Raw genomic sequence first — 56,035 nt, 5'->3', positions numbered from 1 at the left:
CGCTCGGGCGGCTCGGGCTCGACCACGTGGACATCGCCTACCTGCACGACCCGGACGTGTACTCGCTGCGGGACGGGTTGACGCAGGCGCTGCCGACGCTCGTCGAGCTCCGGGACGAGGGAGTTCTGCGTGCGGTGGGCGTCGGGTCGAACTCCGTCGAGGCCCTCGAGGCAGCGGTCTCCACCGGCATGTGCGACGTGGTCATGCTCGCCGGGCGGTACACGCTGCTCGAGCAGCCGGCGGCGGCGCTGGTCGCACGGTGCGAGGACCTCGGGGTCACCGTGGTCGCGGTCGGCGTCTACAACTCGGGGCTGCTCGGACGGGACCGGCCGGACGCCTCGGCGACGTACGACTACGCGGCGGCGCCGGCGTCGCTCGTCGAACGGGCGAACGCGATCGCCGACGTGTGCGAACGGCACGGCGTCACGCTGCCGGAGGCCGCGCTCGCGTTCCCGCGCCGGGCGGCTGCCGTCCGGGCGATCGCCCTCGGTGCGCAGTCGGCGGAGCAGGTGCGCTCGAACGTCGCTCGGGCCGGTGCGACGGTGCCCGAGGCGCTCTGGGACGACCTGCGCACCGCGGGCCTGCTCGCCGCCTGACGCGGGCGCCGCGGCGCGCGGCGGCCGGGCGCCCCGGCGCCGATCGCCGGCGCACAACGAAAGTCACCCCGAACCACGCGGATGCGCGGTTCGGGGTGACTTCGGTTGTGCGCCGGGTCGTGCCCGGCCACGTCCGACTAGCGGGTGCGGGCGCTCCGGCCGGCGAACCGCGTGTAGATGAACAGCACGATGACAGCGCCGATGATCGAGCCGATGATGCCGGCGGGCTGGAAGAAGCCGTCCATCGGGTCGTGCTGGAAGATCAGGAACCCGAGGAACCCGCCCACGAACGACCCGATGATGCCGAGCAGGATGGTCATGGGGATCGAGATGTGCTGCTTGCCGGGGACGATGAGCCGCGCGAGGGCGCCGGCGATGAGTCCGATGATGATCAAGCTGATGATGAGACCGATCACGGTTTCCTCCTCGTGGGTGCGGTTGCCGCGGCATGGTTGCCGGAGTCAGGGCCGACAACCGACCCAACTCGCACCTGCCTGGGAGGACTGCCGGGTTCAGTCGAGCGAGCGCCGCAGCCAGCGCTCCACACCCTCGACGTGCGCCACGACGAGCGCCTGCACGAGCTGCGGGTCGCGGCGGCGGATTGCGTCCACGATCGCCGCGTGCTCGTCGAGCGTGCGCTGCACCGAGCCGTTCTGCGTCAGGCCGCGCCAGACCCGCACCCGGACGGTCTTGCTCGACAGGGCGTCGAGCAGGCCGGACAGGTACTGGTTGCCGCCGATGCCCGCGATCGTCGAGTGGAACTGCAGGTCGTGGGCGACGAGGTCCTCGACGCCGGTGTCCTCGCCGACGGACTGCATGAGCGCGTGCAGGTCGTCGATCTGCTGCTCCGAGGCGCGGGCGGTCGCGAGGACGGCGGACGCGGGCTCGAGGATCCGCCGGACCTCGAGCAGGTCCACGAGCGAGCGGTCGTGGTGCATGTCGACGACGAAGGAGACCGCCTCGAGCAGGACGGTCGGCTCGAGCGACGTCACGTAGGTACCGTCGCCACGCCGGACGTCGAGCACGCGGATGAGCTCGAGGGCCTTGACCGCTTCGCGGAGGCTGTTCCGCGACAGCCCGAGGGACTCGCTCAGCTCCTTCTCGGGCGGGAGGCGCTGCCCGGGTTGGAGCTCGCCGCTCACGATCATCTGCTGGATGCGTGCGATCGCATCGTCCGTCAGCGACGCCACGTCACCACCTCCTGCTCGGCCACTCGCCCACGCGAGCCGACACGACGACGATAGTCGCGCCTCCAGGGCCCATCAGGCGGGCCGGAGCCGGAGCGCCTGCATCCCGCCGTCGACCGCGAGGTCGACACCCGTCGTCGACCGGGCGAGCGGGCTGGTGAGGTAGGCGACGGCCTCGGCCACCTCCTCGGGGGCGACGAGGCGTCCGTGCGGTTGGCGTGCCTCCAGGGCCGCCCGTTCCGCTGCCGGGTCGTCGGCGCGCTCGAGCAGCCGCGCGACCCAGGGGGTGTCCGCGGTGCCGGGGTTGACGGCGTTGACGCGGATGCCCTCCCGGAGGTGGTCGGCAGCCATGGCGCGGGTGAGGGCGGCGATCGCGCCCTTCGTCGCGGAGTACAGCGCGCGCTGGGGCAGCCCGGCGGTGGCGGCGATCGAGCAGGTGTTCACGATGCTGGCGGCGTCGGAGTCGCGGAGGTGCGGCAGGCACGCGCGCGAGAGCCGGACCGCGCCGAGCACGTTCACCTCGTACACGCGGCGCCACTCGTCGTCGGGGTTGTCCTCGACGGTGCCCTGTGCGCCGATGCCGGCGTTGTTGACCAGGACGTCGAGGCCGCCGAGCTGCTCGACGGCGTCGGCGACCGCTGCCCGGACGGACGTGTCGTCACCGACGTCGCAGCGGAACGACAGGGCGTCGTCCGCGGGCTGCAGGTCGAGTACCGCGACGGTCGCACCTCGGTCACGGAGCGCGACGACGATCGCGGCGCCGATCCCCGAGGCGCCCCCGGTGACGACGGCCCGCAGGCCCTCGTGGGTCCCGGCGGTCATGCTGCGCCCATCGTCTGGCGCTGCGAGCCGAGGCCCTCGGCGGTGAGTTCGACGACGTCGCCGGCCTGCAGGTACGGCGCACCGCTGCCGAGGGCGACCCCCGCGGGTGTCCCGGTGCTGATCACGTCACCCGGGTACAGGACCATGAACTGCGACAGGTACCGGACGATCTCGGCCGGCCGGAAGATCATGTCCCGGGTGCTGCCGTCCTGCCGGAGCTCGCCGTTCACCCGGAGCTGCAGCGACAGGGCGTTCGGGTCGAGACCGTCCGCCTCGAGCGCGGACGGCGTGACGAGCCACGGGCCGAGCGGGTTGAACGTCTCGCAGGACTTCCCCTTGTCCCACTGCCCGCCGCGTTCGAGCTGGAAGGCGCGCTCCGAGACGTCGTTGGCGATGGCGTAGCCGGCGATGTGCGTCGCGGCCTCGTCCTCGGACGCGCAGTAGCGCGCGGTGGTGCCGATCACGATCGCGAGCTCGATCTCCCAGTCGGTCTTCGTGCTGCCGCGGGGGACGAGCACCTCGTCGTCGGGGCCGATCACCGTCATCGGGTCCTTCATGAACACGATCGGCTCGGTGGGGATGTCGGCGCCGGTCTCGGCGGCGTGGTCGCGGTAGTTCAGGCCGATGCAGACGACCTTGCCGGGGCGGGCGACGGGCGACCCACGCCGGAGACCGTCGGCCCGGTCGATCACGGGAAGGTCGCCGGCGGCGCGGGCGTGCCGGACGAGGGCGTCGGGGCCGGGGTCGGACGCCAGGAAGCCACCGCTGATGTCACCGGTGAGGCTCCGGAGGTCGAGCACCTCGCCGTCGTCGTCGATCGCGACGGGGATCTCGTCGCCTGCCGGGCCAAGTCGTGCGAACCGCATCGTTCCTCGCTCTCCTGCTGCGCCGGTGCAGCGGAAACATCCTATGTCTGAGTCGAGGCTCCGGCAAGGTAGATCCGCTCGGCCGTCCCGCGGAGCACAGCGTCGCGCTCGGTCGGCGACAGGTCCGCGAGGGCGTCGCTCGTCGTGTGCAGGACCTCGGCGTAGTCGGCGGCGAGCGTCGACACCGGCCAGTCGGAGCCGAACAGCGAGCGCTCCGGGCCGAAGTGCTCGACGACCGCGCGGGCGTACCGGGCGACGGGGCGCTCCCGCCAGTCGGCACCCGCCTCGGTGAGCAGCCCGGAGACCTTGCACGCCACGTTCGGCCTGGCGGCGACGTCCCGCATCCGGTCCGGCCACGAGGGGTCCCCGGTGTCGATCGACGGCTTGCCGGCGTGGTCGAGGACGAACGACGCCTCGGGTACGGCGTCGACGAGGGCGAGGGCGGCGTCGTGCTCCCGGGCCCGCACGAGCAGGTCGAACACGAGGCCGGCACGCGCGACGGCACGGACGCCGCGCACGACCTCCGGCCGGGCGAGCCACCCGGGGTCGGGCTCGTCCTGTGCCTGGTGGCGGATGCCGACGAGCCGCTCGCCGCCCGGACCGGTCGACGCCGACGCCACGCGCTCGGCCACGTCGGGCGCGGTCAGGTCCACCCAGCCGACGACGCCCGCGACCGGCGCGGGCTGCGCGAGGAGCCAGGCGGTCTCGCCCGCGTCGTGCACCGCCTGCACCGCGATCGTCCGCGTGACGGAGGTCCCGGTGGTCGCCGCACGCAGGTCGTCCACGTCGAACCGTCGCCGGATCGGGGCGACCGAGTCGTCCATCCAGGGGTAGGGACGGTCTGCCGGATCCCAGAGGTGGTGGTGAGCGTCGATGATCACGCCGCCATCATGCCCGATTCATCCGATGTCCGGGCGGGGGAGGCAGCGCGAGCGCGCCCGGGCGTCAGACGACGCCGGCGGCCTCGAGCTCCGAACGCAGTTCGGCGTCCGACGGCTCGACGAAGTGCTTCCCGTTCGGCAGCACGACGACGGGGATGTTCTTCCGCCCGCTGATCTCCTCGGCGCGGTCGGCCGCGGTCAGGTCCGCCTCCACGTCGACGTACTCGTAGTCCACCCCGAGGCTGTCGAGCAGCGCCTTGGAACGGCGGCAGTCGCGGCACCAGTCCGCACCGAACATCGTGACCTTGTCGAAGGATGCATCGCTCATGCCCAGAGAGTACGTCCGACGAGCCCCGCGCATTCCCGTGACCCCCGGCGCGGCCGCGGAGCACCATGGCTCCATGAGCCTGTCCACGGACGTCCGCGCCGCTCACCCGCACCACCGTCACGGCTGGTGGTGGAAGACCCTCCTCGTCGGGTTCCTGCTCTGGGTGGTCACGATCGTCGTCACGATCACGACGCTGAACACGAACCTCGTCCCGACGATCATCCTGCTGGGCAGCTTCCTCGTGCCCTTCACGGTGGTGCTGTTCGTCATCGAGCGGGTGACCGGAACGGTGAGCACGATGCAGCTCATCGTCGCGTTCTTCGTCGGCGGGATCCTCGGCGTCCTCGGGGCGTCCCTGCTCGAGGCGAACCTCCAGCAGGACGCCCTCGTGTACATCGTCGTCGGGTTCGTCGAGGAGTTCGTCAAGGGCGTCCTGCTGCTGTTCGTCGGGTGGCGGGTCCGCCCGAAGACGGCTCGGCAGGGAGCACTCCTCGGGGCGACGGTCGGTGCCGGCTTCGCCGCGTTCGAGTCGGCGGGGTACGCGTTCAACGCGGCGATCACCGCGCGGGGCATCGACCTGGTGTCCCTGCTGCAGACCGAGGTCGTCCGTGCGGTGCTGTCCCCGGTCGGGCACGTGCTGTGGACGTCGATCCTCGGCGCCGTCCTGTTCGGGGCCGCCCGTGGTCGCGACCGGTTCCGGTGGTCGTGGGCCCCGGTCGTCGCCTACGTGGGGGTCTCCCTGCTGCACGGGCTGTGGGACTCGAACTCGACGATCTCGACCCTGCTGGCGTTCGTCGTGACGGGGACGCCGTTCTCGGTGGCGCGGAACGGGGTCGTCCCGGCGTCGATCGCGGGTGTCGCGACGACTCTGTACGTGATCGGGCTCGCGATCGTGTCGGCCGTCGGGGTCGTGGTCCTCGTCACGGTGCTGCGCCGGCACCGACGGCTCGACCGGAGCGCGAACGCGCTCGCCGGCTGGCCGGCACCCTGGTCGTCGTCGTCGCCGTCGCCGTCCGGCGACGGATGGGACGGCACGCCCCCGCCGCACGTCCCGCGCTGACGAGGCCCCCGGCCACCCGCCGGACACGGGCGCGCCACCCGGCCACCCGCCGGACACGGGCACGCCACCCGCTCGCCCTACGATTGGGGCATGCCGCCAGGAGCCGACCCCGAGACCCGCGCCTGGGCCTCGGCGGCCGTCCGACGCTTCGCGGGCGCGACGAACCTCCTCGTCGCCGCGCGCCGCTTCCGCATCGTCGGCGGCGACCCCCGCGACACCGCGGCGCTGCGCTCCCTGCTGACGGGGCTCGGCGCCCGCGAGGCGCTGCCCCACGAACCCGTCGACCAGCTCTGGTGCGCCGGTTCGCCGGAGGACTCCACGCCGGTCATCGAGCGCGAAGCCGACCGCCCTCGGGGTGCGACCCTCGTCGTGGTCGACGCCGGACGACACCTCCCCGCCGTCGACGAGGACGCCTTCGGCCCGGTCGCGATCGCCCGCCCCGGTGTCCTCGCGGTGCCGATGACCTCGGACGACGTCTTCCTCGTCTCCACCGGCCGCGACCCCGAGGACGACCCCGCCGCCGAGGCCCGCCTGCGCTGGGCCCGCCGGTCGATGCCCGTGTCGCGAGCGGTCGCCGCCGAGCTCCGCGACGGGGGACTCCTCCGTGGCACCCGGATCGGCGTCGCGATGTTCCTCGAGCCGAAGACCGCCGTGCTGAGCCTGCTCCTCCGCGACGCCGGCGCCGAGGTCGTCGTCTACGCCCACGCCGACGAGACCGACGACGCCGTGGCCGACGCGCTCCGGGCAGCCAGGCTGACCGTGTACGCGAGCAGTACCGCCTCGCTCCCCGAGCAGCGGGCCCTCGCCCTCGCGATGCTCGACACCCGACCGCACATCCTGCTGGACGACGGCTCGCACGTGATCCGTCTCGCGCACCAGGAGCGCCCGGACCTGGTGCCCACGATGCTCGGCGCAGCGGAGGAGACGACGAGCGGCCTCCGCCCGCTCCGCACCATGGCGGCGCGCGGCGAGCTCGGCATCCCCGTGGTCGCGGTGAACGACGCCCGCACCAAGACCTTCTTCGACAACCGGTACGGCACCGGGCAGTCGACGGTGTTCGCGGTGCTCGACCTGCTCGACCGGCTCCCGTCCGGTACGCACCGCGTGGTCCCGGGAGGCACGGCGGTCGTCGCCGGGTTCGGCCACGTCGGCGAGGGGGTCGCCCTGGTGCTCACGGCACTCGGTCTGCGGGTGACGGTCGCCGAGACGGACCCGGTCCGCGCCCTGCAGGCGCTCTTCGCCGGCTACGCCGTCGCACCCCTCGCCGAGGCGGTGCAGGACGCCGACCTCGTGATGAGCGCCACGGGGGTCGCCGACACGGTCGACCTCCGCGCGCTGCGGTCGTGCGCGGACGGCACGGTCGTCGCGGTCGCGGGCGGCGTCGACCACGAGGTGGCGCTCGACGACGCCCGAGCAGCCGGCGCCGAGCGGGTCCCGGTGGGTCCGAAGGCCGAGCGACTCGTGTTCCCCGGTGCGGACGGCGGCCCGATCGTGCTCGACGGCGGCGGCTGCATCAACATCACCGCTGCCGAGGGCAACCCGATCGAGATCATGGACCTGTCCTTCGCCGCACAGCTCGGCGCCGTCCGGATGCTCCTCGAACGGGGCGACGAACTCGACCGTGCCGTCGTGCCGATCGACCCCGCGGTGGACGAGGCGACCGCCCGCGCGGCGCTCGCCGCCTTCGGAGCGCCAGCCGCGCCTCCTGGACCGCTCGCCGAGCACCCCGCCGACCGTGAGCCCGACGTCCGGACCCGCCGTTTCGGAGACCCGTCGTGACCGCCGGGCACCCCGTCACCGTCCACTCGGCGCGCATCGTCGTGCCGATGACCGCGCCGCCCATCGCCGACGGCGCCGTCGCGGTGCAGGACGGCCGCATCCTGCACGTCGGCGACCGGTCGTGGGTCGTCGACCAGCTCGCCGGCTCGGGCGTGCCCTTCACCGAACGGCCGTGGCGAGGTGCCCTCCTCCCCGGTCTCGTGAACGCGCACTCGCACCTGCAGTACACCGGCATGGCCAGTGTCGGGCAGCGGCAGTACAGCGGTTTCGAGGACTGGGCCCGCGCGTTCAACGAGGACTACGCCGAGCCGCACGACTGGCACGCCGAGGCGGCAGCCGGCGCGACGTCGTCGATCCTCGCCGGTGTGACGAGCATCGCCGACGTCGTCACGGACATCGAGGCGTCGACCGTGCTCGCCGAAGCGGGCCTCGGCGGCATCGCCTACTGGGAGGTCATGGACTGGGAGAACGCGGCCTGGCAGTCCCACGGCCGCGACCAAGTGCTCGCCGAACTCGAGCGGATCCCGACGGACCCGGGCGCCGGGCTCTCCCCGCACGCGCCGTACTCGCTCGACGTCGCCCCGCTGCTCGAACTCCCCGACATCGTGCGCCAGCGCGGTCTCCGGCTGCACCTGCACCTCGGCGAGGCCGCGTTCGAGGGCGAGCGCGTCGCCCTCGGGCCGGTGCCCGGGCTCGACGGCGTCGACGGCGTCGGCCACGGCAACGACTGGCACCTGGCGAACGTGCCGTCGTTCCGGGCCATGCGCGCGCTCGGCTTCGGTGCGAGCGCGACCGCGTTCGTCGACCGGCTGGGCGTGCTCGGCCCCGACTGCCACATCGCGCACGGTGTGTACATGACCGCCGCCGACCGGGCACTGCTGCGCGCACGGGGGACCGCCGTCGCGCTCTGCCCGCGCTCGAACGCCGTCATCGGGCTCGATCCGCCACCCGTCGCCGACTACCTGCGCGAGGGCAGCCCGATCGCGATCGGCACGGACTCGCTGTCGTCGTCGCCGTCCCTCGACCTGATGGCCGACGTCACCGCGCTGCACCGGATCGCCCGGTCGCAGGGCTACGGGCACCGCGACCTGCACGAACGACTGCTCGCCGCGGCGACCCTCGGCGGCGCGCACGCCATGGGGCTCGCCGTCGGGCCGGACCGGATCGGGCACCTCGCCGTCGGGGCACGCGCCGACCTGGCCGTCTTCGACGTCGACGCCCGGACCGTGCCGGACGCCCTCGCCGAACTCGTCGAGGACGGAGCCGGCCGTGCCGTCGCGACCGTCATCCGCGGTGTCGTCCGAGCCGTCGACGGTGCGCTGACCGGCCCGCCCGCCCCACCTGATCGTTCCTTGGAGGAATCATGACCGAGACCGCACCCCGCCCGGGCATGGCCGCCCGTCGCACCGTCGACGGAACCCTGATCGAGTGGCTCGACGTGCCGAAGCGCGCCGTCGCCCTCGGCATGGAGCCGCACCCGGAGGGCGGCTGGTACGTCCGCACCTGGACCTCGCCCGCGACCGTGTCGACGCCGGCGGGCGACCGGCCCGCCGCGACCCTGATCCACTTCCTGCTGCCCCCGGGCGAGGCCTCGGCCTGGCACCGGGTCACGAGCGACGAGATCTGGATGTGGCACGGGCCGGACAGCGTCGACCTGCAGCTCGGTGGCGACGGCGACCAGCCCGAGCCCGGGGCGACGATCACGCTCGGCCCGGACGCCGGGCGCGACCGGGTGAACGACGCGCAGGCGTTCGTGCGCGGCGGCGTGTGGCAGCGGACCCTGCCGGGCGACGGCGAGGTGCTGCTGAGCTGCCTGGTGTCGCCCGGGTTCTCGTTCGACGACTTCACGCTCGCCGAGTAGTCGCGAGACATCCGTTTCGCGTTGGTATCCCAGCGCGAAGTACACTTCGTCCTGCCCCCACCCCCTCGCACGAAGGCCCGACCGTGACCCGATCCCTCCGTCTCACCATCGCCGTCGCGACCGCTGCGGTCGCCGCACTCGCGCTCTCGTCCTGCTCGGCGGGCGGCAGCGGCAACGCCGACGGCACCGTCACCGACGGCAAGCTCACGATCGCGACCGGGCAGCCCGCGTACTCGCCCTGGGTCGAGGACAACAAGCCGCAGTCCGGCAAGGGCTTCGAGGCCGCCGTGGCCTACGCCGTCGCGAAGGAGATGGGCTACGACGAGTCCGACGTCGTGTGGAAGCGGAGCACCTTCGACAGCGCCATCGCTCCCGGCCCGAAGGACTGGGACCTCAACGTCCAGCAGTTCTCCATCGACGCCAAGCGCAAGAAGGCCGTCGACATGTCGAGCGCGTACTACACGACGACCCAGGCGGTCGTGACGACGCAGTCCTCGAAGGCCGCCGACGACACCACCATCGCAGCCCTGAAGCAGGACGCGATCGGTGTCGCGACCGGTTCGACGAGCATCCAGAGCGTGAAGGACGTCCTCGGGGTCACCCCGCAGGTCTTCAACTCGAACGACGACGCCGTCCTCGCGCTCAAGTCGGGCCAGATCGACGCGATCGTGACCGACCTGCCGACCGCCTTCTACATGTCCGGCGCGCAGCTCGACGGCAAGGGCACGGTCTCGGCGCAGTTCCCGTCCGACGGCACGGGCGACCAGTTCGGCTTCGTGCTGCCGAAGGACTCCGAACTGACGAGCAAGGTCGACAAGGCGATCAAGTCGCTCAAGGCGGACGGCACGCTCCAGGACCTGCAGACCAAGTGGCTCTCCTCGGAGACCGACACCCCCGTCCTGAAGTAGCCGCATGACCGCTCCAGCAGGTGCCGGCACCCCGGTGGCCGCAGCCGCACCGAGCCAGGTCGAGCTGGAGCGTCGGCTCTACCGTCGGCAGCGCGGACGCCGGTCGATCGTGGTGTCCGTCGCGTCGACGCTCGTCGTGATCGCCGTCGTCTACTTCGGCGTCGTGAACACCCCCGGCTGGGCCGCCGTCCAGCAGTCGTTCTTCGACCCGCAGACCGCGATCGACTCGTTCCCGTCGATCCTCGAGGGCCTCTGGCTGAACATCCGGATCCTGTTCTTCAGCGCCATCGGCGTCGCGGTGTTCGGAACCCTGCTGGCGGTCGTCCGGGGCCTGCGGAGCCCGGTGTTCTTCCCCCTGCGGATGCTCGCCACCGGCTACACCGACCTGTTCCGCGGCCTGCCGCTCATCATCGTGCTGTACCTGGTGGGCTACGGGATCCCCGGGCTCGGGGTCTTCCCGCGCCTCCCCGCCGAGGTCTGGGGCACCATCGCGATCGTGCTCACGTACTCGTCGTACATCGCCGAGGTGCTCCGCGCCGGCATGGAGGCCGTGCACCCCTCGCAGCGCCTCGCCGCCCGGTCGCTCGGGCTGTCGCACGCGAAGACCCTGCGCCTCGTCGTGCTGCCGCAGGCGATCCGCAAGGTCACGCCCGCGCTCATGAACGACTTCGTGTCGATGCAGAAGGACGTCGGTCTCGTGTCGATCCTCGGCGCGGTGGACGCGGTCCGCTCCGCGCAGATCGCCCAGGCCGAGACCTACAACTTCACGCCCTACTTCGTCGCCGGACTGCTCTTCGTCGTGATCAGCCTGCCGCTGATCCGCGTCACGGACGCGATCGCGCGTCGCCAGCAGCGGCGCGAGCAGATCGGAGGGACCGTATGACGGGCCAGGAGGCGCGGATCACCCCCGACACGTCGGCCGCCGTCCTCGAGCTGCGCGGGTTGCGCAAGGCGTTCGGCGAGCACGAGGTCCTGCGCGGGATCGACCTGACGGTGCACCGCCACGAGGTCATCTGCGTCATCGGGGCCTCGGGCTCCGGCAAGTCGACGCTCCTCAAGACGGTGAACCTGCTCGAGGGCATCGACGACGGCGAGATCCTGCTGCAGGGCACGGACATCGCCGATCCCCGCATCGACGTCGACGCCACCCGGGCCCGGATCGGCGTCGTGTTCCAGCAGTTCAACCTGTTCCCGCACATGAGCGTGCTCGACAACGTGACGCTCGCCTCCCGGCAGGTGCACGGCGTCGGCAGGGCGCAGGCGGAGGAGACCGCCCGGCGGCTCCTCGGGCGGATCGGCCTCGCGGACTTCGCCGGGGCCTACCCGGACCGGCTCTCCGGCGGGCAGCAGCAGCGCGTGGCGATCGTGCGGGCGATCGCGTCCGACCCCGAGCTCCTGCTGCTGGACGAGGTCACGAGTGCCCTCGACCCGCAGCTCGTCGGCGAGGTGCTCGACCTGGTGACCGAGCTGAAGCGGCAGGGCTCGACGATCCTGATGACCACGCACGAGATGCACTTCGCGCGGAACGTGGCCGACCGGATCGTGTTCCTGCACCAGGGCGAGGTCGTCGAGCAGGGTGCCCCGGCCGAGGTCCTCGACGCCCCCCATCACCCCGCGCTCGTCGAGTTCCTCGCCCGCGTCCACGCCTGACGCGCCCGCCCGGGGCCCGAGCGCCGCGAGCGCGACCACCTACGCGACGGGGGCCGGTGCGGCGGGGGCGAGCCGCGCCTCCAGGCCGTCGTCGGCGACCGTCTCGGGGACGTGTGCCGAGCGTCCAGCGGGCAGGAACGCCGCGACGACCGCGCTGACCGCTACCACGGCGGCACCGACCAGCACGGCGGGCTGGGCCGCGTCGACGTAGCCGGTGGGGGTGAGCTCGCCGCCGGCCCCGGTGAAGACGGCGGTCAGGACGGCGATCCCGAGCGCGACGCCGACCTCACGCAGCGTCGAGTTCGCGCCGGAGGCCTTCGCGTGGTCGTGCTGCGGCATCCGCGCGAGCACCGCCGTCGAGATCGGACCGAACACGGCGCCCATCCCGATGCCCGCGAGCAGGAAGCCGGGCAGCAGCGTCGTGAAGGTGACGTCGGCGGCCATCGTCCCGGCGATCCAGAACAGTCCGGCGGAGAGGAACACCATGCCGCCGGTGATGAGCAGCCGCGTGCCGACCCGGGGTGCCACGATGCCCGCGAGCGGGGCGACGACCATCGGCGCGAGGGTCCAGGGCATCGTCCAGACGCCGGCCTCGAGCGGGGTCCGACCCTGCACGACCTGCAGGAACTGGATGAGGATGAACACCGAACCGAACGCGCCGAACGAGAACGTCATCGCGACGACGTTGGCGAGGGCGAAGCTCCGGTCGCGGAAGAACCGGAGGGGCAGGAGCGGAGCGCTGGTGCGGGCCTGCCAGAGCGCGAACGCGACGAGCAGGACACCGCCGCCGACCAGGCCGGTGAGCACCTCGCCGCTCGTCCAGCCGGCGTCGTTGCCGCGGACGACCCCGAAGACGACGCCGAGCACGCCGAGGCCGGCGAGCAGCACGCCCACGACGTCGGCGCGGACACGGGCTCCGCGGGTGTTCGGCAGGGCGAAGAGGGCCAGCGGGATCGCGACGATGCCGACCGGGACGTTGAGCCAGAAGATGGCCTCCCAGCTCCAGCCCTCGACGACGGCGCCCCCGATGAGCGGGCCGAGGGCGACGCCGAGGCCGGAGATGCCGCCCCAGACACCGATGCCGACGGTGCGGAGCCGGTCGGGCACGCTCCCGACGAGCAGGGTGAGGGAGAGCGGCATGATCGCTGCGGCACCGGCACCCTCGATCGCACGCCACACGATGAGCGAGGTCGGGTCGGTGCTCACGGCGGCGAACGCCGAGGAGACGGTGAAGACGGCGATGCCGGCGACGAACAGGTGCCGGCGGCCGAGCCGGTCGCCGAGGCCGACGGCCAGGAGCATCAGCGCGGCGAACGCGAGCGTGTAGGCGTTGGTGATCCACTGCAGCTCCTCGACGGAGGCGCCGAGGTCGGCGTGCACGGCGGGCAGCGCGCTGGTGACGACGAGGTTGTCGAGCGTCGCCATGAACATCGGGAGGGATGCGGCTGCGATGGCGAGCCAGACCGGGATGCGTCGTTCCATGGTGGGGATCCGTTCCGTTTGGTAATCGGATGATTACTTACGAAGGGCGACTGTAGTAATCGACTGATAACCTGTCAACCATGACTTCCCCGGCATCTGCACCGGCACCGGCGACGGCCGTCCGCATGCCCGCTGCGCAGCGTCGCGCGATGATCCTCGAAGCGGCACGCGGGCTCTTCGGCAGCCAGGGCTACAACGGCACGACGACCGACCAGATCGCGGCGGCAGCCGGCATCAGCCAGCCGTACGTCGTGCGGATGTTCGGCTCGAAGGAGGCGCTCTTCCTCGAGGTGTTCCGCGACACCCTCGACATCCTGCTCGACGCCTGGCGCGAGACCCTCGCCCACCTCGGGCCCGACGACACCCCGGCGCACGTCATCGGCGAACAGTTCGTCGACCTCGCCGCCGAGCGCGGACTGCACACGCTCCTGCTGCAGGGCTTCGTCTCCGGGGCCGAACCGGCGATCGGTGCCGCGGCCCGGGCCGGGTTCCTCGAGATCTACCGGTTCCTGCGCGACGAGGCCGGGATCGCCGACGACCAGGTCCAGGGGTTCCTCGGCAGCGGCATGATCTTCGCGATCATGCTGGCGATCGACATGCCCTCGCGGTTCGACGAGGACCCGGACGCGGCCGATCTGCTCCGCGCGACGTTCGGGGCGAAGTGCGGGCAGGTGCTCGACCTCGTCCGGGGCCAGCGGGCCGGGAGCACGGGTGCCGCGGGCGCTGCGGGTGCCGCGCGCGCCTAGGGCGTCAGCAGCACCTTCCCGACGACCTCGCCGTCCCGGACCCGCCGGTGCGCCTCGGCGGCCTCGGCGAGCGGCAGGACCGAGTCGACGACCGGGCGCACCCGACCGTCCGCCACGAACGGCCAGACGTTGTACCGGACGGCCTCGACGATCGCGGCCTTCTCGTCGAGCGGCCGGGCACGCAGGGTCGTGGCGCTGATCGTCGCCCGCTTCCGCATCATCGCGCCGAGGTCGAGCTCGCCGGTGCGGCCGCTGCCCGAGGCGATCACGGCGACGTGCCCGTTCGGCGCGAGGACCTCGATGTTCCGCGCCAGGTAGTCCGGCCCGACGACGTCGAGCACCACGTCCACGCCACGGCCCCCGGTGAACTCGAGCGCCCGTGCGACGAAGTCCTCCGAGCGGTGGTCGACCACGAGGTCCGCGCCGAGCTCCCGGGAGGCCTGCACCTTCCGCTCGCCCCCGGACGTCGCGATCACCGTCGCTCCGAGCGCCTTCGCCCAGAGCACCGCGTGCGACCCCATGCCGCCGGTGCCGCCGTGCACGAGCAGGGTCTGTCCGGGTCGGAGCCCGGCGAGCATGCCGACGTTCGAGTACACCGTGCACGCGGCTTCCGGCAGCCCCGCGGCCTCGACGAGGTCGATCCCCTCCGGTACCGGCAGCACCTGGGTCTCCGGGGCGACGACGAGTGCCGCGTAGCCGCCGCCGGACAGCAGTGCGCAGACCCGGTCACCGACGGCGAACCCCTCGACGCCGTCGCCGAGTGCGCGGACGGTGCCGGAGACCTCGAGGCCGAGGACGTCCGACGCCCCGGGAGGCGGCGGGTAGTTGCCGGCCGCCTGCTGCAGGTCGGCGTTGTTCACCCCGGCGGCCGCGACCTCGATGAGGACCTCGCCGGCTCCGGGGACCGGGTCGGGGAGGTCGTGCAGGTCGAGGGTGCCGTTCTCGGAGGTGATCGCTCGCATGCCCCCGACGCTACCCACGGGGCGGACCGTCGGGCACCGGGAACGCGGTCCACCTGTGGATCTCCCATGTAGCCTCGACGCGGATCCGCACCCCGTCCCGGGGTCGCGGGCACGACTCCGGGGGACCCACCACCATGCGCACCAAGCTCGTCTCGCTCACCACGGCCGCCATCGCCGTCGCACTCCTCGCCGGCTGCTCCGCCGGCGGCTCCGGCTCGGACGCCACGACGGCCGCCAAGTCGACGCCGACCCCGACGCAGACCAAGGCCGAGGCCTGCAAGCTGTTCACGAACGAGGTCACCGACGCCACGAAGGGCATGCAGATGCAGCTCACCGAGCTGCAGAGCGACCCGCAGGCCGCGATGGCGAAGCTCGACGAGTTCGACGCCACGCTCGAGGACAGCGCCGACAAGGTGACCAACACCGAGGTGAAGCCGAAGACCGACGCGTTCGCGGGCGCCTTCTCGGACTTCGTGGGCATGACGAAGGACCTCGCGGCCTCGAAGGACCCGTCCGCGCTGTCCAGCTCCGGCTTCACCGAGGGACTGCAGAAGCTGGAGTCGACGGGCAAGGACTTCCAGGAGGTCTGCCAGTCCTGACGCGCGCCGACCCGTGATCGCGACCCGCGCCTCCAGGGCAGTCCAGGAGGCGCGGGTCGCGTCGTCTACGCAGCCGCCGGCTGCGACGCGTCCAGTCGGGCCACGTCCTCGGGACGGAGCTTGACGGTCGCGGCCGTCACCGAGTCGAGGATCGACTGCGGGCGCGATGCCCCGGGGATGGGGACGACGACGTCGCTCTTCTGCAGCTCCCACGCCAGCGCGACGACCTGCGGGCTGACCCCGCGGTCGCGCGCGATGTACGCGAAGTCCTCGTACGCGGTGCCGAGCTCCGCGGCGTTCGCGATGCCGCCGAGGGGGCTCCACGGCAGGAACGCGATCCCGAGCTCGTCGCACAGTGCGAGTTCCGGTTCGCTCGAGCGGAACTTCGGCGAGAACTGGTTCTGCACCGAGGCCAGTCGGCCGTCGAGGACCTCGTTCGCCGTCCGGATCTGGTCGGGGTCGGCGTTCGAGATGCCGGCCATCCGGATGACGCCCTCGTCGAGGAGCTCGGCGAGCGCACCGATCGAGTCCGCGTAGGGCACCGCCGGGTCCGGACGGTGGAACTGGTAGAGCCCGACGGCGTCCACGCCGAGGCGCTTCGCGGATGCCTTCGCCGCTTCCTTGAGGTACTCCGGACGGCCGTTCTGCGCCCACGGGCCGGGCTCGGGCCGGAGGTGCCCGCCCTTCGTGGCGATGAGGACGTCCGAGGTGTCGCCGTGGAACTCCCGCACGGCCTTCGCGATGAGCGACTCGTTGTGCCCCACCTCGTCGTGGGCGGCCAGGTGGTACGCGTCGGCGGTGTCGATGAGCGTGACGCCGGCCTCGAGCGCGGCGTGGATCGTCGCGATGGACTGCCGCTCGTCCGGGCGCCCCTCGATGGACATGGGCATCCCGCCGAGTCCGATGGCACTGACCGACACGTCTCCGATGACTCGTTGCTTCATGTCCCCAGCATGCGCCGGGAGGGACGGGTCGTGTCCAGGGTCAGCGCCGTGCCCATGCGGGGGCGTGCTCGGGGAGCGGTCCGAAGGCGATCCCGCGCGCGTAGAGGCCGCGGACGGGCGGCACGTACCGGGCGAGCAGGACGGGGAGCCGCGGCGGGCCGGCCTGCAGGGCCCCGGCGAAGGCCCGCTCGAACACCACGCGGTGCAGGAACGCCTGGGCGGTCTGGACGACCACGGCCGGCGGGGTGCGCCGCCGCTGCACCGCGGCGAGGGCACGGTCGAGGTCCGCGCCGCGGAGCCCCCGTCCGAGCGCCGGCGCCAGGATCGCAGCCGTCGCGACCGCGTCCTGCACCGCCAGGTTGATGCCGACGCCGCCCGCCGGGGACATGGCGTGCGCCGCGTCGCCGATGCAGAGCAGCCCCGGACGCCACCACCGGGTGAGCCGGTCCATCCGGACGTCGAGCACGTGCACGTCGTCCATCGACGCGATCGTGTCAACGCGGCCCGCGAAGTCCGGTCGGAGCCGCGCGACCCGGGCCCGGAAGGCCTCGACCCCGGCGGCGCGGAGGGCCGCGTCCGACCCCTTCGGCGCGAAGTACGCGACCTGGTGGTAGTCCGGCCGCGGGAAGCTGAGCAGGACGTCGGTGCCGGAGAACGCCGGGACGAGCGCGGTCGTCGCGTCGCCGGGCTCGCGGGGGAGCCGGAACCACCACGTGTCGAACGGCACCGGGAACGACCGCGGGTGCAGGCCGGCGGCGCTGCGCAGCACCGAGTCACGGCCGTCGCAGGCGATGACGACGTCGGCGCGGAGTTCCTCGGTGCCGCCGTCCGGATCGCGGTACGGCGCCAGGTGCACGCCCGTCACGACGCCGTTCTCCTCGATCGTGTCGGTGGCCGCGAGACCCATCGTGATCTCGAACGAGGGCTCCTCGCGGGCGGCGGTGACGAGCAGGTCGAGCAGGTCCCACTGCGGCACCATCGCCACGTGGTCGTACGGCGGGCGCAGGCGTGAGAAGTCGCCGAGGAGCGCACGCGAGCCGTCCGGCAGCGGCAGGGAGAAGTCGTCGAGGCGTGACTGCGGCAGGGCGGCGAACCGCTCCCCGAGCCCGAGCTCGTCGAGCAGCCGGATCGTCGAGGCGTGCACGGTGTCACCGCGGAAGTCCCGGTTGAAGTCGTCGTGCTTCTCGACGACCCGGACCGCGATGCCGGCACGGGCGAGGAGCAGACCGAGGACGACCCCGGCGGGGCCGCCACCGACCACCGCGACCGTCGTCCGCGAGACCGTCACCATGCCCCGGACGCTACCCCGGTCCGGGCCGCAGGCGTCAGGCGGTGGGGGAGACCGACGAGGACGCCGAGCCGCCGTCCGCCGCCCCCGCGAAGACGACGCCGCCCCACGTGATGACGACGATCGCGAGCACGAAGCCGATCGCGGCGATCCACCACGACGTCCGACGGCGGATCCACGCGCCGATCGACAGGACGATCGTGGCGACGCCGATCACGAACGCACCGCCGACCGCGATCGCGGTCCCACCGATGTAGCCACCCGGCGTGCAGCCGGTGGCGGCGTCGCACGTGGCCGTCGCCGAGATGACGGCGATGATCCCGACGACCGCGGTGACGACCGTCATGACGGCGCCGAACGCCAGGAGCAGCACGGTCGAGATCCGGTCGGCGAGCTTCCCCGGCGGGAACAGCGTCGAGCCGCCCTGCTCCCACGTGGCCCGCTGGGCGCCGGTGGGGTCGGAGGGTGAGGACTGCGGCGGACCGCCGGGCACGTTGGACCAGGTCATGGGTGCAGTCCTACCGCGCCTCGACGCCGAACGCCTGTGCGAGGCGCTGGATCTTCTGCGCGCGACCGAGTCGGGGCAGGTCGGAGCCGTCGCGGATGACCCGGCCGCGGGCCTCGAAGTCGTCGAGGAAGTCCTGCGCCCAGGCGACGTCGGTCGGCGTGGGGGAGATGACCTCGTTGATGACGGGAAGCTGCTCGGTGTCGAGGCACAGCTTGCCGGTGAGCCCGAGCGAGACCGCGACCTGCGACTGCTCGCGGAGGATCGGGTGCGACGACCCCACCGTCGGGCCGTCGATCGGGCCGGGCAGGTCGCCCACGCGGGACGCCACGACGAGCTTCGACCGCGGGTACGCCATCGCGAGCGTGTCCGCGCTCGTCCCGGTGTCCCGCCGGTAGTCGCCCGAGCCGAACGCCAGCCGGAACGCCCCCTGCGCCTTCGCGATCGAGACCGACTCCTCGATGCCCAGGGCCGACTCGACCAGGGCGATCACCGGGGTCTGGCCGCCGAGTCGGTGCCACGTGTCGGTGACCTGCGCCGGGGACTCGGTCTTCGCGAGCATGACGCCCTGCAGCCCGGGCAGGCCGCGGAGCTCCTCGACGTCGTCCGCCCAGAAGTCCGTCGTCACGTCGTTGATCCGCACCCAGGCCTCGCCGCCGCCGGCCAGCCACGCGGCGACGCCCTGGCGGGCCGACGGCTTGGCGGCGGGGTCCACCGCGTCCTCGATGTCCAGGATGATCTGGTCGGCACGGGACCGCTGCGACTTCTCGAACCGATCGGTCGCCGTGCCGGAGACGAGGAGCCACGAACGCGAGATCTCGGCGGGGACCGATCGACGCCGGTTCGGTGCGGGAGCGGACTCCGGCGCGGGGGTGGGGGGAGCGGTGCGGTCGTCGATGGCCATGCCCCGTTGGTACCACACCGGCGCGCCCGGTCGCGCGTCGGTGGGTGCCGGAAAGTCCGAAACCTCGGTTCATTGCCAGAGTGCCAGCCCGCTTCCGCCTACAGTGTCGGATGTGTGGCGAGCGGACAGGGTGACCGACGGCGAGGACGACGTGAACGACGACGTCCCCGTCGAGGGCGCCGACGCGCCCGCGGACGGGCGTGACGGACAGCAGGACGGGCGCGACGGACAGCAGGGGGAGCAGGACCGACGGGGGCAGCAGGAAGAGACCGCCGTGACGGACGAACCCGACCGCACCCTGCGCCCGGAACTGCAGCTCACGAGTCCGCAGGCGATCAGCCTGGGTGATCCGCGCCTCCAGGCCGGCAATGCCGCCGAACCCGCCTGGGACGTCTGGCGCAAGCAGCTGACCGGCGTCGGCGGCACCAGCCCCCTCACGCACTTCGCCGACCACCCCCGGGCCCGCATCGAGCTCTCGACGACGCACCCGGGCGGCCTCGCGCAGTTCATCACCGGCAAGACGACCCTGCTGTCGAGCCTGATCCGTGACGAGGTGGCACTCCGGGCCGCCCGCATCGCCGCCGGTCACGTCGAGGCCAAGGGCACCGAGCTGTCCACCGTGCGCGGCATCGACGCCGTGAAGCTCGGCATCGGCATGGCCGACTGGCAGCACGGCGACGAGCAGTTCCGCGGCCCGGTGCTGCTGCGCCCGCTCGCGATCCGTCGGCACGGCCGCGACTTCGAGGTCCGCCTGCTCGGCGAGCCCGTCCTCAACCCCGGCCTCGCCGACGCGCTGCACGAGCAGTTCGGCGTCATCCTCGACGCCCAGTCCTTCGTGGCGCTCGCGCAGCAGGACGGCTCCTTCACGCCGAACCCGGTGATCGACCGGCTCCGCGGGCTCACCGCGCACATCCCGGGCTTCTCGGTGCACGCACGCCTGGTCGTGTCCACCTTCGCCGAGGTCGCGACCGGCATGGTCGAGGACACCGAGGACCTGTCCCACCCCGTGCTCGACGCCCTCGCCGGCAACCCGAGCGCCAAGTGGCAGGTCGAGCAGTCGTACCACCCGGTCGAGCAGACCCCGTCGGACGAGCGGAGCCCGGAGACCGACACGCTCCTGCTCGACGCCGACGACGAGCAGGAGAACGTGATCGCGCAGATCACGGCCGGCAACTCGATCGTGGTGAAGACCCTCCCGGGCACGGGTGGCACGCAGACGATCGTGAACGCGCTCGGCGGCCTCGTCGCGGCGAACAAGCGCGTCCTCGTGGTGAGCCCGCGCCGTGCGACCCTGCGCGGCATCGCGGCGCGGTTCTCCGAGGTGCAGCTCCCCGGTGTCGCCGTCACCCCGGGCACCCTCCGTCGTGACGTCGTCCGTGCGATCGCCCGCAACGAGAAGGCCTCGCGTCCGAACCTGCGCGAGGTCGACGACGCCCTGGTCCGGCTCCGCAAGGTCCTCAAGGACTACCGCGGCTCGCTGACGCGTGTCGACCCCGACTTCCGCGTCTCGGTGCTCGACTGCCTCGTCGAGCTGTCGCGCCTGTCGCTGCTGCCCGTCCCGCCGTCGACGACCGCACGCCTGTCGAAGACCTCGGTGACGAGCATGGTCGAGGGGCGCTCGCGCGTCGCCGAGACGATGGTCAGCGCCGCGAACCTCGGCGAGTTCCGCTACGGCCCGGACGACTCGCCCTGGTACGGCGCGAAGTTCTCCTCGAGCGACGGTGCCCAGCGTGCCCACCGGATCGCGAAGGACCTCGATGCCGACGGCCTGCCGACCCTGCTCCGCCGTGCCCACGACCTCGTCGCCACGACGCACATGCGGCAGTTCACGACGATCAACGAGCTCGGCATCTACCTGCGCCTGCTCACCGAGATCCGCGACACCCTCGACCGCTTCCTGCCCGTCGTCTTCGACCGCTCGGTGTCCGAGCTCGTGGCCGCCACCGCCCCGCGCGGCGAGGGTGCGCCGATGTCGAGCACGAACCGGCGCCGGCTGAAGAAGCTCGCCCGCGAGTACGTCCGCCCCGGTGTGCACGTGTCCGACCTGCACGAGGCGCTGACCCGCGTCCAGCAGCAGCGCGTCCTCTGGCAGCGCTACGTCGCCGCCGGCGTGAACCCCGAGGTGCCCACCGGCATCGCGGACGTCCAGGTCCTGTTCTCGAACGTCGTCGAGGACCTCGCGCGCCTCGACGAGCCGCTGGGACGCACCGCCCGCGAGACCCAGCTGGCGAACGTGCCGATCGACGAGCTCGTCCCGACGATCGCCCGCCTCGCCGAGGAGTCCGACGTCCTGCACAACCTGCAGGAGCGGACGGAGCTCATGCAGACCCTGCGCGACCTGCAGCTCGAACCGCTCATCACGGACCTGGCGAACCGGCACGTGCCGGACACCCACGTCCCCGCCGAGCTCGAGCTCGCGTGGTGGCAGTCGGCCCTCGAGACGATGCTCGAGTCCGACCGGGCCCTGCTCGGCGCGAACACCGACATGCTCGACCGGGTCGAGGCCGACTTCCGACTCGTCGACGACGCGCACGCGGCCGGGGTCTCCCAGGGCCTGGCGTGGCAGCTGGCCGAGAACTGGAAGGTCGGACTCGTCGACTGGCCGGACGAGGCCACCGCGCTGAAGACCCAGCTGCGGGACGGCGCGATCACCTCGCGTCTGCTGCAGGACTCCGCGCCGCACCTGTCCCGGTCGATCGCGCCGGTGTGGCTCGCGTCGCCCTACGAGGTGTCGCAGATCGCCGACACGATGCCCTTCGACACCGTGATCCTCGTCGACGCGGGCGCCGTCACCATCGCCGAGACCGTCGGGGCCGTCCGCCGTGCCCGTCAGACCGTCGTGTTCGGCGACCCGGTCACGCAGACACCGTCGCCGTTCCGGATCGCGGTCGACCCGGCGCACCGCGCGCTGCAGGTCGACGAGGGCACGCTCGACGCCTTCCACGCCGACTCCGCGCTCGCGAAGCTCTCCACGCTGCTGCCGACGCTGTCGCTCACCCGCTCGTACCGCGCCGGCGGCGAGGACCTCGCCGAGCTCGTCAACCGTCGTTTCTACGGCGGACGCATCGAGTCGCTGCCCTGGGCCGGCTCGTTCCTCGGGCACGGCTCGATCGCGCTCGACTACGTCAGCGACGGCAAGGCCGTGCCGGACCCCGAGTCGGGGGCGGTCGAGAGCGTCGACGCCGAGGTGGACCGCGTCGTCCGGCTCGTCATGGACCACGCCCGCACCCGTCCGACCGAGTCGCTCATGGTCATCACCGCCTCGGCGAAGCACGCCGTCCGCGTCGAGCAGGCCGTGCTCACCGCGGCCCAGGGGCACAAGGACCTCACCGAGTTCGTCATCGGCGACCGGGCCGAGCCGTTCATCGTCGCGACGCTCGAGCAGTCCGTCGCCCAGAGCCGCGACCGCGTCGTGTTCTCGATCGGCTACGGCCGCACCCCGCACGGCCGTGTCCTGCGCGACTTCGGTCCGCTCGGCAAGCCCGGTGGGGAGCGCCTGCTCGCCGTCGCGATGACCCGGGCACGTCGCTCGATGGTCATCGTCACCTGCTTCCAGCCGTCCGACATCGAGGCCGAGCGGATGGGCCACGGCACCGTCGCCCTCGCCGAGATCCTCGCCGAGGTCCGTGCGCGCACCACGGCCGAGTACGTCCCGGACGACTCGGATCCGCTGCTCGTCGACCTCGCCCGTCGCCTCGAGATGCGGGGCATCCCCGTCGCGCTCGGCCACCGCGGCAAGCTCGGCCTGGTCGCCGCGCACGGTGGGGTGTGCGTCACGATCGAGACCGACGCGACGCTCGTGAAGGGGTCGCTCCGCGAGTCGCTCCGGCTCCGACCAGAGGTGCTCCGCCGACTCGGGTGGCACTACGTGCGCGTGCACGCATTCCAGCTCTTCTCGGACCCGGACCGCGTCGCGAACACCGTCGCCGCGGTGCTCGGTGTCGACCGTGGTGCCACGCAGGAGATCTCCATCCCCCCGATCCCCGCACGCCGGTGACTCCTCGGCCGAGCCGGCGGGCCTCCCGGCCGGCCGGTCCGGTGACGCCCGAGACGGACCAGCTGGTGGGCACGTGGACGCGGGCCGACGACGCGTCGTCAGCCGCGCCTCCCGTCCCAGGAGCAGCGCACGACCGCGAGCCGGACGACCGCCCAGGAGGCGCGGCTCGCCCCCGCAGACGCGTCACCACCCAGCCGGTGCCGGGCTACGACCCGGTGGCGCCGCCGGAACCGGCCCGCCACCGTGACGGGGAGAACGACGACCAGCTCCGGCGCGACGTCCCGCCGCACTGGTGAGCAGGTAGCCTGTCCTGCGATGACTGACACCGTGCGGGAGCGCCCCGACTGGCAGACCTGGCCGAACCTGATCTCGCTGTTCCGGCTGCTGCTGATCCCGGTGTTCGTGTGGCTCGTCGTCGCCGGACACCCCGGCTGGGCGCTCGTCGCGCTCGTCGTCATCGGGGTGAGCGACTGGGCGGACGGCTTCATCGCGCGCAAGTTCGACCAGGGCTCGAAGCTCGGCAAGGCGATCGACCCCGTCGCCGACCGACTGGCGATCATCGCGATCGTGCTGTCGCTCGTGCTGACCGGGCTGCTGCCGTGGTGGGTCGTCGCCGTCGTGGTGCTCGTCGACCTGGTGCTCGTCGTGCTCTCGAGCGTGCTGTTCCACGGCAACCCGGACCTCGACGTCACGTGGACCGGCAAGATCCGGTCGGCGCTGCTCTTCGTCGGGCTGCCGGTGCTGCTGTTCTCCGCGGTGCACACCGTCGACGAGAACGCGCCGTGGGTCCGCGTCGTCGCCCTCGTGTTCGTCTACCTCGGGACCGCCGGGCACGTGCTGGCGGGCGTCCAGTACGCGCTCGCGATGTTCGCGAAGCGGCGCGAGGTGTCGGCCGCGCGCTGACGCCGGCCGCGCGCTGACGCCTGCCGCGCGCTGACGCCGGCCGCGCGCTGCGCCGGCCGTTCGCCGGCGGCGGCCGCGCGCTGACGCCTGCCGTTCGCACAAGCAAAACCCGCCCGAGCCACGTGATCGCGTGGTTCGGGCGGGTTTCGGTTGTGCGGGAGCAGCTAGAGCTTCGTCGTGCCGCCGATGCCGGGACCCTCGGGAGCGGTCGACGGCGCCACGTGCGCACCGCCACCGGTGTTCGCGGGCACGCCGTTCTGCGAGCGGAGCAGGTCGCGGATCTCGAGCAGCACCTCGACGTCGGTCGGCGGGACGTCCTGCGGCGTCTGCTCCTCGTCGTTCTTGACCCGCTCGAACGCGACCTTCTTGAGGTGGTTCACGGGGAGCACGAGGGCGAAGTACACGACGGCCGCGACGATGACGAAGTTGATCACCGCGCCGATCACCGAGCCGAACATCAGGGTCGCCGGCTTGCCGCCCGCCACGGTCGGGATGTCGACCTTGAGCGCGTCGTCGAGGCTCGACGCGTTGAACACCGCGCCGATCGCCGGGTTGATGATCGCATTCACGATGACGGTCACGATGGCGGTGAACGCTGCACCGATGACGACTGCGACGGCCAGGTCGATGACGTTGCCGCGGAGCAGGAACTCCTTGAAGCCCTTCACGGGACTCCTTCCGGGTCGAGGACGGCCGCCGGACGGCGACCCCATCAACCTACCGAGGAGTCCGGACCCCGGTCAGGACCCGGCGGGCTTCGGCGTGGTCGAGGCAGCGGGCTTCGCGGCTGCGGGCTTCGACTCGGTCTTCGCCGGCGTCGAGGACGACGACTCCGACGAGCCGGACGAGCCCGACGAGCCGGACGACTCCGACGAGCCCTTCGGCGCCGCCCGGGAATCGGTCCGGTAGAAGCCGCCCCCGTTGAACGTCACCCCGACCGGCGAGAAGACCTTGCGCAGCACGCCGCCGCACGCCGGGCACTCGGTGAGCGTGGCGTCGGAGAACGACTGCTTGATGTCGAAGGCGTTGCCGCACTCCGTGCAGCGGTACGAGTAGGTGGGCACCCTAGCTCCGGAAGGTGATGATGCGCGACGGCGTGATGATGCCGTCGACGGGTTCGTCGTGGGTCTCGCGCGGGACCTCGTCGAGGTACTCCGCGTCGAAGATCACAGCATAGACGGGCGGGCGGTTCGCCATCGACCCGAGCGTCTTGTCGTAGTAGCCGCGTCCCCAGCCCATCCGGACGCCGTCGTGTCCCACCGCGGCGGCGGGGGCGAGGATCGCGTCGACGTCGTTGATCGCGAGGGGGGAGAGCACCTCGCCGACGACCTCGGGCACGCCGGCCAGTCCCTCGGCCTCGGAGGCGCCGTCGCCGACCGCCCAGTCGAGCAGGCCGTCCTCGCGGGTGATCGGCAGGAGCACCCGGATGCCGTGCTCGAACGCCCAGTTCAGGAACGGGCGGACGTCGGGTTCCTCGGGTGCGGAGAGGTACAGCGCGATCGACTCGACCTGGCGCTCCTCGGCGAAGCGCTGCAGGGTCGCGGTGAGCGCCGCGGTGTCGGTCTCGCGTTCGGTCGTGGTCCGGGTGCGCCGCCGCTGCCGGAGCTCGGCTCGCAGGGCGCGCTTCTCGTTCCCGAGATCGGCGATCATGCCGAGGAGTCTACCGAGGGCACGTCTTGCGGCTTTCCGCCGCCGAGCGCGAGAAGCCGTGTCCTCCGTAGCGACGACATGCCCCCTCCAGGGGTCATCCGATACCGTCCAGGCATGGGCTTCCAGATTTCGAAGGCCGTGATCCCCGCCGCAGGCCTGGGCACGCGCTTCCTCCCCGCCACCAAGGCGATGCCGAAGGAGATGCTCCCCGTCGTCGACAAGCCGGCCATCCAGTACGTGGTGGAAGAGGCCGTCGGCGCAGGGCTCACCGACGTGCTGATGATCACGGGCCGCAACAAGAACGCGCTCGAGAACCACTTCGACCACGTGTCCGAGCTCGAGGAGACCCTCAAGAAGAAGGGCGACCACGAGAAGCTGCAGAAGGTGAACCAGTCCACGGACCTCGCCGACATGCACTACGTCCGCCAGGGCGACCCGCTGGGCCTCGGCCACGCCGTGCTCCGCGCCAAGATGCACGTCGGCCGCGAGCCGTTCGCCGTGCTCCTCGGTGACGACATCATCGACGCCCGCGACCCGCTGCTCAAGCGCATGATCGAGGTCCAGGGCGAGAAGAACGCCACCGTCGTCGCCCTGCTCGAGGTCCCGGAGTCGCAGACCCACCTCTACGGCATCGCCACGGTCGAGGAGACCGACACCGACGACGTCGTGAAGATCACCGGCCTCGTCGAGAAGCCCCCGCAGGGCGAGGCACCCTCGAACCTGGCCATCATCGGCCGCTACGTCATCCGTCCCGAGGTCTTCGACGTCCTCGAGAAGCAGGAGCCGGGCAAGGGCGGCGAGATCCAGCTGACCGACGCGCTCATGAAGATGGCGAACGCGGAGGAGTGGACCGGCGGCGTGTACGGCGTCGTGTTCCGTGGACGCCGGTACGACACCGGTGACAAACTCGACTACATCAAGGCGATCGTCCAGCTCGCCTCGGACCGCGAAGACCTCGGCCCCGACCTCAAGTCGTGGCTCAAGGAGTTCAACGCGGGCGAATAGACGACCCGTCGCCGAACGGGTCCGGGGAACACCCCCGGGCCCGTTCGACGCTCCCGGAGGAACCAGCGCGATGACGACGATCCCGACCCTGTCCCACGGGCGGGTCACCATCCGGCCCCTCCGACTCCGCGACACCCGCGACCTCGACGTCGCCCTCGCGAGCAACCGCTCGTGGCTCCGCACGTGGGAGGCCACGAACCCCTCCGGTCACGTCTCCACCGACGTCCGCGGCAGCATCCGCGCGCTCCAGGCCAACGCCCGCGCGGGGCTCGGGCTCCCGTTCGCGATGGAGCTCGACGGCCGCTTCGTCGGGCAGCTCAACGTCTCCGGCATCACGTACGGCTCCCTGGCCAGTGCCTCGATCGGCTACTGGGTCGTCGAGGACGCCGCCGGCCACAACGTCACGCCGATCGCCGTCGCGATGGCGGTGGACCACTGCTTCCGCGTGGTCGGCATCCACCGCATCGAGATCTGCATCCGTCCCGAGAACGCCCCGTCGCTGCGGGTGGTCGAGAAGCTCGGCTTCCGGTACGAGGGGCTCCGCCGCCGCTACATCCACATCAACGGCGACTGGCGCGACCACTTCTGCTTCGCCCTCGTCGCGGAAGAGGTCCGCGAGGGCGTCCTCGAACGCTGGGTCCGCGGCCAGGTCCCGCCGGGCGTCGGTTCGGTCCCGCTCGCGGCACGCGACGAGGCCGCGATGCCGCTGCACACCACGCCCCGCGTCTGACCCGCGGGTCCGGTCCGTCCGGGCGGCCCGGGAGGCGCGGCTCGCCCCCGGCGATTTCGTCACGACACGCGCAACACGCGTCCGGCAATCACCGGCCGGGGGAACGCCCACCCCTACCGTGTCCCCATGGCAGGTATCGGCTCCTGGGGCGGCGGCATCGTCCTGCTCATCGCGGCCGTGCTCTGGCTCGTCTACCTCATGCCGTCCTGGGCGGCTCGTCGGCAGTACCTCGCCACCGAGCGGAACGCGATCCGGCTGCAGCAGACCCTCCGCATCCTCGCGCAGACCGCCGAGCTGCCGGACGAGGTCCGCATCGAGATGAACGCGAAGTCCCTCGCCGAGGCCCAGCGGGTCGCGAAGTCTGAGGAGGCGAAGCGCACCGCGATCGTCCGCGCCCACGAGGCGGCCCGGCAGCGGGAGATCACCCGTCGACTGGCCGAGCAGGCACCCGTGCTCGAGCGGGCCTCGGCGGTCCCCGCACTCACCGCGATGCGCATGCGTCGGTCCCGACTGGGGGCGACCCTGCTCGGCACGCTCGGCCTCGTCGTCGCGGTCGTCGTGTTCGTCGCGGCCCCCGCCGCCTGGCTCGTCGGTGTCGCCGGCCTCGTCGCCGCCGGTGGGTCCGCAGTGGTCCTCGCCCAGCTGCACCAGGTGGCGAAGGCGCGGAAGGCCCGGACCGCGACGGTCGTGCCGGAGTCGAGCCGCGCCTCCAGGCCCGCGAGCGAGTGGACGGACCCGGCGCCGCCGTTGTCGACCGAGCAGCCCGCCGAGCCCGCTCATGACCGCAGCTGGACGCCGAACCGCGTCCCGAAGCCGCTGTACGTCGAACGCCCGAAGGTCCCGGCGGCCACGCCGGAGTCCTCGGCGGAGCTCGCCGCCCGCCTGAAGGAGCGGGTCGCCGCGGCCAAGGCGGAAGCCGAGGCCGAGGCGGCCGCGATCCGGGCCGCCGAGACCGACCCGTCGCTCGCGCGGGTGTCGCCCATGCGCCCGGACGTCGAGGAGGCCGTCGCGTCGCTCTCCGCGCACGACCAGGGGCGGCTCGCCGAACGGCTGGGCCTGCGCGCGCCGGCCGGCACGGGAACCCCCGTCGCCCAGGCCGCTCCCGCTCCGGAACCCGCTGCTCCCGCCGCATCCCCGGCGCCGCCGAGCAAGTGGGCCGGCATGGGTGTCCTCGGCGAGGACGCGTACGAGCAGGCGGACCTCGATGCCATCATGCGTCGCCGCCGCGCCGTCTGATCGCTCGATTTCGGATCGGGCCGACGCGGGTGCTAGTGTGGACGCGTTCTCGGGGCTATGGCGCAGTTGGTAGCGCGTCTCGTTCGCAATGAGAAGGTCAGGGGTTCGAATCCCCTTAGCTCCACTCCGAGACGAAGGCCACCCGATCGGGTGGCCTTCGTCGTTCCCGGGGCGGGCCCGGGTCAGCCGGGGACGCTCTCCGTCAGGATCCCGGCCTGGGCGAGCTCGCCGTGGATCGCGTTGGCGGCCTGCTCGAAGGCCCGGTTGCCGCGCGAGATGCCGAGCGCACCGCCCTTGAGCGCCGACTTGCCGGCACCGCGCAGGAGCCGCGCGACCGTCCGACCGTCCGGCGTGACCATGATCTGGACGTCGAGGCGGGTGTGGAAGGTCCGGTCGTTCGCCATGCCGCCGATGAGCAGCGTGAGGCCCATGCTGCCGCGGGTGGCGCGGAGGGCTCCCTGGTCGCCGTCGTCGACGGTGTAGCCCTCGCGGACGAGTGCGCCGCGGACGACTGCGCGGACGTGGTCGGGGGCGGCTGCGACGAAGAAGTCGTGGCTCTCGGGCATGGGTGGTCTGATCCTCTCGACGGTGGTTCCTGCCAGAGATCATGCCGTGTCGTCGCCTACCCTGGGAAGCACCATGACTGCTTCCCTGACGCGCCGCTCCCTGCTGTCCCTCGCCGGCGTGACCGGCATCGGGCTCGCCGTCGCCGCGTGCTCGTCGGGGGACGGCGGAACGGGCAAGGCGTCCGGCGGCGGCACGAGCAACGGTGGCGGTTCGTCCACGCCCACCGCGAAGCCCGTCGCGAAGTCGCTCAGCCCTGCGCAGGTCCCGCTCGCCGGCGGTGTGACGATCACCGTCGCCGGCTCCGGGCTGGCAGCGGTCACGGGCGTCACGGTCGGGGGCATCGCCGCGCGGGACGTCAAGGCGACCGCCACGAAGGTGACCTTCACGGCACCGCACCAGGCGATGTACACGGCGGGTTCGGCGGACGTCGCGCTCTTCACGACCGCGATCGAGCCGTCACCGTCCGCCAACCAGTCCTCGGACGGCAACGGCAGCGCCGCGAACGACGGGCAGACCGGGGCGACGCAGGACTCCGCGACGGCCACGCCCACACCGACCACCGCGCCCGTCCCGGACGCCTCGACGGCGGTCGCGACCTCGACCCTGGCCTACGCGGCACTGACCGACGTCGACCGGCAGCTCGAGTACGCGATGGCGCACTGGAAGGACTACAACCTCGCCGAGTACGGCACCATGAACCCGATCGGTGGCGACTGCGCGAACTACGTGTCGCAGACCTTGATCGCCCGCGGCTGGCAGCAGCGCTCCGACTGGTACAACCGCTCGGCCGGGGCGGAGCACTCGGCGACGTGGACCTACTGCCCGACGATGGACCCGTGGCTGACCGCGAACGCCGCGGAGTTCGGGCTCACCCGCCGCTCCCTCGACGAACGCGACAAGGTCAAGGTCGGCGACATCGTGTTCTACGACTGGAACGACAACGACTCGCCGGACCACACCACGATCGTGTCCGAGGTGTTCACCGAGCCGGACGGCACGGTCCGCATCAAGTCGGCGAGCCACAACCAGGACGGGCCGTACCGCGACCTCGACGAGATGATCACCGTGCAGCACCCGGGCGGGACCGCCTGGTTCCACACGTTCGACGCGTAGCGCCGGAGCGCCCCGGGGGTTCGGGTGCCTGGCGGTGCTCGCAGCCGGTTCGGCGGGGCAGCGCACAACGAAAGTGCGCTCGAACCACGGCGACCCCCGGCGCGGAGTGACTTTGGTTGTGCGACCCGCGCCGCGCCGGGCCGCGCCGCGCCGGGCCGCGCCGCTCGTCACGGGTACCCGAGGAACCAGAGCAGCACGACGGCGACCGGCTGCAGGCACACGCCCACGACGAGCCACACGATCGCCCGCCGCCGCGTCCGCACGAACGCGTCCGACCCGAGCAGCGGCGCCGTCGGCATGAGCAACCGGGGCAGGGACTGCTGGGGCAGGAACACCGCCACGAGGTACAGCGCGTACGCCGCCGTGAACGCCCACACGTCCACCCCGAGGGCACGGACCGACCTCCGCGTCCAGAACCACACCGCCCCCGCGAGCACGGCGACCACGAGCACGATCCCGAGCGGCCCGAGCCACGTCCCCGCCATCGTGAACCACGGCGTGAGCGGCGCGAAGTGCTGCCGCCCCACGAACCCCACCCACCACGACAGTTCGGTGTCGAGGTAGGCGTTCGGACGACCCGTCACGGCCGAGGCGATCACCGGCCACGCCAGCCCCGCCGCAGCCACCACCAGCCCCGACACGACGATCGCCACGGCGTCCCGCACCGGGAGCGCCCGACGCTCCTGCACCCACCGCACGACGAGGTGCACCGCGAGCGCCACGGCCAACGCCAGCACGCCCGGCTTCGTGAACGCGGCCACGAGCCCGAGCGGCGCGACCAGCCAGTAGCGCCGACGGACGAGCGCCAGCAGCGCCCCGAACAGCAGCAGCAGGAACGTGCTCTCGGCGTAGGCCACCTGCAGCAGGAACGCGGTCGGACCGAACGCGAACAGCGCCGTCGCCCACCGCGCGCGGTGCGGGCAGCCCACGGCGAGCACCAGCCGGTAGAGCAGCACGCACGCCCCGGCCCCGGCGAGCGTGGCGACGAGCACGCCCGCGACCCAGAACGACCCGCCCGTCAGCGGCATGACCGCGCGCACGAGCGTCGGGAACACCGGCAGGAACGCCCAGGCGTTCGGGAGGACGTGCCCCGAGCCGTCGAGCGGCAGCGTCGTCGGGTACCCGTGCTCCGCGATGATCCGGTAGAAGGACGCGTCCCACGACCCCGAGAACGTGAAGAAGGACGGATCGCGTCGGGACGACGCGAACGGCCAGCCGTTCGCCGTCGCCACGGCGTAGACCGTCGCGAGCAGGACCGTGCTGACCACGCGCGAGGCCAGCCACAGGAGCAGGGGAGTGGTCCAGCCGCTGTGCCGCGCCTCCAGGGCCGGCCTGGAGGCGCGGCTCGTCTCCCCGGCGCTCGTCACCGCCCGATCCTCGCACGTCCACGGCATGCGGCCGGTGTCCGCAAGGCGTACGCTTCCAGCCTCGGTGAGGGCCCGCGGCGTTGCATGGTCGGCGTTCCCTGGAAGACGCAACCACCGGAGGCACCATGCCGTTCATCACCGTCGGAGCCGAGAACGGGCACGACATCGACCTGCACTACGACGACTTCGGATCGGGCGACCCGGTCGTCCTCATCCACGGCTGGCCCCTGTCCGGCCGCTCGTGGGAGGGCCAGATCCCGGCCCTCGTCGAGGCCGGGCACCGGGTCGTCGCGTACGACCGTCGTGGCTTCGGGCAGTCGTCGCAGCCGTGGGGCGGGTACGACTACGACACGTTCGCCGCCGACCTCGACACACTGCTCGACCAGCTCGGGCTGACCGAGGTCACGCTGATCGGGTTCTCGATGGGTGGCGGTGAGCTCGCGCGCTACGTGTCCACCTACGGCACGGGCCGGGTGAAGAAGCTCGTGTTCGCGAGCGCGGTGCCGCCGTACCTCTGGAAGTCCGACGACAACCCCGACGGCGGGGTCGACCAGGACCTCGCGGACTGGTTCTCGAACGGGATCACCGGGGACCGCCCCGCGTTCCTGCACGAGTTCGTCGACCTGTTCTACACGGCGGGCAAGCCCTCGCTCGTGAACAAGCCCCTGGTGTCGGGCGACCAGCGCGCGTACGACCTCGCGATCGCCGAGCTCGCATCGCCGAAGGGCACGCTCGACTGCACCGTCGCGTTCGCCACGACGGACTTCCGCGACGACCTCACCAAGGTCGACGTGCCGACGCTCGTGATCCACGGCGACTCCGACGGCATCGTGCCGTTCGAGGTGTCCGGCAAGCGGACGGCTGCGGCGATCCCGAACGCGCAGACCCACGTCATCGAGGGCGGACCGCACGGGGTGCTGGCATCGCACAAGGACGAGTGGAACGAGGCGGTCCTGCGGTTCCTCGCCTCCTGATCCGCGCCTCCTGATCCGCGCCGAGACGCCGCGTCGGTCGCGCACCGATCTCCGCGTCTCGTGAGCAGCAATGGTCGGGTCCGTTCGTCGGACCCGACCATTCCTGCTCACCGAGGACGTGCCTCCCGGCTCCTGCGTCGCGTCAGCGACCGGTGACCGCGCGCCGGATCTGCTCGATCGGCACCTTCGGGGTGCGGTCCGCGTTCAGCAGGCCGTTCGTCTCCTGCATCGTGTCCGTGAGCTGCGTGTAGCAGGACCCGGCGAGGAACGAACTCGCACGGATCGCGTCGTACAGCGCCGTGATCCGGGCGATCCAGTCGTCGCCGTCGGCCGCGGTCGTGTAGCCCCAGCCGTCCTCGCGCTGGGCGCCGGGCTGGTAGTTCACGCCGCCGAACTCGGTGAGCATGACCGGCTGACCGCGGTCGACCGCCCCACCGACCAGCACCCAGCGGTCGGACGGGCCCATGCCGTGGAACAGTGCCGTGCGCGCCGCGTCATCGGCGTAGGTCGCCGCGAGCCGGGGCCCGTCGCCCTCGTAATCGTGGATCGTGATGATGTCCGAGTCCGGGTGCTCCCACCCGTCGTTCGAGATCACCGGCCGTGTCGGGTCGATCGCCCGCGTGACGTCGGCCAACGACCGCGCGTAGGCCTGCTGCGCGGGGTCGGTCGCGATGTGCTGCACGCCCCAGCTCTCGTTCGCCGGGACCCACGTGACGATCGACGGGTGCGAAGCGTCGCGCTCGACGGCGTCCATCCACTCGCGCATCAGCCGCTGCACGGCCCGCGGCGAGAACGCGTACGCACCCGGCGCCTCACCCCACACGAGGATGCCGAGCCGGTCCGCCCAGTAGAGGAAGCGCGGGTCCTCGATCTTCTGGTGGTTGCGTGCGGCGTTGAAGCCGAGCTCCTTGATGAGCTCGACCTCGCGGCGGAGCGCCTCGCGGGAGGGGGCTGCGATGTGCGAGTCCGGCCAGTACCCCTGGTTGAGGACGCTGCGGACGTCGTAGCTCCGGCCGTTGAGGAGGAACGCGCCACCGTCGACGCCGACGGTGCGCACGCCGAAGTAGGACGCGACGGCGTCGATCGGGGTCGGGTCGCTGCCGGATCCCAGCAGGGTGACCGTGGCGTCGACGAGCCGCGGCGCCTCCGGCGACCAGTGCAGCTCGTCCTCGGCCTGGCCGTTCGCCTGCCGGGCGATCGGGACGAGCACGTCGAACTCGTTCGCCGTCGCACCGAGCGTGGTCTCGATCGTCGCGAGGTGTTCGTCGCGCTCGTCCCAGCGGGCGTCGACGCGGAGGCGCTCGCCGCCGGTCCGGGCCCCGGCGAGCCGGACGGTCAGGCGGAGCGTCTGGTGGTCGAGGTTGGTCCAGCGGAGGTACTCGATCGACGTGGTCGGCACGGCCTCGAGCCAGACGGTCTGCCAGATGCCGGTGGTGCGGCGGTACCAGATGGCGTGCGGGTCCTCGTGCCAGTCCTGCTTGCCGCGGGGCTGGGTGAGGTCGTGCGGGTCGTCCTCGGCGCGGACGACGAGGGTGTGCACGGCGTCGGTGCCGCCGGCGGCGGTGGCGGTGTCGGTGGTGGTCAGGACGTCGGTCACGTCGAACGAGAACGGCGTGTGGCCGCCCTCGTGCTCGCCGACGAACTGCCCGTCGATCCAGACCCGGGCGCGGTGGTCCACCGCGCCGAAGTGCAGCAGGAGCCGGGGTGCTGCGTCGCCGTGTCCGGCGGCCTCGAGCTCGGCGCGGCCGATGGTGCGGGAGTACCAGACGACGGGGTGGAAGCCGGGCTCGTCGATGCCCGACGCGACGGACTCGGGCGGGAACGGGACGACGATGTCCCGCGCGTCCGGGAAGCCGGTCCGCCAGGCGGGGTCGTCGCCGTCGTTGCGGAAGGACCACGTGCCGTCGAGGTCGGCCCAGTGCGGGCGGAGCATCTGCGGCCGGGGGTACGTGCCGTCCTGCCGGGAGGCGAGCGGGAGGGCCTGCGGGGAAGCGGTGTCAGGTGCGGCGACGATGCCGTCGAGCGTGCTCATGCCTCCATGCTGGCGCGGCTGGTACATCGTTGTAAAGAGCGCGGCAACGATTCCGGGCGAGTGCCCGCCCGGCATGTCAGGCGATCGCGGCGTCCCGCGTCAGGACCATGACGTCCATGCGCCCCTGCTGCACGGTCTCGCCCCGCTGGTTCCGGAGCGACACCGTCCGCTCGACGATGCCCGTCGTCCCGGAGCTCGTCAGCCGCGTCGACAGGATCTCGACCTCGCACGTCAGGGTGTCCCCGATGAACACCGGCGCCGTGAAGCGCCACTGGTCGATGCCGAGCAGCGCGACGGCCGAGCCCTCGAACACCCCGGTGCGGGCGATCAGCCCGAGGCAGAGCGAGGTGCCGAGCAGCCCGTGCACGACCCGCTGGCCGTAGCGGGTCCTGGCGGCGAACTCGACGTCGGTGTGGACCTGGTTGTTGTCGTTCGTCCACGAGGCGAACGACACGACGTCCGCCTCGGTGATGGTCCGGCCCGGGGTCGTGAAGGTCTGTCCGGCGGCGAGGTCTTCGAGGTAGTGCGGCACCCGGTCATCCTCGCAGACCGGTCGCCACGCGCGACCGCAGGCGGGCGACGAGGTGCTCGGCCCGGTCCCGCTCGCGCTCGACGACGGCGTGCTCGGTCGTGGCGAGGACCCCGGCGCCGAACGTGTCCGCCCCGCTCCTCGCCGCGAGGGTCGCCAGCTCCCGGTGGGCCGCGGTGGCGTGCGCCGCGTCGAGCACCTCGCCGAGGCCGTCCTGGACCCGCCGCAGCAACCCGAGGCGCCGCTTCCCGAGGTCCGTCGCCTCGTCGGCGGCCTGCAGGGCGTAGCGCAGCCGCCGCGCCGCCTTCCGGACCTCGTGCAGGTCGTCGAGCGTCTCGGTGCCGCCGTCGATCGCCTTCGCGACCCGCTTCCGCTCGCGCGCGATCCGGCGGACGGTGAACGCCTGGGCGTCGTCGTCGGCGTGCGGTCCCCGCGGCACCCGGGCGACGAGGTCGTCGAGGCGGTCCAGTGCCCGGAACCACGTCGCCGAGCGCAGGGTGTGTCGGAGGTCGGCGGCCGCCGCCGCGCGGGACTCGGCGACGTGCGCACCGATCCGGTCGAGGGTCTCGGCGTCGACGAAGCCCTCGGGAGCGCGGCCGGCCGTGCGGAGCAACCGGTCGCGCAGGACCTCGGCGTCGCGGGCGACGCCGGCCACCCGCGAGACCTCGGCCAGTTCGGCGCGCAGGGGTTCGGTGGCGTCGCGGTCGAGGGCGCCGCGGTACGCGGCCAGCACGCTCCGCAGCCGACGGAGGACCTTCCGGAGGTCGTGCACCGACCCGTGCTCGTCGGCACGCACCCTCGGGTCGACCGCGACGAGGTCGGCGCGCAACGACCGGAGCACCGCTCGCAGGGCAGCGGCCGCGGAGCCCCGTCGTGGGCGTGCCGCCGAACCCTTCCGACGCTCGGGGTCGGCACGGAGCCCACGGTGCCCTGCCCCGTCACCAGCGCGCCCGGCCCCGCCCCGGGCGCCACCACCCGCCCCGGGTTCCGCCGCGTCCGCCAGTGCCCGTTCCGCAGCCCGGGACACCGTCCCGCCCCGCCCGTCGTCGCTCAGCGCCCACCACGGAGCCGACCGGAGCACCGCGGCGTCGGGCTCGCCCTCGTCCACACGGACGTCGGCCACCTCAGCGCGGAGCCGCCCGTCCCGCCCACGCAGCTCGACGAGGGTCGTCACCGTGTCCCGCACCCGGACGACCCGGACCGGGCGGCCGCGCAGGAAGACCTCGACCACGTCGCGCGGTACGTGGTCCGCATCCTGGTCGTCGTCGCCGCCGTCGAGGTCCGGGGACACCTCGACCGGCCCGTCACCGCGGTCGACGCTCCACCCGGCGTCCGACCGGAGGAGCTCGACGCCCTCGGCCGCGAGGACCCGGTCGTCGGTGTCCCACAGGTGCTCGCGCAGCACCACGGGACCGTGCCGGTGGACGCGGTCGGCGAAGGGTTCGAGGGCGGGCAGTCGCCGGTCGTCGGCGATGCGCCACGTGCGACGGGGGTCGGTGCGGCCGAGCGGCTCCGGGTGCGGGGTCTGCATGCCGTCAGTGTCGTCCGCCGCGGGGCCCTCGTCACCGGGCCTGCCGCGTTCTGTGGACGCCGCACCCGGAACGACGCCCTGTGGAGGACAGCGGACGACCCGAACCCAGCGCCCCACGACCCCAGCGCCCAGCGCCCCACGCCCCACGCCCCACGACCCAGCGCACCACCCTCAGCCCCCGGCGCGTACGGTTCGCCCCATGAGCGACGAGGCACCCGTCCCCGCCCCCGGCGAGCCCACCGACCGCACCCTCGAGGGCTGGATCGCCCACCAGCGCTGGTACACGGCGAAGGGCTCCACCCCGCAGCTGCGCACCCTCGCGCAGCCCGCCGGTACCCGCCTCGTCCTCGACGACGCCCCGACCGGCCCCGTCCTCTACCAGGCGCCGGTCAGCCCCGACGCGACCGGGACCGTGCACGACGCGACCGCCGATCCGGACTGGATCCGGTCCCTCGCCGCGCGCATCGACGCCGACGACGAGAGTCTCGTCCCGATCGGCACCGTCCGGCGGTCCCGGGTGCTCAGCGGCGAACAGTCGAACACCTCGGTGATCTGCGAGACGGACACCGGCGCCGAGGTCATCGTGAAGGTCTTCCGCGTGCTGCACCACGGCGACAACCCGGACGTCACCACGCAGCTCGCCCTCTCGGCCGCGGGCAGCGCCCGGGTGCCGCGCGTGTACGGTGCGCTCCGCGGGAGCTGGCCGGACCCGGGGCGCTCCGACGGCACCGCGAGCGGGCACCTCGCCTTCGCCCAGGAGTTCCTGCCGGGGCTGCAGGACGCCTGGCGCGTGGCGCTCGGCGACGCCCGCGAGGGCATCCCCTTCGCATCCGACGCCGAGCGGCTCGGGCTCGCGCTCGCCGAGGTGCACCGCACCCTCGCCGAGGCCCTGCCGACCGAGCCCGCCGACGACGACCGCCGTGCCGCCGCGATCGCGACGATGCACGGCCGGCTCGACGCCGCGGCACGCGAGGCCCCGGCGATCGCCCCGCACGTCGACGCCGTCCGTGCGGTCTACGCCCGGGCCGCGGACGCCGACTGGCCCGATCTCCAGCGCATCCACGGCGACCTGCACCTCGGACAGGTGCTCGCCGCTCCGGAACCCCGCGGCTGGGTCTTCCTCGACTTCGAGGGCGAGCCGCTCCGCCCGCTCACCGAGCGCTCCCTGCCGGACGTCACGCTCCGGGACGTCGCCGGCATGCTGCGCTCGTTCGACTACGTCCAGGGTTCCCTCGCCCAGGACGCCGAACCCGTCGACGCGGGGGAGTGGGCGCAGGACGCCCGGTCGGCGTTCCTCGACGGCTACCAGCAGGGGACGGGATCGGACCTGCGTGCCCACCGGGAACTGCTCGACGCGTTCGAACTCGACAAGGCCGTCTACGAGGTCGTCTACGAGACCCGGAACCGTCCCGACTGGGTCGGCATCCCGCTCGCCGCGGTCACGCGCCTGGTCGCGCGCAGCGCGGCCTGACCGACGGACCGAGGGCTGCGGCCCTGGACGGGACCGGATGACGGACGGGAGGCGCGGGGGCCCCCCGCCCCCCCCCCCCCCGCCCGGGGCCGGGGCCCGGGGGGCCCCCCCCCCGGCCCGGGGGGGGGGGCCCGGGGGGGGGCCGGGTGGCGGGCGGGGGGGGGGGGGCCCCCCCGCCCCCGCGCCTCCCGTCCGTCATCGGGTGACGCCCGTCAGTTGACGGGTCCGGTGTACTTCTCACCCGGGCCGGCACCCGGCGCGTCCTGGATGCTCGACGCCTCGCGGAACGCGAGCTGCACCGAACGGAGCCCGTCGCGCAGCGGGCGGGCGTGGTGGTCCCCGATCTCCGTCGCCGCGGCGGTGACGAGCCCCGCGAGCGCCGTGATGAGCTTGCGCGCCTCGTCGAGGTCCGTCTGCTGCTCGGGGTCGTCCGCGAGACCCACCTTGACGGCGGCCGCGCTGAGGAGGTGCACCGCCACGGTGTTGATGAGTTCGACGGCCGGCACCTCCGAGATGTCGCGGGCGGCCTCGTCGGGCTCGGGGGAAGGGGTGTCGGTCACGGTGCTCCTCTGCTAGACTCGTCCGCGGCAGATGCTGTCAGTGTGCCCGGACTCGTGCGAACGAGGCCGATCACTCCCGCAGCGTCACGAAAGAGGAGTCTCTCCCACCCGCGGCCGCGCACCACAGGCTACCGGGTCCACACCGCTCCACCGGCGTCCGCGTCGGTCGGCCGTCCCGCAGGGGTCGGCGTCGTGCGGCTGCCGAACGGGTCACGATCCGTGCGTCAGATCTCCTCTCTCGTGCCGTCGTCCAGGGCAAACGCCCCGGACGGCCACCACCTGATTGAAGGAGCTCCGCATTCCCGATCCCCGTACCAACGACCGAATCCGCGTCCCCGAGGTCCGACTCGTCGGCCCCCAGGGCGAGCAGGTCGGCGTTGTCCCCATCGCCGTCGCACTGCGCCTCGCGCAGGAAGCCGAGCTGGATCTGGTCGAGGTCGCGCCGAACTCGAAGCCGCCCGTGGCGAAGATCATGGACTACGGCAAGTTCAAGTACGAGGCCGCTCAGAAGGCCAAGGAAGCGCGTCGCAACCAGGTGAACACGGACCTCAAGGAAGTCCGTTTCCGCCTGAAGATCGACGTGCACGACTACGAGACGAAGCGCAAGCGCGCCGAGGGCTTCCTCCTCGGTGGCGACAAGGTGAAGGCGATGATCCTCTTCCGTGGTCGCGAGCAGTCGCGTCCGGAGCAGGGTGTCCGTCTCCTCCAGAAGTTCGCCGAGGAGATCGCCGAGTTCGGTGTCGTCGAGTCGCGTCCGACCCAGGACGGCCGCAACATGACGATGATCATCGCCCCGCTCAAGAACAAGTCCGACGTCAAGGGCGAGCAGAACGCCAAGCGCGCTGCTCAGAAGGCCGAGCGTCGTGCGTCGGAGCACGCTGCGAAGGGCAAGGACGAGACCACCGACGTGGCTCCCGAGCCCGCGCAGGCCGAAGCTCCCGCCGAATAGGTCCCACCGACCGATCCCGCAACGACGCGGCTCCCCATCCATCCCACGGAAAGGCACCACCATGCCCAAGCAGAAGACCCACTCCGGGTCGAAGAAGCGCTTCAAGGTCACCGGTAGCGGCAAGATCATGAAGCAGCAGGCCGGTATGCGTCACAACCTCGAGGTCAAGAGCGCCAAGCGCAAGGCCCGCCTCAACGAGGACCAGGTCCTCGCCAAGGCTGACGCGAAGAACGTCAAGAAGCTCCTCGGCCACTGAGCCCCGCAGAACGTAAAGGAATAGATCAATGGCACGAGTAAAGAGAGCGGTCAACGCCGCCAAGAAGCGCCGCGTCATCCTCGAGCGCGCCGAGGGCTACCGCGGTCAGCGTTCGCGTCTGTACCGCAAGGCCAAGGAGCAGGTCACCCACTCCCTCGTCTACGCGTACCGCGACCGTCACGCGAAGAAGGGCGAGTTCCGTCGCCTCTGGATCCAGCGCATCAACGCCGCGTCGCGTGCGAACGGCCTGACCTACAACCGCCTCATCCAGGGCCTCGGCCTTGCCGGCGTCGAGGTCGACCGTCGCATCCTCGCGGACCTCGCGGTGAACAACCCCGAGACGTTCGCGGCGCTCGTCGAGACCGCCAAGAAGGCGCTCCCTGCCGACACCTCGGCCCCGAAGGCTGCGTAGTCAGTTCTTCTGCTCGCGAAACCCCCGCCGGTCCGGCGGGGGTTTCGTCGTTCCTAGACTTGTCCCGTGAGCGATCTCCTCGAGAACCCCAAGGCCGGCCGAGTCCGTGCCGTCGCAGCGCTGTCGAAGAAGGACGTGCGCGCCGACACGGGCCTGTTCCTGCTCGAAGGGCCGCAGGCGGTGCGTGAGGCGATCGAGTACCGTCCGGAGCTCCTCCGCGAGCTCTACGTGACCCCGACGGCGGCCGCGCGCTACGGCCTCGACGACGCGCCGGTCGACACGTGGTTCGTGACCGAACAGGTCCTCGACGCGATGGCGGACACGGTGACGCCGCAGGGCGTCGTCGCGGTGTGCCAGCAGTTCCCGACGTCGGTGAAGGACGTCTTCCCCGACGCCGGTGCCGCCCAGGAGGCGCGTGGCGGCCTGCCGGGGATCGTCGCCATCCTCGAAGAGGTGCGTGATCCGGGCAACGCCGGCACCATCATCCGTGCGGCCGACGCCGCCGGCGCCGACGCGGTGGTCCTCACCGGGCGCAGCGTCGACCCGTACAACCCGAAGGTCGTGCGGTCGACCACGGGCTCGCTCTTCCACGTGCCGGTGTCGGTGGGCGTGACGCTCGCCGACGCGGTGTCCCGTGCCCGGGGCCTCGGGTACACGATCCTGGCCGCCGACGTCTCGGGCGACGACCTGCCCGAGGTCCGCGCCGACGGCATGCTCGACGGTCCGACCGCGTGGGTGTTCGGCAACGAGGCACGTGGTCTGACCACCGAGGACCTCGCCCTCGTCGACCGCGCCGTGAAGGTACCGATCTACGGCAAGGCGGAGTCGATGAACCTCGCGACCGCGGCGTCCGTCTGCCTGTACGAGTCGGCGTTCGCGCAGCGCACGGCTCGTCCCTCCACAGGCGACTGACCAGGGGACTCCTCCCCAGACCGTCCGGTACCGGACGGCGGTATCCCACGGGCCGGTAGGCTTGGGTCTCGTGTCAGAACCTCTCGAGATCAGCGAATCGGCCGTCGCCGACGCCGTGGACCGGGCCCTCGCGGCGGTCCGTGCCACGACGACCGTCGCCGAGCTGAAGCAGGCCAGGGCCGAGCACACCGGCGAACAGTCCGCGCTGGCGCGGATGAACGCGTCGATGCGCAGCGTGCCGAAGGAGCAGAAGGCGACCGCGGGCAAGCTCGTCGGACAGGCCCGTGGGCAGGTGAACGCGGCGATCGCCGAGCAGGAGTCCGTGCTCGCCGAAGCCGAGGAACGTGCACGCCTCGACGCCGAGCGCGTCGACGTCACCGCGCTCCCGGTCCGCCGCGCGCCCGGCTCGCGGCACCCGCTGTCGCTCCTCAACGAGACCGTGGCCGACATCTTCGTCGGCATGGGGTGGGAAGTCGCGGAAGGCCCCGAGCTCGAGCACGAGTGGTTCAACTTCGATGCGCTGAACTTCGACCCGGACCACCCGGCCCGGGCGATGGCCGACACGATCTTCGTCGAGCCGGTCGAGCGCCACCTCGTCATGCGCACGCACACCTCCCCGGTGCAGGTGCGGTCGCTGCTCTCACGCGACCTGCCGCTCTACGTCATCGCGCCGGGCCGGGTGTACCGCGCTGACGAGCTCGACGCCACGCACCTGCCGGTCTTCACCCAGGTCGAGGGCATCGCGATCGACAAGGGCCTGACGATGGCGCACCTGCGCGGCACGCTCGAGCACTTCGCGCGCCAGATGTTCGGTGCCGAGGCGCAGATCCGTCTCCGCCCGAACTACTTCCCGTTCACCGAACCCAGCGCCGAGATGGACGTCTGGCAGCCGAACGCCAAGGGCGGCGCTCGGTGGGTCGAGTGGGGCGGCTGCGGCATGGTCAACCCGAACGTCCTGCGCGCCGCCGGCATCGACCCGGCCGAGTACCAGGGCTTCGCGTTCGGCATGGGCATCGAGCGGACGCTGCAGTTCCGCAACGGCCTGAACGACATGCGTGACTTCCTCGAGGGCGACATCCGCTTCTCGCAGCAGTTCGGAACGGTGGTCTGATGCGCGTCCCACTCCGTTGGCTCGGCGAGTCCGTCGACCTGCCCGACGACGTCACCCTCGAGCACGTCCACGCGGCGCTCGTGTCGGTGGGCTTCGAGGAAGAGGACGTCCACACCTACGACCTCACGGGCCCGATCGTCGTCGGCCGCGTGCTCGAGCGCGAGCCCGAGCCGCAGAAGAACGGCAAGACGATCAACTGGTGCCAGGTGGACGTCGGCGAGCCCGAGCCCCGCGGCATCGTCTGCGGCGCGCACAACTTCGACGTCGGCGACCTCGTCGTCGTCACGCTCCCCGGCGCCGTCCTGCCCGGGCCGTTCCCGATCGCGGCACGCAAGACCTACGGGCACGTGTCCGACGGCATGATCGCCTCGGCACGCGAGCTCGGTCTCGGCGACGAGCACGACGGCATCCTCCGCTTCGCGGACCTCGGCATGGAGCCCGAGGTCGGCGCGGACGCCATCGCGCTCCTCGGTCTCGACGACGCCGCGGTGGAGATCAACGTGACCCCGGACCGCGGGTACGTGCTGAGCATGCGCGGCGTCGCTCGCGAGTACGCCCACGCCACCGGCGCGACCTTCCACGACCCGGTCGAGCGGGTCGCCCCCCGCAGCGCCGAGGGCTTCCCGGTCGCGATCGACGACCAGGCCCCGGTGCGTGGCCGGGTCGGCGCGCACACGTTCGTCACCCGTGTCGTCCGTGGCATCGACCCGACCGCGAAGACCCCGGCGCGGATGGTCTCGCGTCTCGCCCTCGCCGGTGTCCGGTCGATCTCGCTGCCCGTCGACATCACGAACTACGTCATGTTCGAGCTCGGTCAGCCGCTGCACGGGTACGACCTCCGGACGCTGCAGGGCGGGCTGGGTGTCCGTCGTGCTGCTGCCGGCGAGACCCTGACGACCCTCGACCACGTCGAACGGACGCTCGACCCGGAAGACCTCGTCATCACCGACGACTCCGGTCCCGTCGGCCTCGCCGGCGTGATGGGCGGTGCCCGGACCGAGATCTCCGACGCGACCACCGACGTCCTGATCGAGGCGGCCGGCTTCGACCAGACCTCCATCGCCCGGACCGCGCGTCGGCACAAGCTCCCGAGCGAGGCGTCCCGACGCTTCGAGCGCGGTGTCGACCCGCTCGTGGCCGAGGCCGCTGCGAACCGTGCGGTCGAGCTCCTCGTCGAGCTCGCGGGCGGCACCGCGGACCCCCTCGGCTCGACGCTCGTCGGCACCGAGCCCCGCCCGACGGTCACGATGCGCATCGCCCGTCCGGCCGAGCTCGTCGGCGTCGACTACACCGACGCCGAGGTCATCGACACCCTGCGCGCGATCGGTGCGTCGGTCGACGCCGACGGGGACACGCTCGCCGTCGTGCCGCCGACCTGGCGCCCCGACCTCACCGACGACACCACCCTCGTCGAAGAGGTCGCGCGCATCGTCGGCTACGACCGCATCCCGAGCGTCCTCCCCGTCGCGCCGCCCGGACGTGGTCTGACCGGTCACCAGCAGGCACGTCGTCGCGTCGCCGCTGCACTCGCCGCCGACGGCCTGGTCGAGGTCGTCACCGCGCCCTTCGTGTCGCAGGCGACGCAGGACGCCTACCCGGGCATCGACGGTGCCGGCGGGCCGAGCGTGGTCCTCGCGAACGCCCTCGACAGCGAGCAGAGCCTCCTCCGTCGCAGCGGGGTGCCGGCACTCGTCGACGCCGCCCGCCGCAACGTGTCGCGCGGCCTCGTCGACGTCGCACTCTACGAGACCTCGCGGGTGTTCCTGCCGGTCGCGGGCGAGACGCTCGGCACCGACACGGTCCCGGCCGGCGCCGTGCTCCCAGACCGCGACACCCTCGCCGCGCTCGACGCGTCCCTGCCGCCGCAGCCGTTCCACGTGTCCGCGCTGCTCACCGGCAACCGGGTCGTGAAGCAGCCCGGCGTACAGCCCGAGCCGTACGGCATCGCGGACGCACTCGACGTCGCGCGCGCCGTCGCGTGGGCGGTCGGGGTCGAGCTCACGGTGGCGCAGACGACGCACCCGTCCCTGCACCCGGGCCGTGCGGCATCGCTCCTCGTGGACGGAACCGTCGTCGGCGTCGCGGGCGAACTCCTGCCCGAGCTGACCGAGGCAGCGGTCCTGCCGCGCGTCGTCGCGGTCGTCGAACTCGACCTCGACGCCATGGTCCGGGCGGCGCCCGAACTGGTGTCGGTGGCACCGATCGTGTCCTACCCGGCGGCGACGCAGGACCTGTCCCTCGTGGTGGGTGCCGACGTACCGGCGGGTGACGTACTGGATGCGGTGCGCACTGGTGCCGGAGAGCTGTTGGAGTATGCTCGCCTCGTGGATGACTACCGGGGCACCGGCGTGGACGAGGGACAGAAGTCCCTGACGTTCGCGCTGCGCTTCCGCGCCACGGACCGCACGCTGACCGCTGCCGAGGCCACTGAGGCCCGTGACGGCGCCGTCCGACGTGCCGGCGAGCGATTCGGGGCGACCCTGCGCGACTGATCCCATCGGGACCAGCACCGCCCGGGGCCGCCGCCTCCGACTCTCTCGACGACCAGTCCGACCAAAGGTGGAATCCCATGTCCGTATCCGTCGCCGTGGCGGGAGCCTCCGGCTACGCGGGCGGTGAGCTCCTGCGCGTGCTCTCCGCCCATCCCGAGTTCGACGTCAGGACGGTGACGGCGTTCTCGAACGCCGGACAGCCGCTCATCGCGACGCAGCCGCACCTCCGCTCGCTGTCGCACCTGACCCTCGAGCCGACGACGGCGGACAACCTGCGCGGACACGACGTCGTGTTCCTCGCGCTGCCGCACGGCCAGTCCGGGGCCATCACCGCGGAGCTCGGCGACGACGCCCTCGTCGTGGACTGCGGCGCGGACCACCGGCTGACGGACCCGGCGGCGTGGGAAGCGTTCTACGGCGGCGACTACCACGGCGCGTGGACCTACGGGCTGCCGGAGCTGCTGCACGCGGCGCCGACGCCCGGGTCGGCGGACGAGTGGCGTGACGTGGACGACATCCAGACGCAGAGCCGGCAGCGGGCGGCGCTCGTGGGGACGAAGCGGATCGCCGTCCCCGGGTGCAACGTGACCGCGGTCACGCTCGGCATCCAGCCGGGCATCCAGGCCGGGCTGATCGAGTCGGACGACCTCGTGGCCGTGCTGAGCGTCGGCCCGAGCGGTGCCGGCAAGAAGCTCGCGAACACGTACCTGGCGTCCGAGATCATGGGCTCCGCGAGCGCGTACGCGGTCGGCGGGAAGCACCGGCACATCCCGGAGATCCAGCAGAACCTCGTGGTCGCCGGCGCGTCCGACGTGACGATCTCGTTCACGCCGGTCCTCGTCCCGATGTCCCGCGGCATCCTGGCGACGACGACCGCGAAGCTCGCGCCCGGTGTGAGCGCCCGTGACGTCCGGCTCGCCTGGGAGCAGGCCTACGCCGACGAGCCCTTCGTGCACCTCCTGCCCGAGGGCGAGTTCCCCCGGGTCGCCGACACCATCGGCGCGAACACCGCACTGATCGGGCTGGCGGTCGACGAGGCCGCCGGTCGCGTCGTCGCGGTGAGCGCACTGGACAACCTGGCCAAGGGCACCGCCGGTGCCGCGGTCCAGTCGACGAACATCGCCCTGGGCTTCCCGGAGACCCTCGGCCTCAGCGTGGACGGAGTCGCACCGTGACCGACGCAAGCCAGCCCACCCACACCGACCCGGGCCTCCAGGGTGTCACCGCGGCAGCGGGCTTCCGCGCGGCAGGCGTGACGGCCGGTCTCAAGTCGAGCGGCAAGCCCGACGTGGCCCTCGTCGTCAACGACGGGCCGGACGCCGCAGTGGCCGCGGTCTTCACCAGCAACCGTGCCCAGGCGCACCCCGTGATCTGGTCGCGCCAGGCGGTCGGTGACGGCACCGCCCGAGCGGTCGTCCTGAACTCCGGCGGCGCGAACTGCTTCACCGGTCCGTTCGGCTTCCAGACCACCCACATGACCGCCGAAGCCGTGGGCGAGGCGCTCGGCATCGGCGCCGGCGACGTCGTCGTCTGCTCGACCGGCCTCATCGGGGTCGGCGACCAGACGTTCCGCGACAACGTCCTCAGGGGCGTCGACCTCGCGAGTGCGGCACTGTCGGCCGACGGCGGTCCGGACGCCGCGACCGCCATCATGACCACCGACACGAAGCCGAAGCAGTCGGTCGTGACCGAGGGCGGCTGGACCGTCGGCGGCATGGCCAAGGGCGCGGGCATGCTCGCACCCGGGCTCGCGACGATGCTCGTCGTGATCACCACGGACGCCGTCGTCGGCTCGGACGAGCTCGACCAGGCGCTCCGGGCCGCCACCCGCGTCACCTTCGACCGGGTCGACTCGGACGGCTGCATGTCGACGAACGACACCGTGGTGCTGCTGTCCTCCGGCGCGAGCGGCGTCACTCCCGAGGTCGGCGACTTCCAAGAAGCCCTGACCGCGGTCTGCGCCGATCTCGCGCGGCAGCTGCAGCAGGACGCCGAGGGCGCGAGCCACGACATCGCGATCCACGTCGTGAACGCCGCGACCGAGGACGACGCCGTCACGGTCGGCCGGAGCGTCGCCCGGAACAACCTGTTCAAGGCCGCGGTGTTCGGCAACGACCCGAACTGGGGCCGGGTGCTCGCGGCGATCGGCACCACCGACGCCGAGTTCGACCCGTACGCCGTCGACGTCTCGATGAACGGGGTCCGTGTCTGCCACGCCGGCGCACCGGACGAGCCGAGCGACCGCGTCGACCTGACGCCGCGCGACACCGACGTCCTCATCGACCTCGGCGTCGGACCGTTCTCGGCGACGATCCTGACGAACGACCTCACGCACGACTACGTCCACGAGAACAGCGCGTACTCCAGCTGATGGCCGACGACAGCATCCTCTCGAAGGAAGAAGAGCACGAGCTCGCGACCGTCAAGGCCGCGACCCTCATCGAGTCCCTGCCGTGGCTGAAGCGGTTCTCGGGCAAGATCGTCGTCGTCAAGTTCGGCGGCAACGCCATGGTGAACGAGGACCTCAAGCGCGCGTTCGCCGAGGACATGGTCTACCTCCGGTACGCCGGCCTCCACCCGGTGGTCGTGCACGGCGGCGGCCCGCAGATCTCGGCGGCGCTGAAGGAACAGGGCATCGCGTCCGAGTTCCGCGGCGGCTACCGCGTCACCACGACCGAGGCGATCACGGTCGTCCGCGACGTGCTCGCCGGCGAGGTCAACCGCGAGATCGTCGACCTGGTGAACGAGCACGGCGAGGGCCTCGCGGTCGGCGTCTTCGGCGACGGCGGCTCGCTGTTCACCGGCGAGAAGAAGGGCGTCGTCGTCGACGGCGAGCACTTCGACCTCGGGCACGTCGGCGACATCACGCACGTCGATCCCTCCGGTGTGCTCGCCGCGATCGAGGCCGGCCGCATCCCCGTGGTGTCGAGCATCGCCATCGACGACGCCCACCCGGACCAGGCGCTCAACGTGAACGCCGACGCCGCGGCGGGCGCACTCGCGATCGCCCTCAAGGCGTCGAAGCTCATGATGCTCACCGATGTCCCCGGCCTGTACCGCAACTGGCCGGACCGCGACTCGATCGTCGACCTCATCGCGGTCGAGGAGCTCCGCGCGCTCCTGCCGTCGCTCGAGTCGGGCATGATCCCGAAGATGACCGCGTGCCTCGACGCCGTGGTCGGCGGGGTCGGCGGCGCGACCATCATCGACGGGCGGATCCCGCACTCGATCCTGCTCGAGGTCTTCACCCTGCGCGGTGCCGGCACCGAGGTGATCCCGGACCCGAGCCGACGCACCGAGAACCAGATGACCCACGCCGAGATCGGCCGACGCGTCGCAGCACCGTCGACGAGCAGCACGACCGGCCAACACGTGGCCAGCACGACCGAGAAGGGACAGCCGCAGTGAGCACCGAGACGCAGACCGAGACCTGGAACGACCGGTTCGGGGCGTCGCTCATGCGATCCCTGACCCCGCCGAAGATCATGCTCGAGCGCGGCGAGGGCTGCCGCGTCTGGGACGTCGACGGCAACGAGTACCTCGACTTCCTCGCTGGCATCGCCGTCAACTCGCTCGGCCACGCGCACCCCGCGCTGGTCGAGGCGATCAGCGACCAGGCCGCCAAGCTCGTGCACGTCTCGAACTACTTCGCGACCCCGCCGCAGCTCGAGCTCGCCGAGCGGCTCAAGCGCATCACGGGCGCGGGAGAGGCCGGCCGCGTGTACTTCGGCAACTCCGGTGCCGAGGCCAACGAGGCCGCGTTCAAGCTCGCACGGCTGAACAAGGGCGCCGACGGGCAGAAGACCCGCATCCTCGCGCTGAAGCAGGGCTTCCACGGCCGCACGATGGGCGCGCTGGCGCTCACCGGCAAGCCCGCCCTGCAAGAGGATTTCCTGCCGATGGTCCCCGGGGTCGAGCACATCGACTCCACGGTCGCCGCGCTCGAGGAGTCGATCGACGACACGGTCGCCGCGCTCATCGTCGAACCGATCAAGGGCGAGGCCGGCGTGGTCGACCTGCCCGAGGGGTTCCTGCTCGCCGCTCGCCGCCTGACCGCGGAACACGGCGCGCTGCTGATCCTCGACGAGATCCAGACGGGCGTCGGCCGGACCGGCAACTGGTTCACCTACCAGGGCCACGGTTTCGAGCCGGACGCCATCACGATCGCGAAGGGCATCGCGGGCGGGTTCCCGATCGGTGCCCTCGTCACCTTCGGCTGGGCGTCCGAACTGTTCTCGGCCGGCCAGCACGGCTCGACGTTCGGTGGCAACCCCCTCGGCACCCGGGTGGCGAACGCCGTCCTCGCCGAGATCGAGCGCGCGGACCTCGTGTCCGGTGCGGTGACGAAGGGGGAGCGGATCCGTGCGGGCATCGCGAGCATCGGGTCGCCCCTCGTCGAAGAGGTCCGTGGCACCGGCCTCCTCATCGGGGTCGGTCTGACCGGCCCGGTCGCCGCCGCCGTCAACGCCGCGGCACTCGAGCGCGGCCTGATCATCAACGCCCCGAACGAGTCGAGCCTGCGCATCGCGCCGCCGCTCGTCGTGTCCGACGCCGAGATCGACGAGTTCGTGTCGATCCTCAGCGAGAGCCTGGCCGCAGTCGCCGCCGAGCAGGGCACCACCACCCAGGAGACCTCCGCATGACCCGTCACTTCCTCCGCGACGACGACCTCAGCCAGGCGGAGCAGTCCGCGATCCTCGACCTCGCCGAGCAGATGAAGGCCGACCGGTGGGGTGCCAAGCCCCTCGCCGGACCGCAGAGCGTCGCCGTGATCTTCGACAAGTCGTCCACCCGCACGCGGGTGTCCTTCCACGTCGGCATCTCCGACCTCGGCGGCAGCCCGCTCATCATCTCGACGGCGAACAGCCAGCTGGGCGGCAAGGAGACGCCGTCCGACACCGCACGCGTCCTCGAGCGCATGGTGTCGGCGATCGTGTGGCGCACCTACGGCCAGGCCGGGCTCGAGGAGATGGCGGCGAACACCAGTGTCCCCGTCGTCAACGCCCTGTCGGACGACTTCCACCCGTGCCAGCTGCTCGCTGACCTGCTCACCATCCGCGAGCACCGCGGGACCCTGGCGGGGCAGACCGTGGCCTTCATCGGCGACGGCGCGAGCAACATGGCGCAGTCCTACCTGCTCGCCGGGGCCACCGCGGGCATGCACGTCCGCGTCGCGGCACCGGCCGAGTTCTCCCCGGCGGCCGAGGTCGTCACGGACGCCGAGCGTCGTGCTGCCGTGACCGGCGGTTCCGTGCTCGTCGTGACCGACCCGGTCGCGGCCGTCGCCGGAGCGGACGTCGTCGTGACCGACACCTGGGTGTCGATGGGCAAGGAAGACGAGAAGCAGGCGCGCCTCGACACCTTCAACGGGTACCGCGTGGACGACGCGATGATGGCGCACGCCGCCGACGACGCCGTGTTCATGCACTGCCTGCCCGCCGACCGTGGGTTCGAGGTCACGGCCGAGGTCATCGACGGTCCGCGGAGCATCATCTGGGACGAGGCGGAGAACCGTCTCCACGCCCAGAAGGCGCTGCTCGCCTGGCTCCTCGCAGCGAACGCGACCGGCGCTCCCGCCGCGACCGGCGCTCCCGCCGCGACCGGCGCTCCCGCCGCGACCGGCGCCCCCGCGACGACCGCCGCCCCCGCGACCGCCTGACCCAGGGAGACCACCGTGGCAGACCGCGTCGTCCTCGCGTACTCCGGCGGACTCGACACGTCCGTCGGCATCGGCTGGCTGCGTGACGCCACCGGCAAGGACGTCGTCGCACTCGCGGTCGACGTCGGCCAGGGCGGCGAGGACATGGCGGCGATCCGGCAGCGCGCGCTCGACTGCGGCGCCGTCGAGTCGATCGTCATCGACGCGAAGGACGAGTTCGCCGACGACTACCTCGTCCCCGCGCTGCAGGCCAACGCCCTGTACCAGAAGCGCTACCCGCTCGTCTCCGCGCTGAGCCGTCCCCTCATCGCGAAGCACCTGGCGCTCACGGCGAAGCAGCTCGGCGCCGACAGCGTGGCGCACGGGTGCACGGGCAAGGGCAACGACCAGGTCCGCTTCGAGGCGGCGGTCGCGGCCCTCGCCCCGGACCTGACGAGCGTCGCACCGGTGCGGGACCTCGCGCTCACCCGCGACCGAGCGATCGCCTACGCCCAGCAGCACGGCCTGCCGATCGAACAGTCGGAACGCTCGCCCTGGTCGATCGACCAGAACGTGTGGGGTCGAGCGGTCGAGACCGGTCACCTCGAGGACCCGTGGAACGCCCCGGCGGAGGAGCTCTACGCCTACACGCAGGACCCGACCGTCCCGCGCGCTCCGGACGAGGTGACGATCACCTTCGAGCAGGGGGTCCCCGTCGCCATCGACGGACAGCGGTTCAGCGTGCTGCGCGTCGTGCAGGAGCTCAACGCACTCGCCGGCAAGCACGGTGTCGGTCGGATCGACGTGGTCGAGGACCGGCTCGTCGGCATCAAGTCGCGCGAGGTGTACGAGGCGCCGGCCGCCGTCGCCCTGATCGCCGCGCACGAGGAGCTCGAGAACCTGACCCTCGAACGCGACGTCAACCGGTACAAGCGGCAGGTCGAGTCGGACTGGGCCGACCTGGTCTACGACGGGCTGTGGTTCAGCGGCCTGAAGCGGAGCCTCGACGCCTTCATCGCCCACACCCAGCAGCACGTCTCCGGCGACGTCCGACTCCGGCTCCACGCGGGCCGAGCCGTCGTGACCGGACGCCGCTCCAGCCAGAGCCTCTACGACTTCGACCTCGCGACCTACGACACGGGCGACGCCTTCGACCAGTCGCACGCGAAGGGGTTCATCGACATCTGGTCGTTGCCGAGCAAGATCTCCGCCCGCCGCGACCTGGCCAACTGAGCGCCCAGGCACCCCGCCCCCAAACCCACGACCGGACGACGAGAGAACCATGACCGACGCGAACCAGCCCGCCGTCAAGACCGACGCCACCAACACCGGCGCCCTCTGGGGTGGCCGCTTCGCGGACGGCCCGAGCGCCGAGCTCGCCGCCCTCTCCCGATCGACCCACTTCGACTGGCAGCTCGCCCCCTACGACATCGCCGGCTCCCGCGCCCACGCCCGCGCCCTCAACACCGCCGGGTACCTGACGGCCGACGAGCTCGAGCGGATGCTCGCCGGCCTCGACCGCCTCGAGTCCGCGCACGCCGACGGCACGCTGCAGCCCGCCGACAGCGACGAGGACGTGCACGGCGCCCTCGAACGACTCCTCATCGCCGACCTCGGTCCCGGGCTCGGCGGGAAGCTGCGCGCCGGCCGGAGCCGCAACGACCAGATCGCGACGCTCGGTCGGATGCACATGCTCGACCACGGTCGCCGCATCGGGCGCCTCGTCATCGACCTCGTCGACGCGATCTCCCAGCAGGCCAACGAGCACCCCGGCGCGATCATGCCGGGTCGCACGCACCTGCAACACGCGCAGCCGGTCCTCCTCGCACACCACCTGCTCGCGCACGCGTGGCCCCTGGTCCGTGACCTCGAGCGGCTCCGCGACTGGGCGGACCGCGCGAGCGTGAGCCCGTACGGCGCCGGCGCCCTCGCGGGGAGCTCGCTCGGCCTCGACCCCTCGGCGATCGCCCACGAGCTCGGGTTCGCCCGCCCCGCGGACAACTCGATCGACGCCACGGCGGCTCGCGACGTGGTCGCCGAGTTCGCGTTCGTCCTCGCGCAGATCGGCATCGACGTCTCCCGCCTGGCGGAGGAGATCATCCTCTGGAACACGAAGGAGTTCGGCTTCGTCCGGCTGCACGACGCGTTCTCCACGGGGTCGAGCATCATGCCCCAGAAGAAGAACCCGGACATCGCCGAGCTCGCCCGGGGCAAGTCCGGCCGGCTCATCGGCAACCTGACCGGCCTGCTCGCAACCCTCAAGGGCCTGCCGCTGGCGTACAACCGCGACCTGCAGGAGGACAAGGAGCCCGTCTTCGACTCGGTCGCCACCCTCGAGGTGCTGCTCCCCGCCTTCACCGGCATGGTCGCGACCCTCTCGTTCGACACCGACCGCATGGCCGAGCTCGCGCCGCAGGGATTCTCGCTCGCGACGGACGTCGCCGAGTGGCTCGTCCGCCAGGGGGTGCCGTTCCGTGACGCGCACGAGGTCTCCGGCGCGCTGGTCCGGTACTGCGAGGAGCGCGGGATCGAACTCGACGATCCCACCGACGACGAGTACCGGACGGTGTCCGAACACCTCACGCCCGAGGTCCGCGGCGTCCTCACCATCGAGGGTTCCGTCGCGTCGCGCGCCGGCATCGGCGGCACAGCGCCGGACCGCGTCGCCGAACAGCTCGCGTCGCTCACCCGTCGCGTCCACGACCTGGCGGAGGGCGTGCCCTTCACCCGATGACCGACCCCACGCTCGCGTTGCTGTCCGAACCGGCGCCGGTCTCGGCGCCGGCGTTGCTCGGTGCGACGATCGCGGGCAAGGGCGTGACCCTGCGCATCACCGAGGTCGAGGCCTACTTCGGCCCCACCGACCCCGGCTCGCACGGCCACCGCGGTCCGACGCCGCGCAACCGCCACCTGTTCGGACCGCCCGGGACGCTCTACGCCTACCGCTCCTACGGCATCCACACGTGCGTCAACGTCGTCAGTGCGCCGGAGGGCACGTCGTCGGGATCGCTGCTGCGGGGCGCGCAGGTCGTGGAGGGCCTCGAGACCGCCCGATCCCGCCGCGGCGGCTCCGTCACGGACGTCGCGCTCGCGCGCGGTCCCGGCAACCTCGGCGGCGCGCTCGGTGCGGTGCTCGGCGAGGACGACGGCAGCAGACTCCTCGACGGCTCCGGCCCGTACGTGCTGACGTTGGCTCCCGGCCTGGAGGCGCGGCTCGCCGCCGTCGGACCGACCCGCGTCGTCGAGGAACTCCTGTCCGAGACCGTGCCCGGTCCGGCGGCGACCGGTCCGGTCCCGCGGATCTCCCGAGGGCCGCGCACCGGCGTCGGCGGCATCGCCGGCGGCGCGCGCTTCCCCTGGCGCTTCTGGCTCACCGGTGACCCGACGGTGTCGGCGTACCGGCGGCACAAGGGTGCCCTCGATTGACGGAGTCGACCCGCGCCTCCTGGACCGCGCACGCCGCTACGATGGCTGGGTGTCCAGTGAATCCGCTCACGATGTCCTGACGCGCCAGCAGAACGACCCGACCTTCGCCTCGGTCTGGGACGAACTGCGCTGGCGTGATCTGGTGCACGTCTCCACCGACGAGACGGCACTCAAGGAGGCCCTCGACGGCGAGCCGATCACGTACTACTGCGGTTTCGACCCGACGGCGCCGTCCCTGCACTGCGGGAACCTGCTGCAGCTGCTCACCATGCGCCGGATCCAGCTCGCCGGGCACAAGCCGCTCGCACTGGTCGGTGGTTCCACCGGGTTGATCGGCGATCCGCGGCCGACAGCCGAACGGACGCTCAACACCCGCGAGACCGTGCAGGAGTGGGTGACGCGGTTGCAGGGCCAGGTGTCGCGGTTCCTCAGCCCCGACGGCGAGAACGGCGTGCGGCTGGTGAACAACCTCGACTGGACGGCACCGCTGTCCGCGATCGACTTCCTGCGCGACATCGGCAAGTACTTCCGCGTGAACTCGATGCTCAAGAAGGACGCCGTCGCCGCGCGCCTGAACTCCGACTCGGGCATCAGCTACACCGAGTTCAGCTACCAGATCCTGCAGGGCCTCGACTACCGCGAGCTCTTCCGCCAGTACGGGTGCACCCTGCAGACGGGCGGCTCGGACCAGTGGGGCAACCTGACCTCGGGGACGGAACTCATCCGTCGTGCCGAGGGGGCGACGGTGCACGCGCTGGGGACGCCCCTCATCACGAACTCCGACGGCACGAAGTTCGGCAAGAGCGAGGGCAACGCGATCTGGCTCGACCCGGACATGACCTCGCCGTACGCGTTCTACCAGTTCTGGCTCAACACGACGGACGCCGACGTGATCGCCCGGCTCCGCCAGTTCACGTTCCTGTCCCGCGCCGAGATCGAGCGGCTCGAGCAGGCCGTGGCCGACGAGCCGTTCCGGCGCGAGGCGCAACGGACCCTCGCGTTCGAGGTGACGGCGGTCGTGCACGGGGTCGAGGCGACGCAGGCGGCGATCGATGCCTCCGCGGCGTTGTTCGGCAACGGCGACCTGGGCGCGCTCGACGCCACCACCCTGCGGTCGGCGATCGCGGAGCTCCCGGGGTCGGTGGCGCTGCCCGGTGATGCGGACGTGGCCCGAGCGCTCGTCGACACCGAGTTGGTGAAGTCCCTCGGCGAAGCCCGTCGCGCCATCGACCAGGGTGGTGTGTACGTGAACAACACCCGCGCCGAGGACCCGACCGCGCCGCTGTCCGACCTCGCCCTGCCCGGGGGAGTGCTCGTGCTCCGTCGTGGCAAGAAGACCCTGGCCGGCGTGACGCTCTCCTGATCGCCGCCGCTCGTCGATGCCCGGTTCCCCTGGTGGGAGCCGGGCATCGCTGCGTCCGGGCCGCACGTGTTGCACAACGCGACACGCCCGGGATGTGGCCCGTCTTGGCGCACCCGCTGAACGCTGCGTATAGTTCTTACTCGTCACCCCAAAGGTGCGGCGGAGCGGCTGGAGCGAAAGCCCAGAGCACGCCGGCCCTCAAGCGGGACCATCCTCCACTGAAGTTCAGATCTGGCCTTGCGCTGGATCGCTTCGACGCCTAGGATGACTACTCCACCGGTTCTCTCCTACGGGATGAGCCACTGGGCCTCAGGGTCCGACGACACACCGGTGGTCAAACCAAGAACGAAAGCCTCTCTGGCGGAACCTCTTTCGGGGTCGAGTGGGGAGTGCGTCTGGTCCTTGAGAACTCAACAGCGTGCACATTGTCAATGCCAATTTAT

55 protein-coding genes and 1 tRNA gene (1 of these 56 cut by a window edge) are annotated in these 56,035 nt (G+C 72.1%); 35 read left to right on the top strand and 21 right to left on the bottom strand.

The window, feature by feature from the left end; all coding sequences use genetic code 11:
- Positions 1–596 carry the 3' portion of an aldo/keto reductase gene (locus ACIPEP_RS05600; protein WP_402716720.1) on the top strand. 361 nt of this gene lie to the left of the window's left edge, so the window shows 596 of its 957 coding nt (coding positions 362–957); its start codon lies off the left edge, out of view; the stop codon is at positions 594–596.
- 137 nt (positions 597–733) lie between these two features.
- Here the strand turns inward: ACIPEP_RS05600 and ACIPEP_RS05595 are convergent, their stop codons facing one another.
- From ACIPEP_RS05595 to ACIPEP_RS05570, 6 genes are all read right to left on the bottom strand, one after another.
- The gene (locus ACIPEP_RS05595; RefSeq protein WP_071295836.1) at positions 734–1,012 is read right to left on the bottom strand and encodes a GlsB/YeaQ/YmgE family stress response membrane protein; all 279 of its coding nucleotides are present in this window, start codon (positions 1,010–1,012) and stop codon (positions 734–736) included.
- Positions 1,013–1,108: 96 nt separating this feature from the next.
- Positions 1,109–1,744 carry a FadR/GntR family transcriptional regulator gene (locus ACIPEP_RS05590; protein ID WP_070419373.1) on the bottom strand — a complete coding sequence of 212 codons (636 nt, stop codon included), beginning with the start codon at positions 1,742–1,744 and terminating at the stop codon, positions 1,109–1,111.
- A 114-nt stretch (positions 1,745–1,858) separates the two neighbouring features.
- Positions 1,859–2,605 (bottom strand): SDR family NAD(P)-dependent oxidoreductase, encoded by a 747-nt coding sequence (locus tag ACIPEP_RS05585; RefSeq protein WP_071295835.1) that lies wholly within the window; start codon positions 2,603–2,605, stop codon positions 1,859–1,861.
- A complete protein-coding gene (locus tag ACIPEP_RS05580) occupies positions 2,602–3,471 on the bottom strand; it encodes a fumarylacetoacetate hydrolase family protein (RefSeq protein ID WP_092385063.1) in 870 nt (289 codons plus the stop codon). The genes ACIPEP_RS05585 and ACIPEP_RS05580 overlap by 4 nt, the downstream gene beginning before the upstream one ends.
- Positions 3,472–3,512: 41 nt before the next feature.
- Entirely contained in the window at positions 3,513–4,352 is an 840-nt protein-coding gene (locus ACIPEP_RS05575; RefSeq protein ID WP_402716719.1) for an amidohydrolase family protein, read from the bottom strand.
- A gap of 64 nt (positions 4,353–4,416) precedes the next feature.
- Positions 4,417–4,680: a glutaredoxin family protein gene (locus ACIPEP_RS05570; RefSeq protein ID WP_336697199.1), complete on the bottom strand. Its 264-nt coding sequence runs from the start codon at positions 4,678–4,680 to the stop codon at positions 4,417–4,419.
- Between the two features lie 73 nt (positions 4,681–4,753).
- On the opposite strand from ACIPEP_RS05570, the gene ACIPEP_RS05565 reads away from it, so the two are divergent.
- From ACIPEP_RS05565 to ACIPEP_RS05535, 7 genes are all read left to right on the top strand, one after another.
- Complete coding sequence (locus tag ACIPEP_RS05565; RefSeq protein ID WP_402716718.1) at positions 4,754–5,740, top strand: PrsW family intramembrane metalloprotease; 987 nt, start codon at positions 4,754–4,756, stop codon at positions 5,738–5,740.
- 90 nt (positions 5,741–5,830) lie between these two features.
- Positions 5,831–7,519, top strand: a complete 1,689-nt coding sequence (locus ACIPEP_RS05560) for an adenosylhomocysteinase (protein WP_402716717.1) — start codon at positions 5,831–5,833, stop codon at positions 7,517–7,519.
- Positions 7,516–8,886 (top strand): amidohydrolase family protein, encoded by a 1,371-nt coding sequence (locus ACIPEP_RS05555; protein ID WP_402716716.1) that lies wholly within the window; start codon positions 7,516–7,518, stop codon positions 8,884–8,886. Before ACIPEP_RS05560 ends, ACIPEP_RS05555 begins: the two co-directional genes overlap by 4 nt.
- A complete protein-coding gene (locus ACIPEP_RS05550) occupies positions 8,883–9,380 on the top strand; it encodes a cupin domain-containing protein (RefSeq protein WP_229085765.1) in 498 nt (165 codons plus the stop codon). The genes ACIPEP_RS05555 and ACIPEP_RS05550 overlap by 4 nt, the downstream gene beginning before the upstream one ends.
- Positions 9,381–9,463: 83 nt before the next feature.
- Positions 9,464–10,288: an ABC transporter substrate-binding protein gene (locus ACIPEP_RS05545; RefSeq protein WP_402716715.1), complete on the top strand. Its 825-nt coding sequence runs from the start codon at positions 9,464–9,466 to the stop codon at positions 10,286–10,288.
- Positions 10,289–10,292: 4 nt separating this feature from the next.
- Entirely contained in the window at positions 10,293–11,171 is an 879-nt protein-coding gene (locus tag ACIPEP_RS05540; RefSeq protein WP_309777007.1) for an amino acid ABC transporter permease, read from the top strand.
- Positions 11,168–11,938, top strand: coding sequence for an amino acid ABC transporter ATP-binding protein (locus tag ACIPEP_RS05535; RefSeq protein WP_402716714.1), 771 nt, complete (start codon positions 11,168–11,170; stop codon positions 11,936–11,938). The genes ACIPEP_RS05540 and ACIPEP_RS05535 overlap by 4 nt, the downstream gene beginning before the upstream one ends.
- 39 nt (positions 11,939–11,977) lie before the next feature.
- On the opposite strand, the gene ACIPEP_RS05530 is transcribed toward ACIPEP_RS05535, so the two are convergent.
- Complete coding sequence (locus ACIPEP_RS05530; protein ID WP_402716713.1) at positions 11,978–13,420, bottom strand: DHA2 family efflux MFS transporter permease subunit; 1,443 nt, start codon at positions 13,418–13,420, stop codon at positions 11,978–11,980.
- Positions 13,421–13,500: 80 nt separating this feature from the next.
- Here ACIPEP_RS05530 and ACIPEP_RS05525 point away from each other — a divergent pair, with 80 nt between their 5' ends.
- Positions 13,501–14,166, top strand: a complete 666-nt coding sequence (locus ACIPEP_RS05525) for a TetR/AcrR family transcriptional regulator (RefSeq protein WP_402716712.1) — start codon at positions 13,501–13,503, stop codon at positions 14,164–14,166.
- Here the strand turns inward: ACIPEP_RS05525 and ACIPEP_RS05520 are convergent.
- A complete protein-coding gene (locus ACIPEP_RS05520) occupies positions 14,163–15,128 on the bottom strand; it encodes an NAD(P)H-quinone oxidoreductase (RefSeq protein WP_402716711.1) in 966 nt (321 codons plus the stop codon). The genes ACIPEP_RS05525 and ACIPEP_RS05520 overlap by 4 nt on opposite strands.
- Before the next feature lie 134 nt (positions 15,129–15,262).
- Between ACIPEP_RS05520 and ACIPEP_RS05515 the strand changes: the two genes are divergently transcribed.
- Positions 15,263–15,727, top strand: a complete 465-nt coding sequence (locus ACIPEP_RS05515; protein ID WP_402716710.1) for a hypothetical protein — start codon at positions 15,263–15,265, stop codon at positions 15,725–15,727.
- Positions 15,728–15,792: 65 nt separating this feature from the next.
- On the opposite strand, the gene ACIPEP_RS05510 is transcribed toward ACIPEP_RS05515, so the two are convergent.
- The 4 genes from ACIPEP_RS05510 to ACIPEP_RS05495 are packed head-to-tail and all read right to left on the bottom strand — an operon-like array spanning position 15,793 to position 19,368.
- The gene (locus tag ACIPEP_RS05510) at positions 15,793–16,671 is read right to left on the bottom strand and encodes an aldo/keto reductase (protein ID WP_070417861.1); all 879 of its coding nucleotides are present in this window, start codon (positions 16,669–16,671) and stop codon (positions 15,793–15,795) included.
- Between the two features lie 40 nt (positions 16,672–16,711).
- Positions 16,712–17,962 carry an FAD-dependent oxidoreductase gene (locus ACIPEP_RS05505; protein ID WP_402716709.1) on the bottom strand — a complete coding sequence of 417 codons (1,251 nt, stop codon included), beginning with the start codon at positions 17,960–17,962 and terminating at the stop codon, positions 16,712–16,714.
- Between the two features lie 34 nt (positions 17,963–17,996).
- Entirely contained in the window at positions 17,997–18,467 is a 471-nt protein-coding gene (locus tag ACIPEP_RS05500) for a DUF6264 family protein (RefSeq protein WP_070417863.1), read from the bottom strand.
- A gap of 10 nt (positions 18,468–18,477) precedes the next feature.
- Positions 18,478–19,368: a CoA ester lyase gene (locus ACIPEP_RS05495; RefSeq protein WP_229085773.1), complete on the bottom strand. Its 891-nt coding sequence runs from the start codon at positions 19,366–19,368 to the stop codon at positions 18,478–18,480.
- A gap of 130 nt (positions 19,369–19,498) precedes the next feature.
- Here ACIPEP_RS05495 and ACIPEP_RS05490 point away from each other — a divergent pair, with 130 nt between their 5' ends.
- The 3 genes from ACIPEP_RS05490 (at position 19,499) to ACIPEP_RS05480 (ending at position 24,268) form a co-directional block, all read left to right on the top strand.
- The gene (locus ACIPEP_RS05490; protein ID WP_071295819.1) at positions 19,499–23,365 is read left to right on the top strand and encodes an ATP-binding protein; all 3,867 of its coding nucleotides are present in this window, start codon (positions 19,499–19,501) and stop codon (positions 23,363–23,365) included.
- A gap of 65 nt (positions 23,366–23,430) precedes the next feature.
- Entirely contained in the window at positions 23,431–23,661 is a 231-nt protein-coding gene (locus tag ACIPEP_RS05485; RefSeq protein ID WP_139219750.1) for a hypothetical protein, read from the top strand.
- Positions 23,662–23,680: 19 nt separating this feature from the next.
- Complete coding sequence (locus ACIPEP_RS05480) at positions 23,681–24,268, top strand: CDP-alcohol phosphatidyltransferase family protein (protein WP_402716708.1); 588 nt, start codon at positions 23,681–23,683, stop codon at positions 24,266–24,268.
- 164 nt (positions 24,269–24,432) lie between these two features.
- Here ACIPEP_RS05480 and mscL read toward each other — a convergent pair whose 3' ends face one another.
- The 3 genes from mscL to ACIPEP_RS05465 form a co-directional block, all read right to left on the bottom strand.
- A complete protein-coding gene (gene mscL, locus ACIPEP_RS05475; protein WP_070417867.1) occupies positions 24,433–24,936 on the bottom strand; it encodes a large conductance mechanosensitive channel protein MscL in 504 nt (167 codons plus the stop codon).
- Positions 24,937–25,008: 72 nt separating this feature from the next.
- On the bottom strand, positions 25,009–25,332 hold the full coding sequence (locus ACIPEP_RS05470; protein WP_070417868.1) for an FmdB family zinc ribbon protein: 324 nt from the start codon (positions 25,330–25,332) through the stop codon (positions 25,009–25,011).
- A gap of 1 nt (position 25,333) precedes the next feature.
- Positions 25,334–25,918 (bottom strand): 5-formyltetrahydrofolate cyclo-ligase, encoded by a 585-nt coding sequence (locus ACIPEP_RS05465; RefSeq protein ID WP_402716707.1) that lies wholly within the window; start codon positions 25,916–25,918, stop codon positions 25,334–25,336.
- Positions 25,919–26,032: 114 nt separating this feature from the next.
- Between ACIPEP_RS05465 and galU the strand changes: the two genes are divergently transcribed.
- From galU to ACIPEP_RS05445, 4 genes are all read left to right on the top strand, one after another.
- Complete coding sequence (gene galU / locus ACIPEP_RS05460; protein ID WP_022907539.1) at positions 26,033–26,923, top strand: UTP--glucose-1-phosphate uridylyltransferase GalU; 891 nt, start codon at positions 26,033–26,035, stop codon at positions 26,921–26,923.
- Between the two features lie 70 nt (positions 26,924–26,993).
- A complete protein-coding gene (locus tag ACIPEP_RS05455; RefSeq protein ID WP_070417871.1) occupies positions 26,994–27,653 on the top strand; it encodes a GNAT family N-acetyltransferase in 660 nt (219 codons plus the stop codon).
- A 126-nt stretch (positions 27,654–27,779) separates the two neighbouring features.
- Positions 27,780–28,889: a hypothetical protein gene (locus tag ACIPEP_RS05450; protein ID WP_402716706.1), complete on the top strand. Its 1,110-nt coding sequence runs from the start codon at positions 27,780–27,782 to the stop codon at positions 28,887–28,889.
- A gap of 51 nt (positions 28,890–28,940) precedes the next feature.
- A tRNA-Ala gene (locus ACIPEP_RS05445) sits at positions 28,941–29,013 on the top strand.
- Positions 29,014–29,071: 58 nt separating this feature from the next.
- Here ACIPEP_RS05445 and ACIPEP_RS05440 read toward each other — a convergent pair.
- Positions 29,072–29,455 carry a hypothetical protein gene (locus ACIPEP_RS05440; protein WP_402716705.1) on the bottom strand — a complete coding sequence of 128 codons (384 nt, stop codon included), beginning with the start codon at positions 29,453–29,455 and terminating at the stop codon, positions 29,072–29,074.
- A 73-nt stretch (positions 29,456–29,528) separates the two neighbouring features.
- Between ACIPEP_RS05440 and ACIPEP_RS05435 the strand changes: the two genes are divergently transcribed.
- Positions 29,529–30,569 carry an amidase domain-containing protein gene (locus tag ACIPEP_RS05435; protein WP_402716704.1) on the top strand — a complete coding sequence of 347 codons (1,041 nt, stop codon included), beginning with the start codon at positions 29,529–29,531 and terminating at the stop codon, positions 30,567–30,569.
- Positions 30,570–30,736: 167 nt separating this feature from the next.
- Here the strand turns inward: ACIPEP_RS05435 and ACIPEP_RS05430 are convergent, their stop codons facing one another.
- A complete protein-coding gene (locus ACIPEP_RS05430) occupies positions 30,737–31,936 on the bottom strand; it encodes a hypothetical protein (protein ID WP_402716703.1) in 1,200 nt (399 codons plus the stop codon).
- A gap of 125 nt (positions 31,937–32,061) precedes the next feature.
- Here ACIPEP_RS05430 and ACIPEP_RS05425 point away from each other — a divergent pair, with 125 nt between their 5' ends.
- Complete coding sequence (locus ACIPEP_RS05425; protein WP_071295813.1) at positions 32,062–32,910, top strand: alpha/beta fold hydrolase; 849 nt, start codon at positions 32,062–32,064, stop codon at positions 32,908–32,910.
- 142 nt (positions 32,911–33,052) lie between these two features.
- Here the strand turns inward: ACIPEP_RS05425 and ACIPEP_RS05420 are convergent, their stop codons facing one another.
- The 3 genes from ACIPEP_RS05420 to ACIPEP_RS05410 all read right to left on the bottom strand — a co-directional run bounded on the left by ACIPEP_RS05420 (position 33,053) and on the right by ACIPEP_RS05410 (position 37,002).
- Positions 33,053–34,942 (bottom strand): glycoside hydrolase family 2 protein, encoded by a 1,890-nt coding sequence (locus ACIPEP_RS05420; protein WP_402716702.1) that lies wholly within the window; start codon positions 34,940–34,942, stop codon positions 33,053–33,055.
- Between the two features lie 76 nt (positions 34,943–35,018).
- Complete coding sequence (locus tag ACIPEP_RS05415) at positions 35,019–35,474, bottom strand: MaoC/PaaZ C-terminal domain-containing protein (protein WP_070417876.1); 456 nt, start codon at positions 35,472–35,474, stop codon at positions 35,019–35,021.
- Positions 35,475–35,478: 4 nt separating this feature from the next.
- Positions 35,479–37,002 carry a CHAD domain-containing protein gene (locus ACIPEP_RS05410; RefSeq protein WP_402716701.1) on the bottom strand — a complete coding sequence of 508 codons (1,524 nt, stop codon included), beginning with the start codon at positions 37,000–37,002 and terminating at the stop codon, positions 35,479–35,481.
- A gap of 199 nt (positions 37,003–37,201) precedes the next feature.
- Between ACIPEP_RS05410 and ACIPEP_RS05405 the strand changes: the two genes are divergently transcribed.
- On the top strand, positions 37,202–38,473 hold the full coding sequence (locus ACIPEP_RS05405; protein WP_402716700.1) for a phosphotransferase: 1,272 nt from the start codon (positions 37,202–37,204) through the stop codon (positions 38,471–38,473).
- Positions 38,474–38,685: 212 nt separating this feature from the next.
- Here the strand turns inward: ACIPEP_RS05405 and ACIPEP_RS05400 are convergent, their stop codons facing one another.
- Complete coding sequence (locus ACIPEP_RS05400) at positions 38,686–39,033, bottom strand: DUF1844 domain-containing protein (protein WP_071295810.1); 348 nt, start codon at positions 39,031–39,033, stop codon at positions 38,686–38,688.
- A 283-nt stretch (positions 39,034–39,316) separates the two neighbouring features.
- Here ACIPEP_RS05400 and infC point away from each other — a divergent pair, with 283 nt between their 5' ends.
- The 15 genes from infC to tyrS all read left to right on the top strand — a co-directional run bounded on the left by infC (position 39,317) and on the right by tyrS (position 55,592).
- Positions 39,317–39,982 carry a translation initiation factor IF-3 gene (gene infC / locus ACIPEP_RS05395; RefSeq protein ID WP_070417880.1) on the top strand — a complete coding sequence of 222 codons (666 nt, stop codon included), beginning with the start codon at positions 39,317–39,319 and terminating at the stop codon, positions 39,980–39,982.
- Positions 39,983–40,043: 61 nt separating this feature from the next.
- Positions 40,044–40,238: a 50S ribosomal protein L35 gene (gene rpmI / locus ACIPEP_RS05390; protein WP_022903519.1), complete on the top strand. Its 195-nt coding sequence runs from the start codon at positions 40,044–40,046 to the stop codon at positions 40,236–40,238.
- Positions 40,239–40,266: 28 nt separating this feature from the next.
- A complete protein-coding gene (gene rplT / locus ACIPEP_RS05385; protein ID WP_022908516.1) occupies positions 40,267–40,650 on the top strand; it encodes a 50S ribosomal protein L20 in 384 nt (127 codons plus the stop codon).
- A 66-nt stretch (positions 40,651–40,716) separates the two neighbouring features.
- Complete coding sequence (locus ACIPEP_RS05380) at positions 40,717–41,562, top strand: RNA methyltransferase (protein WP_070417881.1); 846 nt, start codon at positions 40,717–40,719, stop codon at positions 41,560–41,562.
- A 70-nt stretch (positions 41,563–41,632) separates the two neighbouring features.
- Positions 41,633–42,673: a phenylalanine--tRNA ligase subunit alpha gene (pheS, locus tag ACIPEP_RS05375; RefSeq protein WP_402716699.1), complete on the top strand. Its 1,041-nt coding sequence runs from the start codon at positions 41,633–41,635 to the stop codon at positions 42,671–42,673.
- Positions 42,673–45,165: a phenylalanine--tRNA ligase subunit beta gene (gene pheT, locus ACIPEP_RS05370; protein WP_402716698.1), complete on the top strand. Its 2,493-nt coding sequence runs from the start codon at positions 42,673–42,675 to the stop codon at positions 45,163–45,165. The genes pheS and pheT overlap by 1 nt, the downstream gene beginning before the upstream one ends.
- A gap of 77 nt (positions 45,166–45,242) precedes the next feature.
- The gene (locus ACIPEP_RS05365; protein WP_071295808.1) at positions 45,243–46,340 is read left to right on the top strand and encodes an N-acetyl-gamma-glutamyl-phosphate reductase; all 1,098 of its coding nucleotides are present in this window, start codon (positions 45,243–45,245) and stop codon (positions 46,338–46,340) included.
- Positions 46,337–47,536, top strand: a complete 1,200-nt coding sequence (gene argJ / locus ACIPEP_RS05360) for a bifunctional glutamate N-acetyltransferase/amino-acid acetyltransferase ArgJ (protein ID WP_402716697.1) — start codon at positions 46,337–46,339, stop codon at positions 47,534–47,536. Before ACIPEP_RS05365 ends, argJ begins: the two co-directional genes overlap by 4 nt.
- On the top strand, positions 47,536–48,573 hold the full coding sequence (argB, locus tag ACIPEP_RS05355) for an acetylglutamate kinase (protein ID WP_071302045.1): 1,038 nt from the start codon (positions 47,536–47,538) through the stop codon (positions 48,571–48,573). The genes argJ and argB overlap by 1 nt, the downstream gene beginning before the upstream one ends.
- The gene (locus tag ACIPEP_RS05350; RefSeq protein ID WP_071295806.1) at positions 48,570–49,808 is read left to right on the top strand and encodes an acetylornithine transaminase; all 1,239 of its coding nucleotides are present in this window, start codon (positions 48,570–48,572) and stop codon (positions 49,806–49,808) included. The genes argB and ACIPEP_RS05350 overlap by 4 nt, the downstream gene beginning before the upstream one ends.
- Positions 49,805–50,824 carry an ornithine carbamoyltransferase gene (argF, locus tag ACIPEP_RS05345; RefSeq protein ID WP_402716696.1) on the top strand — a complete coding sequence of 340 codons (1,020 nt, stop codon included), beginning with the start codon at positions 49,805–49,807 and terminating at the stop codon, positions 50,822–50,824. Before ACIPEP_RS05350 ends, argF begins: the two co-directional genes overlap by 4 nt.
- Before the next feature lie 15 nt (positions 50,825–50,839).
- Positions 50,840–52,036, top strand: a complete 1,197-nt coding sequence (locus tag ACIPEP_RS05340; protein WP_402716695.1) for an argininosuccinate synthase — start codon at positions 50,840–50,842, stop codon at positions 52,034–52,036.
- A gap of 49 nt (positions 52,037–52,085) precedes the next feature.
- A complete protein-coding gene (gene argH / locus ACIPEP_RS05335; protein ID WP_402716694.1) occupies positions 52,086–53,537 on the top strand; it encodes an argininosuccinate lyase in 1,452 nt (483 codons plus the stop codon).
- Entirely contained in the window at positions 53,534–54,229 is a 696-nt protein-coding gene (locus ACIPEP_RS05330; RefSeq protein ID WP_071302041.1) for a DNA-3-methyladenine glycosylase, read from the top strand. The genes argH and ACIPEP_RS05330 overlap by 4 nt, the downstream gene beginning before the upstream one ends.
- Before the next feature lie 49 nt (positions 54,230–54,278).
- Positions 54,279–55,592 (top strand): tyrosine--tRNA ligase, encoded by a 1,314-nt coding sequence (tyrS, locus tag ACIPEP_RS05325; RefSeq protein WP_071295802.1) that lies wholly within the window; start codon positions 54,279–54,281, stop codon positions 55,590–55,592.
- Positions 55,593–56,035 lie beyond the last annotated feature (443 nt).

Source organism: Curtobacterium sp. NPDC087082 (genome assembly GCF_044745045.1).
GTDB lineage: Bacteria > Actinomycetota > Actinomycetes > Actinomycetales > Microbacteriaceae > Curtobacterium.
This window is presented reverse-complemented; position numbering and strand designations above follow the sequence as displayed.

Excerpts from the sequence above, each read along its gene's own strand:
- ACIPEP_RS05420 (WP_402716702.1), bottom strand. The coding sequence starts at position 34,942 with ATGAGCACGCTCGACGGCATCGTCGCCGCACCTGACACCGCTTCCCCG.
- ACIPEP_RS05465 (WP_402716707.1), bottom strand. The coding sequence starts at position 25,918 with ATGATCGCCGATCTCGGGAACGAGAAGCGCGCCCTGCGAGCCGAGCTC.
- ACIPEP_RS05435 (WP_402716704.1), top strand. The coding sequence starts at position 29,529 with ATGACTGCTTCCCTGACGCGCCGCTCCCTGCTGTCCCTCGCCGGCGTG.
- argH (WP_402716694.1), top strand. The coding sequence starts at position 52,086 with ATGACCGACGCGAACCAGCCCGCCGTCAAGACCGACGCCACCAACACC.
- ACIPEP_RS05565 (WP_402716718.1), top strand. The coding sequence starts at position 4,754 with ATGAGCCTGTCCACGGACGTCCGCGCCGCTCACCCGCACCACCGTCAC.
- ACIPEP_RS05510 (WP_070417861.1), bottom strand. The coding sequence starts at position 16,671 with ATGAAGCAACGAGTCATCGGAGACGTGTCGGTCAGTGCCATCGGACTC.
- ACIPEP_RS05535 (WP_402716714.1), top strand. The coding sequence starts at position 11,168 with ATGACGGGCCAGGAGGCGCGGATCACCCCCGACACGTCGGCCGCCGTC.
- ACIPEP_RS05570 (WP_336697199.1), bottom strand. The coding sequence starts at position 4,680 with ATGAGCGATGCATCCTTCGACAAGGTCACGATGTTCGGTGCGGACTGG.
- rpmI (WP_022903519.1), top strand. The coding sequence starts at position 40,044 with ATGCCCAAGCAGAAGACCCACTCCGGGTCGAAGAAGCGCTTCAAGGTC.
- ACIPEP_RS05455 (WP_070417871.1), top strand. The coding sequence starts at position 26,994 with ATGACGACGATCCCGACCCTGTCCCACGGGCGGGTCACCATCCGGCCC.
- ACIPEP_RS05500 (WP_070417863.1), bottom strand. The coding sequence starts at position 18,467 with ATGACCTGGTCCAACGTGCCCGGCGGTCCGCCGCAGTCCTCACCCTCC.
- ACIPEP_RS05480 (WP_402716708.1), top strand. The coding sequence starts at position 23,681 with ATGACTGACACCGTGCGGGAGCGCCCCGACTGGCAGACCTGGCCGAAC.
- ACIPEP_RS05540 (WP_309777007.1), top strand. The coding sequence starts at position 10,293 with ATGACCGCTCCAGCAGGTGCCGGCACCCCGGTGGCCGCAGCCGCACCG.
- rplT (WP_022908516.1), top strand. The coding sequence starts at position 40,267 with ATGGCACGAGTAAAGAGAGCGGTCAACGCCGCCAAGAAGCGCCGCGTC.
- ACIPEP_RS05520 (WP_402716711.1), bottom strand. The coding sequence starts at position 15,128 with ATGCGAGCGATCACCTCCGAGAACGGCACCCTCGACCTGCACGACCTC.
- ACIPEP_RS05330 (WP_071302041.1), top strand. The coding sequence starts at position 53,534 with ATGACCGACCCCACGCTCGCGTTGCTGTCCGAACCGGCGCCGGTCTCG.
- galU (WP_022907539.1), top strand. The coding sequence starts at position 26,033 with ATGGGCTTCCAGATTTCGAAGGCCGTGATCCCCGCCGCAGGCCTGGGC.
- argF (WP_402716696.1), top strand. The coding sequence starts at position 49,805 with ATGACCCGTCACTTCCTCCGCGACGACGACCTCAGCCAGGCGGAGCAG.
- pheT (WP_402716698.1), top strand. The coding sequence starts at position 42,673 with ATGCGCGTCCCACTCCGTTGGCTCGGCGAGTCCGTCGACCTGCCCGAC.
- ACIPEP_RS05560 (WP_402716717.1), top strand. The coding sequence starts at position 5,831 with ATGCCGCCAGGAGCCGACCCCGAGACCCGCGCCTGGGCCTCGGCGGCC.
- ACIPEP_RS05590 (WP_070419373.1), bottom strand. The coding sequence starts at position 1,744 with ATGATCGTGAGCGGCGAGCTCCAACCCGGGCAGCGCCTCCCGCCCGAG.
- ACIPEP_RS05550 (WP_229085765.1), top strand. The coding sequence starts at position 8,883 with ATGACCGAGACCGCACCCCGCCCGGGCATGGCCGCCCGTCGCACCGTC.
- ACIPEP_RS05495 (WP_229085773.1), bottom strand. The coding sequence starts at position 19,368 with ATGGCCATCGACGACCGCACCGCTCCCCCCACCCCCGCGCCGGAGTCC.
- ACIPEP_RS05585 (WP_071295835.1), bottom strand. The coding sequence starts at position 2,605 with ATGACCGCCGGGACCCACGAGGGCCTGCGGGCCGTCGTCACCGGGGGC.
- argB (WP_071302045.1), top strand. The coding sequence starts at position 47,536 with ATGGCCGACGACAGCATCCTCTCGAAGGAAGAAGAGCACGAGCTCGCG.
- ACIPEP_RS05525 (WP_402716712.1), top strand. The coding sequence starts at position 13,501 with ATGACTTCCCCGGCATCTGCACCGGCACCGGCGACGGCCGTCCGCATG.
- ACIPEP_RS05405 (WP_402716700.1), top strand. The coding sequence starts at position 37,202 with ATGAGCGACGAGGCACCCGTCCCCGCCCCCGGCGAGCCCACCGACCGC.
- ACIPEP_RS05505 (WP_402716709.1), bottom strand. The coding sequence starts at position 17,962 with ATGGTGACGGTCTCGCGGACGACGGTCGCGGTGGTCGGTGGCGGCCCC.
- ACIPEP_RS05530 (WP_402716713.1), bottom strand. The coding sequence starts at position 13,420 with ATGGAACGACGCATCCCGGTCTGGCTCGCCATCGCAGCCGCATCCCTC.
- ACIPEP_RS05515 (WP_402716710.1), top strand. The coding sequence starts at position 15,263 with ATGCGCACCAAGCTCGTCTCGCTCACCACGGCCGCCATCGCCGTCGCA.
- ACIPEP_RS05440 (WP_402716705.1), bottom strand. The coding sequence starts at position 29,455 with ATGCCCGAGAGCCACGACTTCTTCGTCGCAGCCGCCCCCGACCACGTC.
- ACIPEP_RS05365 (WP_071295808.1), top strand. The coding sequence starts at position 45,243 with ATGTCCGTATCCGTCGCCGTGGCGGGAGCCTCCGGCTACGCGGGCGGT.
- ACIPEP_RS05425 (WP_071295813.1), top strand. The coding sequence starts at position 32,062 with ATGCCGTTCATCACCGTCGGAGCCGAGAACGGGCACGACATCGACCTG.
- ACIPEP_RS05580 (WP_092385063.1), bottom strand. The coding sequence starts at position 3,471 with ATGCGGTTCGCACGACTTGGCCCGGCAGGCGACGAGATCCCCGTCGCG.
- ACIPEP_RS05410 (WP_402716701.1), bottom strand. The coding sequence starts at position 37,002 with ATGCAGACCCCGCACCCGGAGCCGCTCGGCCGCACCGACCCCCGTCGC.
- ACIPEP_RS05450 (WP_402716706.1), top strand. The coding sequence starts at position 27,780 with ATGGCAGGTATCGGCTCCTGGGGCGGCGGCATCGTCCTGCTCATCGCG.